Annotated in this window: 49 protein-coding genes, 1 tRNA gene and 1 riboswitch (1 of these 51 running past the window's edge); of the genes, 28 read left to right on the plus strand and 22 right to left on the minus strand. The window is 70.6% G+C overall.

Going from position 1 to position 57671, the window contains the following annotated elements; genetic code table 11:
• Window positions 1–1471 (plus strand): SUKH-4 family immunity protein (locus ACZ5WE_RS33725; RefSeq protein ID WP_469157314.1); only part of this gene is annotated, 1471 nt, incomplete at its 5' end.
• A gap of 261 nt (window positions 1472–1732) precedes the next feature.
• A complete protein-coding gene (locus ACZ5WE_RS33730) occupies window positions 1733–2617 on the plus strand; it encodes a cellulose-binding protein (RefSeq protein ID WP_467689418.1) in 885 nt (294 codons plus the stop codon).
• Between the two features lie 52 nt (window positions 2618–2669).
• Here the strand turns inward: ACZ5WE_RS33730 and ACZ5WE_RS33735 are convergent, their stop codons facing one another.
• The 3 genes from ACZ5WE_RS33735 to ACZ5WE_RS33745 form a co-directional block, all read right to left on the minus strand.
• A complete protein-coding gene (locus ACZ5WE_RS33735; RefSeq protein WP_467689808.1) occupies window positions 2670–4250 on the minus strand; it encodes a sodium/solute symporter in 1581 nt (526 codons plus the stop codon).
• Window positions 4251–4330: 80 nt separating this feature from the next.
• A complete protein-coding gene (locus ACZ5WE_RS33740) occupies window positions 4331–4768 on the minus strand; it encodes a DUF485 domain-containing protein (RefSeq protein WP_467689416.1) in 438 nt (145 codons plus the stop codon).
• A 123-nt stretch (window positions 4769–4891) separates the two neighbouring features.
• Window positions 4892–6514, minus strand: coding sequence for an MFS transporter (locus ACZ5WE_RS33745; RefSeq protein ID WP_467689415.1), 1623 nt, complete (start codon window positions 6512–6514; stop codon window positions 4892–4894).
• 402 nt (window positions 6515–6916) lie between these two features.
• On the opposite strand from ACZ5WE_RS33745, the gene ACZ5WE_RS33750 reads away from it, so the two are divergent.
• From ACZ5WE_RS33750 to ACZ5WE_RS33765, 4 genes are all read left to right on the plus strand, one after another.
• On the plus strand, window positions 6917–7705 hold the full coding sequence (locus ACZ5WE_RS33750) for an ABC transporter ATP-binding protein (RefSeq protein ID WP_467689413.1): 789 nt from the start codon (window positions 6917–6919) through the stop codon (window positions 7703–7705).
• Window positions 7702–10287 (plus strand): ABC transporter permease, encoded by a 2586-nt coding sequence (locus ACZ5WE_RS33755; RefSeq protein WP_467689411.1) that lies wholly within the window; start codon window positions 7702–7704, stop codon window positions 10285–10287. Before ACZ5WE_RS33750 ends, ACZ5WE_RS33755 begins: the two co-directional genes overlap by 4 nt.
• 202 nt (window positions 10288–10489) lie before the next feature.
• On the plus strand, window positions 10490–14020 hold the full coding sequence (mfd, locus tag ACZ5WE_RS33760; RefSeq protein ID WP_467689409.1) for a transcription-repair coupling factor: 3531 nt from the start codon (window positions 10490–10492) through the stop codon (window positions 14018–14020).
• A gap of 157 nt (window positions 14021–14177) precedes the next feature.
• Window positions 14178–14861 (plus strand): TetR/AcrR family transcriptional regulator, encoded by a 684-nt coding sequence (locus ACZ5WE_RS33765; RefSeq protein ID WP_467689407.1) that lies wholly within the window; start codon window positions 14178–14180, stop codon window positions 14859–14861.
• Between the two features lie 46 nt (window positions 14862–14907).
• On the opposite strand, the gene ACZ5WE_RS33770 is transcribed toward ACZ5WE_RS33765, so the two are convergent.
• Window positions 14908–15651 (minus strand): GNAT family N-acetyltransferase, encoded by a 744-nt coding sequence (locus tag ACZ5WE_RS33770; RefSeq protein ID WP_467689405.1) that lies wholly within the window; start codon window positions 15649–15651, stop codon window positions 14908–14910.
• Window positions 15652–15838: 187 nt separating this feature from the next.
• The gene (locus ACZ5WE_RS33775) at window positions 15839–16288 is read right to left on the minus strand and encodes a nuclear transport factor 2 family protein (RefSeq protein ID WP_467689403.1); all 450 of its coding nucleotides are present in this window, start codon (window positions 16286–16288) and stop codon (window positions 15839–15841) included.
• A 164-nt stretch (window positions 16289–16452) separates the two neighbouring features.
• Between ACZ5WE_RS33775 and ACZ5WE_RS33780 the strand changes: the two genes are divergently transcribed.
• The 16 genes from ACZ5WE_RS33780 to ACZ5WE_RS33855 all read left to right on the plus strand — a co-directional run bounded on the left by ACZ5WE_RS33780 (window position 16453) and on the right by ACZ5WE_RS33855 (window position 33824).
• Window positions 16453–17124, plus strand: a complete 672-nt coding sequence (locus ACZ5WE_RS33780) for an MOSC domain-containing protein (RefSeq protein WP_469157315.1) — start codon at window positions 16453–16455, stop codon at window positions 17122–17124.
• Entirely contained in the window at window positions 17121–17852 is a 732-nt protein-coding gene (locus ACZ5WE_RS33785; protein ID WP_467689399.1) for an HNH endonuclease family protein, read from the plus strand. The genes ACZ5WE_RS33780 and ACZ5WE_RS33785 overlap by 4 nt, the downstream gene beginning before the upstream one ends.
• 134 nt (window positions 17853–17986) lie before the next feature.
• On the plus strand, window positions 17987–18730 hold the full coding sequence (locus tag ACZ5WE_RS33790; RefSeq protein ID WP_467689398.1) for an N-acetyltransferase: 744 nt from the start codon (window positions 17987–17989) through the stop codon (window positions 18728–18730).
• 397 nt (window positions 18731–19127) lie between these two features.
• On the plus strand, window positions 19128–19706 hold the full coding sequence (locus ACZ5WE_RS33795; RefSeq protein WP_467689396.1) for a hypothetical protein: 579 nt from the start codon (window positions 19128–19130) through the stop codon (window positions 19704–19706).
• Between the two features lie 38 nt (window positions 19707–19744).
• A complete protein-coding gene (locus tag ACZ5WE_RS33800) occupies window positions 19745–21268 on the plus strand; it encodes a protein kinase domain-containing protein (RefSeq protein WP_467689807.1) in 1524 nt (507 codons plus the stop codon).
• 130 nt (window positions 21269–21398) lie between these two features.
• Window positions 21399–22064 carry a SurA N-terminal domain-containing protein gene (locus ACZ5WE_RS33805; RefSeq protein ID WP_467689394.1) on the plus strand — a complete coding sequence of 222 codons (666 nt, stop codon included), beginning with the start codon at window positions 21399–21401 and terminating at the stop codon, window positions 22062–22064.
• Between the two features lie 46 nt (window positions 22065–22110).
• Window positions 22111–23109: a nucleoside triphosphate pyrophosphohydrolase gene (locus ACZ5WE_RS33810; RefSeq protein ID WP_467689392.1), complete on the plus strand. Its 999-nt coding sequence runs from the start codon at window positions 22111–22113 to the stop codon at window positions 23107–23109.
• A gap of 265 nt (window positions 23110–23374) precedes the next feature.
• Window positions 23375–24748 carry a cytochrome P450 family protein gene (locus ACZ5WE_RS33815; protein ID WP_467689390.1) on the plus strand — a complete coding sequence of 458 codons (1374 nt, stop codon included), beginning with the start codon at window positions 23375–23377 and terminating at the stop codon, window positions 24746–24748.
• Window positions 24749–24884: 136 nt separating this feature from the next.
• The gene (locus tag ACZ5WE_RS33820; RefSeq protein WP_467689388.1) at window positions 24885–25883 is read left to right on the plus strand and encodes a LysM peptidoglycan-binding domain-containing protein; all 999 of its coding nucleotides are present in this window, start codon (window positions 24885–24887) and stop codon (window positions 25881–25883) included.
• A 182-nt stretch (window positions 25884–26065) separates the two neighbouring features.
• Window positions 26066–26257: riboswitch (cyclic di-AMP (ydaO/yuaA leader) on the plus strand.
• Window positions 26258–26260: 3 nt separating this feature from the next.
• Window positions 26261–26980: a transglycosylase family protein gene (locus tag ACZ5WE_RS33825; RefSeq protein ID WP_467689386.1), complete on the plus strand. Its 720-nt coding sequence runs from the start codon at window positions 26261–26263 to the stop codon at window positions 26978–26980.
• A gap of 231 nt (window positions 26981–27211) precedes the next feature.
• A complete protein-coding gene (gene eno / locus ACZ5WE_RS33830; protein ID WP_399389948.1) occupies window positions 27212–28492 on the plus strand; it encodes a phosphopyruvate hydratase in 1281 nt (426 codons plus the stop codon).
• 90 nt (window positions 28493–28582) lie between these two features.
• Window positions 28583–29065, plus strand: coding sequence for an FtsB family cell division protein (locus ACZ5WE_RS33835; RefSeq protein WP_467689384.1), 483 nt, complete (start codon window positions 28583–28585; stop codon window positions 29063–29065).
• A 56-nt stretch (window positions 29066–29121) separates the two neighbouring features.
• Complete coding sequence (locus ACZ5WE_RS33840) at window positions 29122–29658, plus strand: DUF501 domain-containing protein (RefSeq protein ID WP_467689382.1); 537 nt, start codon at window positions 29122–29124, stop codon at window positions 29656–29658.
• On the plus strand, window positions 29655–30581 hold the full coding sequence (locus ACZ5WE_RS33845) for a Ppx/GppA phosphatase family protein (RefSeq protein ID WP_467689380.1): 927 nt from the start codon (window positions 29655–29657) through the stop codon (window positions 30579–30581). The genes ACZ5WE_RS33840 and ACZ5WE_RS33845 overlap by 4 nt, the downstream gene beginning before the upstream one ends.
• A 342-nt stretch (window positions 30582–30923) precedes the next feature.
• The gene (locus ACZ5WE_RS33850; RefSeq protein ID WP_467689378.1) at window positions 30924–32327 is read left to right on the plus strand and encodes an NAD(P)/FAD-dependent oxidoreductase; all 1404 of its coding nucleotides are present in this window, start codon (window positions 30924–30926) and stop codon (window positions 32325–32327) included.
• 201 nt (window positions 32328–32528) lie between these two features.
• Window positions 32529–33824, plus strand: a complete 1296-nt coding sequence (locus tag ACZ5WE_RS33855) for a class I SAM-dependent methyltransferase (protein ID WP_467689376.1) — start codon at window positions 32529–32531, stop codon at window positions 33822–33824.
• Window positions 33825–33891: 67 nt separating this feature from the next.
• Here ACZ5WE_RS33855 and ACZ5WE_RS33860 read toward each other — a convergent pair whose 3' ends face one another.
• Window positions 33892–36399 carry an ABC transporter permease gene (locus ACZ5WE_RS33860; protein ID WP_467689374.1) on the minus strand — a complete coding sequence of 836 codons (2508 nt, stop codon included), beginning with the start codon at window positions 36397–36399 and terminating at the stop codon, window positions 33892–33894.
• Between the two features lie 107 nt (window positions 36400–36506).
• Window positions 36507–37277, minus strand: coding sequence for an ABC transporter ATP-binding protein (locus tag ACZ5WE_RS33865; RefSeq protein WP_367042677.1), 771 nt, complete (start codon window positions 37275–37277; stop codon window positions 36507–36509).
• Between the two features lie 388 nt (window positions 37278–37665).
• On the opposite strand from ACZ5WE_RS33865, the gene ACZ5WE_RS33870 reads away from it, so the two are divergent.
• Window positions 37666–37748 (plus strand) — tRNA-Leu (locus ACZ5WE_RS33870).
• Window positions 37749–37754: 6 nt separating this feature from the next.
• Here ACZ5WE_RS33870 and ACZ5WE_RS33875 read toward each other — a convergent pair.
• Complete coding sequence (locus tag ACZ5WE_RS33875) at window positions 37755–39407, minus strand: IclR family transcriptional regulator domain-containing protein (protein ID WP_467689372.1); 1653 nt, start codon at window positions 39405–39407, stop codon at window positions 37755–37757.
• A 180-nt stretch (window positions 39408–39587) separates the two neighbouring features.
• On the opposite strand from ACZ5WE_RS33875, the gene ACZ5WE_RS33880 reads away from it, so the two are divergent.
• The 3 genes from ACZ5WE_RS33880 to ACZ5WE_RS33890 all read left to right on the plus strand — a co-directional run bounded on the left by ACZ5WE_RS33880 (window position 39588) and on the right by ACZ5WE_RS33890 (window position 43197).
• Complete coding sequence (locus ACZ5WE_RS33880; protein ID WP_467689370.1) at window positions 39588–40766, plus strand: 4-hydroxybenzoate 3-monooxygenase; 1179 nt, start codon at window positions 39588–39590, stop codon at window positions 40764–40766.
• 53 nt (window positions 40767–40819) lie between these two features.
• Window positions 40820–42217 (plus strand): MFS transporter, encoded by a 1398-nt coding sequence (locus ACZ5WE_RS33885; RefSeq protein ID WP_467689368.1) that lies wholly within the window; start codon window positions 40820–40822, stop codon window positions 42215–42217.
• A gap of 65 nt (window positions 42218–42282) precedes the next feature.
• Window positions 42283–43197 carry a Bax inhibitor-1/YccA family protein gene (locus tag ACZ5WE_RS33890; protein WP_467689366.1) on the plus strand — a complete coding sequence of 305 codons (915 nt, stop codon included), beginning with the start codon at window positions 42283–42285 and terminating at the stop codon, window positions 43195–43197.
• A 129-nt stretch (window positions 43198–43326) separates the two neighbouring features.
• Here ACZ5WE_RS33890 and ACZ5WE_RS33895 read toward each other — a convergent pair whose 3' ends face one another.
• Complete coding sequence (locus ACZ5WE_RS33895; RefSeq protein WP_361832622.1) at window positions 43327–43557, minus strand: DUF4287 domain-containing protein; 231 nt, start codon at window positions 43555–43557, stop codon at window positions 43327–43329.
• 132 nt (window positions 43558–43689) lie between these two features.
• Between ACZ5WE_RS33895 and ACZ5WE_RS33900 the strand changes: the two genes are divergently transcribed.
• Window positions 43690–43971, plus strand: a complete 282-nt coding sequence (locus tag ACZ5WE_RS33900; RefSeq protein ID WP_469157316.1) for a hypothetical protein — start codon at window positions 43690–43692, stop codon at window positions 43969–43971.
• A 27-nt stretch (window positions 43972–43998) separates the two neighbouring features.
• Here ACZ5WE_RS33900 and ACZ5WE_RS33905 read toward each other — a convergent pair whose 3' ends face one another.
• The 3 genes from ACZ5WE_RS33905 to ACZ5WE_RS33915 form a co-directional block, all read right to left on the minus strand.
• Window positions 43999–44808 carry a hypothetical protein gene (locus tag ACZ5WE_RS33905; RefSeq protein WP_467689805.1) on the minus strand — a complete coding sequence of 270 codons (810 nt, stop codon included), beginning with the start codon at window positions 44806–44808 and terminating at the stop codon, window positions 43999–44001.
• Between the two features lie 252 nt (window positions 44809–45060).
• On the minus strand, window positions 45061–46281 hold the full coding sequence (locus tag ACZ5WE_RS33910) for an acetyl-CoA C-acetyltransferase (RefSeq protein WP_467689362.1): 1221 nt from the start codon (window positions 46279–46281) through the stop codon (window positions 45061–45063).
• A gap of 1033 nt (window positions 46282–47314) precedes the next feature.
• A complete protein-coding gene (locus tag ACZ5WE_RS33915; RefSeq protein ID WP_467689360.1) occupies window positions 47315–48340 on the minus strand; it encodes an SGNH/GDSL hydrolase family protein in 1026 nt (341 codons plus the stop codon).
• A gap of 149 nt (window positions 48341–48489) precedes the next feature.
• On the opposite strand from ACZ5WE_RS33915, the gene ACZ5WE_RS33920 reads away from it, so the two are divergent.
• Window positions 48490–49881, plus strand: coding sequence for a cystathionine beta-synthase (locus tag ACZ5WE_RS33920; protein ID WP_467689358.1), 1392 nt, complete (start codon window positions 48490–48492; stop codon window positions 49879–49881).
• 310 nt (window positions 49882–50191) lie between these two features.
• Here the strand turns inward: ACZ5WE_RS33920 and ACZ5WE_RS33925 are convergent, their stop codons facing one another.
• From ACZ5WE_RS33925 to ACZ5WE_RS33970, 10 genes are all read right to left on the minus strand, one after another.
• Complete coding sequence (locus ACZ5WE_RS33925) at window positions 50192–50791, minus strand: short chain dehydrogenase (RefSeq protein ID WP_467689356.1); 600 nt, start codon at window positions 50789–50791, stop codon at window positions 50192–50194.
• 112 nt (window positions 50792–50903) lie between these two features.
• Complete coding sequence (locus ACZ5WE_RS33930; protein ID WP_467689355.1) at window positions 50904–51518, minus strand: hypothetical protein; 615 nt, start codon at window positions 51516–51518, stop codon at window positions 50904–50906.
• Between the two features lie 38 nt (window positions 51519–51556).
• Window positions 51557–52159: a TetR/AcrR family transcriptional regulator gene (locus ACZ5WE_RS33935; protein WP_467689353.1), complete on the minus strand. Its 603-nt coding sequence runs from the start codon at window positions 52157–52159 to the stop codon at window positions 51557–51559.
• Between the two features lie 43 nt (window positions 52160–52202).
• Window positions 52203–52988, minus strand: a complete 786-nt coding sequence (locus tag ACZ5WE_RS33940; RefSeq protein WP_467689351.1) for a phosphodiesterase — start codon at window positions 52986–52988, stop codon at window positions 52203–52205.
• A gap of 128 nt (window positions 52989–53116) precedes the next feature.
• Entirely contained in the window at window positions 53117–53539 is a 423-nt protein-coding gene (locus tag ACZ5WE_RS33945; RefSeq protein ID WP_467689349.1) for a hypothetical protein, read from the minus strand.
• A gap of 10 nt (window positions 53540–53549) precedes the next feature.
• Window positions 53550–54989, minus strand: a complete 1440-nt coding sequence (locus tag ACZ5WE_RS33950) for a purine-cytosine permease family protein (RefSeq protein ID WP_467689347.1) — start codon at window positions 54987–54989, stop codon at window positions 53550–53552.
• Window positions 54990–55042: 53 nt separating this feature from the next.
• The gene (locus tag ACZ5WE_RS33955; protein ID WP_467689803.1) at window positions 55043–55978 is read right to left on the minus strand and encodes an ABC transporter substrate-binding protein; all 936 of its coding nucleotides are present in this window, start codon (window positions 55976–55978) and stop codon (window positions 55043–55045) included.
• A 20-nt stretch (window positions 55979–55998) separates the two neighbouring features.
• Entirely contained in the window at window positions 55999–56670 is a 672-nt protein-coding gene (locus tag ACZ5WE_RS33960; protein ID WP_467689346.1) for an ABC transporter permease, read from the minus strand.
• Between the two features lies 1 nt (window position 56671).
• The gene (locus ACZ5WE_RS33965) at window positions 56672–57319 is read right to left on the minus strand and encodes an ABC transporter permease (RefSeq protein WP_467689344.1); all 648 of its coding nucleotides are present in this window, start codon (window positions 57317–57319) and stop codon (window positions 56672–56674) included.
• Window positions 57316–57671, minus strand: partial view of an ABC transporter ATP-binding protein gene (locus ACZ5WE_RS33970; RefSeq protein WP_467689342.1) — the 3' portion only. The gene runs 805 nt beyond the window's last position; 356 of the gene's 1161 nt are visible here — the last part of the coding sequence; its start codon lies off the right edge, out of view; it ends in the stop codon at window positions 57316–57318. The genes ACZ5WE_RS33965 and ACZ5WE_RS33970 overlap by 4 nt, the downstream gene beginning before the upstream one ends.

A 57671-nucleotide genomic window follows, 5' to 3' on the forward strand; every position in this document is an offset into this window, starting at 1 on the left:
GCACCATGCGGCGACGATGCTGGCGGACCCGAGTCTGGGTGGGCCCGGTGGGATCAAGCCGCCGGGTGCTCCTGGTGCCCCGCAGCCTCCTGGCCCGCCGGGAGCTCCCGGTGCGCCCCAGCCTCCCGGCCCGCCCGGTGCTCCGGGTACGCCTCCCGGTGGTGTGCACCATGCGGCGACGATGCTGGCGGACCCGAGTCTGGGTGGGCCCGGTGGGATCAAGCCGCCGGGTGCTCCTGGTGCCCCGCAGCCTCCTGGCCCGCCCGGAGCTCCCGGTGCGCCCCAGCCTCCTGGGGCTCCCGGCGCTCCCGGAGCACCCGGCGGCGGGGGTGTCCACCACGCCGCGACCATGCTGGCCGGACCCGCGGTCGGCGGCCCCGGCACGCCCATGCCGCCGCAGGCTCCGGGTGCTCCGGGCGCTCCCGGCATGCCCCCGCCCGCGCCGGGGCAGCCCGCTCCCGGCCAGCCCTACGGCTACCCGCAGCCGCCCACCGGTCAGCCGACCGTCGGCCCCGGCTACCAGGCCGTACTCCGCTACCGCGCGCAGGACGGCTCCGAGCAGCAGCTCATCCGCCGCTCGGCGCCCGGTACGCCGCACCCGGAGTGGCAGATCCTGCACGAGCTGCGCGGCATGAACGTGCCGCCGCAGCAGGTCCTCGAACTCCACACGGAGCTGGAGTCCTGCGAGCTGCCCGGCGCGTACTGCGCCCGCATGATCCGTGAGACCTGGCCGCAGGCGCGGATCACGAGCATCGCCCCGTACGGCAGGGACCACGGGTCCCGGCAGGGAGGCATGCAGCAGCTCATCGCGCACCAGGCCGAGTTGCACCAGGTCGCGGACGGTCCGGCACGCCCCGCGCCGGTGCGCGCGCCGCTGCCGCAGGTGCAGCCCGCGCCGCCGATTCCGCCGGAGGGTGTGGCGCAGGAGCTGGTGGGTGCGTTCGGGCCCGGCATCTTCCGCTTCGACCAGCGGGCGGTTTCCCGGCAGGGCGTGCCCGACCTCGTGGCGCACACGCTCGTCGTGGCGGGTCTGCCGGTCGACTTCGGGCCGTTCTTCTGGGCGCAGGCCCAGCCGGGCCGTCCGGTGCCGACGCTCGCGGAGACGGCGCAGGAGCGTGGGGTGCAGCCGGCGGCGGACGCCGGTTCGTACCTCGTCATGGGCAGTGACTTCGGCCGGGCGATCTGCGTCCAGTACGGCACGGCGAACATCGTCGCCGTACCCGTGGAGGCCGGTCCGGGCGGGGCGCCGGTGCCGCCGCAGTTCGTGAACACGGGGCTCCCGGAGTTCGCGCGCTGCCTGGCACTGCTCGGTCGCATGTGGCGGCTGCGGTACGGGTTGAACCAGGAGCAGGCGGGCCGCTGGACGGTCGACTTCCAGGGCCAGCTTGCGGCACTCGACCCGGCGGCCCTGGCGTCGCCGGAGAGCTGGTGGTCGGTGCTGCTTGAACAGATGTGGGACGGGCTGTTGTAGCCCCGCCGCGGTGAACGAGGCGCCCGACCCTGTGCAGGGTCGGGCGCCTCGTGCGTTCCTGTGCCGCCGCTTCGCGGCGGATCTCTCCCACCCACCCGATTACCCCGGAGCCCCCCGATTCCGACTCCTGGTAAGAAATAGCGCATCCTTGAGCGGATGAGATGTGCGGAGTGTCGCGTTATGAGCGCTTCCGCTTGATCCATCAAGATGTGCGCCAATCGCGTAATACGCGCGTGGTGGCGTCGGAGGAGGGATTCAAGGATGAGCAGCGGTTCAACGGCGGAGGAGCACGGCTTCGTCGTCGTGCGCGGGCGTGGCTACCGTCCCGAGCAGGTGGACGCGTACGCCCTCGACCTGTCCCAGGACCGCGACGGCGCGTGGGAACGTGCCGCACGGCTCACCGTCCTCGCCAAGGAGATGGAGGCGGAGGCGGAGCGGCTGCGGGACGTGGTCTCGCGGCTCGCCCCTCAGACGTACGAGGAGCTGAGCGAACGCGCGCGCAGCATCCTCGCCCTGGGCGAGGCGGAGGCCGCGGCCGTGCGGGAGTCGGCCGAGGCCGACGTGCGGAGCGTGACGGAGGTGGCCGAGGCCGAGGCGCGGGAGGTCCGTGAGGCCGCTCGTGCGTACGCCGACGAGATCCTCGGCGAGGCCGATGAGCGGGCCCGGCAGCGGCTGCTCGCCTGCCGCGCCGCCGCGGACGAGTCGCGGATCGCGGCCCGCCGTGACGTGAAGGAGTGGCGGGGGGAGGCCCTTGCCGCACTGCGGGAGACGCGGCAGCGCAGCGCCGCACTCCTGGAGGAGCAGGAGAAGGAGCACGCCGAGCGCCGGGAGGCCGCCGAGCGGGAGATCGCCGCGCGAGAGGCGGAGGCGGAGGCCGAGGAGGCCTCGCTCGTGGCCGCCGCCGAGGCCCGCCTGTCCGAGGCCAAGCGGGCCTTCGCGGAGGCGGAGGAGTCCGCCAGGCACGGCCAGGAGGACGCGGAGGCCCGCGGTGCGGAGCTGGTCGCCGCCGCGGGGGTGCGGGAGGAAGGGATCGCCCGGGAGACCGAGCGGATGCTGCGGGAGCACGGGGAGGAGTGGGACGAGGTGCGGGCGCACATGGAGCATGTGCGCAGCAGTCTCGCCGCGCTGACCGGGCGGGTGTCCTAGACCGCCGCTTCGCGCCGGATTTTTCCCGTCCACCCACCCGATTGCCCCGCAGTCACCTTCTTGTCGCCCCCGCCAGAATCCAGCCCTCCACCGCCTCGTACCTCCTGCGTTGTTCCTCCGATTCCCCGGGGCCCGATGACACCGTGCCCAGCCAGCCCAGGAGGAAGCCCAGGGGGATGGAGGCGATGCCCGTGGTGGTGAAGGGGAACCAGTTGAAGTCGTGGTTCGGGAACGCCGAAGTGGGGGCGCCCGAGACCAGGTTGGTGCCCGTCATGAGGATGACGGAGCCGAGGGTGCCGCCGATCAGGGTCCACAGGAGGCCCCTGCGGGTGTAGCGGCGCCAGAAGAGGCTGTAGACGAGCGCCGGGGCCAGGGCCGACGCGCCCAGGCAGAACGACAGCGTGACCAGTGGCTGCAGGTTGTGGTGCTGGACCATGACCGCGAGGGCGATCGCCAGGCCCCCGATGGCGAGTGCCGAGACGCGGGCCAGTGTCATCTCGCGGCGCGGGGTGAGCTCCTTGCGCAGGCGCAGGTGCGCGAAGACGTCGTGGGCCAGGGAGTTGGCGCACGCCAGGATCATTCCTGCGACGGATGCGAGCAGCGTCAGGAAGATGGCTGTGGTGACCGTCGTGAAGATCAGGGTCTCGAACGTCGAGGCGTTCGCGCCGAACACCGCCTTGGAGCCCAGGAGATAGGCCGTGTTGCCCTGCGGATCCGCCTGCGCGATCGCCGCCCGCCCGATCATCGCCGTCGCGCCGAAGCCGACGATGGTGATGATGAGGACGAAGAGCGCCACCGACGAGACCGCCCAGGACATCGAGCGGCGTATCTCGGGTGCGCTGCGCGCCGTGTACATGCGCATCGTCACGTGAGGGAGGCAGGCGCCGCCGAGGACCACGGTGAGTTCCGAACTGATCATGTCCAGGCGGGGGTTGGGGCCGCCCGCGAACTGCAGACCGGACTGGAGGAAGGCGGGGCCGACCCCGCTGCCCTTCTCCGCGGCGGCGAGCAGCGCGCCGAGGTCCCAGTCGAAGCGGCGCAGGATCAGGGCGGCGATGACCACTCCGGAGCCGAGCAGCATCACGATCTTCAGGATCTGGATGAGGGCGGTGCCCTTCATACCGCCGATCGCCGCGTAGCTGATCATGAGCGCGCCGAGTGCGACGACGCATCCCGTCTTCACGCCCTCGCCGGAGAACCCGAGGATGAAGGAGAGCAGGTCGCCCGCGCCCGCGAGCTGTACCAGCATGAGGGGGATGAGCGCGGCCAGTGTCGCCGCGCACGCGGTGATGCGTACGGCGCGTCCCGGCATCCGGCGTGTCAGTACGTCGCCCATGGTGAACTGGCCCGCGTTGCGCAGGGGTTCGGCGAGCAGGAACATGAGCAGCATCAGGGACAGTGCCGTGCTCAGGGCCAGGACGACCCCGTCGTATCCGAGGAGCGCGATGATTCCGCCGGTGCCGAGCACGGTCGCCGCCGAGATGTAGTCGCCCGCGATGGCCAGGCCGTTGCGCAGGGGTGAGAGGGCGCCGTATCCGGTGTAGAACTCGCCGAGGTTGTCGCGGTCGGGGCCCGTCATCACGCACAGGAGAAGGGTGAGGGTGACGACGGCGGTGAACGCCACCAGGGACATGGCCTGTGCCGAGTCGGCGGCCAGGGTGATGCAGGGGCTCACCGGCGGGGTGCAGGGGCTCACCGGCAGGGTGGAGGAGCTCATCGGTTGGCCTCCAACTCCGCCAGTTTGCGCAGCCGTTCGGCCATCGGGTCGACCCGGCGGCGGGCTGTGACCTCGTACAGCGCTATGGCGAGCAGAGTGACGGGCACCTGGCACAGGCCGAGCAGCAGGCCGGTGGAGAGCCCGCCGGAGACGGTGTCCGTCATCAGGGACGGGGCGAGGGCGGAGAGGATCAGGAAGAGCGTGAAGTAGCCGAGCGCCGTGAGGGTGGCGACGCGGCGCTGCCAGCGGTAGGCGCTGCGCAGGTGGCGCAGGTCGCTGTGCCGGCCGAGGGCGGGGTGGCGCGGGGGCCTTGGGGGCGGTGGGGGAGGAGGCGGCGCGACAGGCTGCCAGGGGTAGGTGGGATAGGAGGGGGAGGACTGAGAGGAGGGGGAGGAGTTGTGGGGAGGGACGTGGGGTTGGTGAGGGTAGGACATCCCGGGTTCTCCTTGCGCGGCGTCGGTCCGGTGCGGGACCGCAGGGAGCGAGAGGTGAGGATCGAGCACGCTACTGGTAAGTAGCGCGGCCGCGAAGGGTTTTGCCCATACTGGTTGGTCGGTCTATTCGGCCGGTCTGTTCACGGGGCGTTCGCGCGGGGCAAGTTCGGCCTTCCGACCGCTCTCCGGGGCTCCCACGTCCCCGTTCTCCGGGGCTCCCACCTCCCCGTTCTCCGGGGTCTCCGCCCCGATTACCGGAAACCGCCGCGGGGCCAGGAACACCAGAACCAGGAGGGCGATCACCGCCGCGCACCCCGCCCCCACGTACACCGTGTCGACCGCCGAGTCGACCGCGCGGCGCAGCCGTTCGGGGTCGGCGACCGCGCCCGGGTCCTCCAGGGCATGGGCCACCGAGTCCAGGGAGCCCGCGCCGCCGAGCCGCGAGGTGAGGACCGAGTTGGCGACCGCGCCGAACAGCGCGGCACCCAGGGTCTGGCCTATCTGGCGGCAGAAGAGGATGGAGGCGGTGGCCGTGCCGCGTTCGGACCAGCCGACGGTGGACTGCACCCCGACGATCAGCGGCAGTTGGAAGAGGCCGAGCGCCGCGCCGAGAAGGAGCATGATCAGGGCCGGCTGCCAGGCCTGTCCCGGGTAGGGCAGGAAGGGGAACGCGAAGAGGAAGAGCGCGGCCCCGCCGATGCCGATGAGCGCCGTGTCGCGAAAGCCCAGCCTGCGGTAGACGTGCTGGCTCAGGGCGGCGGAGACCGGCCAGCTCAGGGTCATCACGGAGAGCACGAACCCGGCGGCGATCGGCGCGAGGCCGAGCACGGACTGGGCGTACGTCGGCAGGAAGACGGTGGGCGCGACCATCAGGAGGCCGAGTGCGCCCAGGGCGAGGTTGACCGCGGCGATGGTGCGCCGGCGCCAGACCCAGCCGGGGATGATCGGCTCCGCCGCGCGCCGCTCGATGACCACGACGGCCCCGGCGAGCAGCAGCCCGCCCGCGAACAGCGCGAGTGACGGAGCGGAGAGCCAGTCCCAGGCGACACCGCCCTGCACCAGCGCGGTGAGCAGGACGCCGCCGCAGGCGAAGACGGCGAACGCGCCCGCCCAGTCGGTGCGCCCCCGGGCGGCCTCCTCGCGCTCCGGCTCGTGGAGGTGGCGCACGATCAGCCAGAGGGCCACGGCCCCGACGGGCAGGTTGATCAGGAAGATCCAGCGCCAGTCGGCGTACGCGGCGATCAGACCGCCGAGCGCGGGGCCCGCGATCGACGATGAGGCCCACACGGTGGACAACTTCGCCTGGATCTTGGGGCGTTCCTTGAGGGGGTAGAGGTCGGCGGCCAGTGTCTGCACCGTCCCCTGGAGCGCGCCGCCGCCCAGACCCTGGACGACGCGGAAGGCGATGAGCGCCGCCATGTTCCAGGCCACGGCGCACAGGGCCGAGCCGATCAGGAAGAGGATGCTGCCCGCGATGAGGACGGGCTTGCGGCCGAAGGTGTCGGACAGCTTGCCGTAGATGGGCAGGGTGACGGTGACGGCGAGCAGATAGCCGGAGAAGAGCCAGGAGAAGACGGAGAAGCCGCCGAGGTCGCCGACGATCTGCGGGATGGCGGTCGAGACGATCGTGGAGTCGAGGGCGGCGAGCGCCATGGCGAGCATGAGGGCGGCGACGACCGGACCGCGCCGCCGTGCGTCCTGCGTGGCCGAAGGTATGCCGCCCACCGAGATTCCTTCCCCCTGCATCTAATTGCTTTCGGCCACCTTCTCACCCGTCGCGCGTCCGGGGCAGGGGTGGAGAGCATCCCGGCTGGTGGGCCGGTGTCCGATCGGCGGGAAGGAGGAACGACCCCGAGAGCGGCTCCCCCGGCGGGTGGAGTTCCCCTAGGGGAACCTCCGTACTACGGACCGGGGAGCGTTCGTACCGCTGGAGGAGGAGAAGGCCGCCGTCGCTTCTTAGATTGGCTTTATGTCGACGGGACGGGCCGCGGAAGACCTCGGGTCGGACCAACCACACCTTCGGGGGTGGGGTTTTCCCCAGCAGAAGACTGCGCTGGGCACCAGCGCGCGGGGGCCGTCGGACGACCAGACTCTTTATGCGTAGCGAACACATCCGACTCACCGCATGAGCGACTTAGGAGACTTACCGTGACAACGGCTGTAACCATTCCCAGGCACGGGGGCACTGGAGGGCGTACGGCCGTGGCGGCACGGGCACGCCAGGTCGTGAAGGCGTACGGGTCCGGGGAGACCCGGGTCGTCGCACTCGACGAGATCGATGTGGACATCGCCCGCGGGCAGTTCACCGCGATCATGGGTCCCTCCGGCTCCGGCAAGTCGACCCTGATGCACTGCCTCGCGGGCCTGGACACCGTGTCCTCCGGGCAGATCTACCTCGACGAGACCGAGATCACCGGCCTGAAGGACAAGAAGCTCACACGGCTGCGCCGGGACCGCATCGGCTTCATCTTCCAGGCGTTCAACCTCCTGCCCACGCTCAACGCCATCGAGAACATCACGCTCCCGATGGACATCGCGGGCCGCAAGCCCGACCGCGGCTGGCTGGACCAGGTCGTGGAGACCGTCGGTCTCGCGGGCCGCCTCAAGCACCGCCCGACCGAGCTCTCGGGTGGCCAGCAGCAGCGGGTCGCCGTGGCCCGCGCCCTGGCCGCGCGCCCCGAGATCATCTTCGGTGACGAGCCGACCGGAAACCTCGACTCCCGTGCGGGAGCGGAGGTGTTGGGCTTCCTGCGCAAGTCGGTGACCGAGCTCGGCCAGACCATCGTGATGGTCACGCACGACCCGGTGGCGGCCTCGTACGCGGACCGGGTCCTCTACCTCGCGGACGGCCGGATCGTCGACGAGATGTACTCGCCGACCGCCGAGACCGTCCTCGACCGCATGAAGGACTTCGACGCGCGGGGGCGTACGTCATGACCGTCCTCAGGACCTCCATGCGCAACTTCTTCGCGCACAAGGGCCGCATGGCGCTCTCCGCCGTGGCCGTGATCCTGTCGGTGGCGTTCGTCTGCGGCACGCTCGTCTTCTCCGACACGATGAACACGACGTTCGACAAGCTCTTCGCCGCGACGTCCGCGGACGTCACCGTCACGTCCAAGGACGCGAAGGACACGGGGGAGACGGGGGAGAGCGGCCGGCCCGAGTCGATTCCCGCATCGGCCGTGGACCGGGCGGAGAAGGCCGACGGGGTGAAGTCGGCACAGGGCGCGGTCAGCAGCACCGCCGTCACCGTGGTCAACTCCGAGAAGAAGGATGTGGGTCCGACCGGCGGCGGCCCGACCATCGCCGGCAACTGGACGCGCAACGACCTGCGTTCGATGGACATCACCTCCGGGCACGCACCGCGCGGACCCACCGACGTGATGATCGACTCCGACACCGCCGACAAGCACCACCTCGAGATCGGTGACGAGCTGCGCACCATCGCCGTCTCCGGCGACCACGCCGCCAGGATCTCCGGCATCGCCACCTTCAAGGTGACCAACCCCGGCGCTGCGATCGTCTACTTCGACACCGCGACAGCCCAGCGTGAACTCATCGGCTCCACCGGCAAGTTCACCCAGGTCAACGTGGTGGCCGAAGCGGGCGTCAGTGACACGGTGCTCAAGCGTGACGTCACCCGGGCCATGGGCGCCGACGCCACCGCGTACAAGATCAGGACGCAGCAGGAGACCTCGGACGACGGCCGCAAGAGCGTCAGCGGCTTCCTGGACGTCATGAAGTACGCGATGCTCGGCTTTGCCGGGATCGCCTTCCTCGTCGGCATCTTCCTCATCATCAACACCTTCTCGATGCTGGTCGCCCAGCGCACCCGCGAGATCGGCCTGATGCGCGCCATCGGATCGAGCCGCAAGCAGGTCAACCGCTCCGTGCTCGTCGAGGCGCTGCTGCTCGGCGTCATCGGCTCGGTCCTCGGGGTCGGCGCGGGCGTCGGGCTCGCCATCGGCCTCATGCAGCTCATGTCCGGCATGGGCATGGAACTGTCGACCCAGGACCTCACGGTCACGTGGACGACGCCCGTGGTGGGCATGGTCCTCGGCATCGTCGTCACCGTCCTGGCCGCCTACCTCCCCGCGCGACGTGCCGCCAAGGTCTCCCCGATGGCAGCCCTGCGCGACGCGGGAACACCGGCCGACGGCAAGGCGAGCGCCGTGCGCGCGGTCATCGGACTGCTCCTCACCGGCGCCGGCGCCTTCGGCCTCTACACCGCCTCCCAGGCGGACAAGGCGAGCGAGGGTTCGCTCTTCCTCGGCGGCGGCGTGGTCCTCACCCTCATCGGCTTCGTCGTCATCGGCCCGGTCCTCGCGAGCGGAGTCGTCCGCGTCATCAGCGCCGTACTCCTGAGGATGTTCGGCCCCATCGGGCGGATGGCCGAGCGCAACGCCCTGCGCAACCCGCGCCGCACCGGCGCCACAGGCGCGGCCCTGATGATCGGCCTCGCGCTGGTCGCCTGCCTCTCGGTGGTCGGTTCCTCGATGGTCGCCTCGGCCACGGACGAGCTCGACAAGTCGGTCGGCGCGGACTTCATCATCCAGTCGAACAACACCCAGGCGATCACCCCGAAGGCCGCGAAGTCCCTGGAGAAGGCCGACCACATCGCCCACATCACCCAGTACAAGGACATCAAGGCGGACCTGACGGCCCCGAACGGCAAGGTCGCCAAGAAGGTGAGTCTGAGCGCCGCCGACGCCACGTACGCCGATGACCTGCGCAGCGAGACCGTCGCCGGCAAGCTCGCCGATTCCTACAAGCCGGACTCCATGTCGGTCGGCGAGGACTTCGCCAAGGACCACGGCATCGGCCTCGGCGACAAGGTGAAGGTCGCCTTCGATCACGGCAGGACGGGCGAGATGACGGTCCGGACCATCACGTCGAGCGAGACCTCCATCGACTCGGGCGCGATGTACGTGAACATCTCGACCGCCGCGAAGTACGTGCCCGCCGACCGGATGCCGCCGAACGAGATCATGTTCGCCAAGGCGGAGAAGGGCCAGCAGGACGCGGCGTACAAGTCGCTGAAGGCGGCGATGTCCGACTACCCGCAGTACAAGGTCATGGACCAGACCGACTTCAAGCAGACCCTGAAGGACCAGGTCGGCCAGATGCTGAACATGGTCTACGGCCTGCTCGGCCTCGCGATCATCGTCGCGATCCTGGGCGTGGTGAACACCCTCGCCCTCTCGGTGGTCGAGCGGACCCGCGAGATCGGCCTGATGCGGGCGGTCGGCCTCTCGCGCCGCCAGCTGCGTCGCATGATCCGCATGGAGTCGGTGGTCATCGCCCTCTTCGGCGCGCTGCTCGGCCTCGGCCTCGGCATGGGCTGGGGCGCGACGGCCCAGAAGCTCCTGGCTCTGGAGGGCCTGAAGGTCCTGGAGATTCCCTGGCCGACGATCATCACCGTCTTCATCGGCTCGGCCTTCGTGGGCCTGTTCGCGGCGCTGGTGCCGGCGTTCAGGGCGGGCCGGATGAACGTTCTGAACGCGATCGCCACCGAATAGCTCCCGCTACGGGGGTGCGGGGAAAGCGGCCCCCGGCAGGCGATGCCTGCCGGGGGCCGATGCGTGTGTGCCGATACGCGCTTTCCGTGCAGCGCCTGTCACTCCGGAGTCGTACGCTGGAGATCCCCCGGCCCGTGCGACGTGCCGGGCGGTTCGCGTTGCCCCGCGCGCTCCGGAACCTGGACGGAAAGCGAAAGCCCACATGAGTCTGCACGGTCTGCTCGACGCTGTCGTCAAGGACTCCGCACTCGCCGAAGCGGTCAAGGCCGCGACCGACGGCAACCGCATGCACGTCGATCTGGTCGGCCCGCCCGCCGCCCGGCCCTTCGCGGTCGCCGCTCTCGCTCGCGAGACGAACCGCACCGTCCTCGCCGTGACGGCGACCGGACGCGAGGCCGAGGACCTGGCGGCCGCCCTGCGCACGATCCTGCCGCCGGACGGAGTCGTCGAGTACCCCTCCTGGGAGACGCTCCCGCACGAGCGGCTCTCGCCACGCTCCGACACCGTCGGCCGCCGCCTCGCCATCCTGCGCCGCCTCGCGCACCCGCGCCCCGACGACCCCGAGACGGGCCGCGTCTCCGTCATCGTCGCCCCCGTGCGCTCGGTGCTCCAGCCGCAGGTCAAGGGCCTGGGAGACCTGGAGCCCGTCGCCCTGCGCACCGGCGAGAGCACGGACCTGAACGAGACCGTGGAGGCCCTCGCGGCCGCCGCGTACTCCCGTGTGGAGCTGGTCGAGAAGCGTGGCGAGTTCGCCGTGCGCGGCGGCATCCTGGACGTCTTCCCGCCGACCGAGGAGCACCCGCTCCGCGTCGAGTTCTGGGGCGACGACGTGGAGGAGATCCGCTACTTCAAGGTCGCCGACCAGCGCTCCCTGGAAGTCGCCGACCACGGCCTGTGGGCCCCGCCCTGCCGGGAGCTGCTCCTCACGGACGACGTGCGGGAGCGGGCGGCCGCGCTCGCCGAGGCCCACCCCGAGCTGGGCGAACTACTCGGCAAGATCGCCGAGGGCATCGCCGTCGAGGGCATGGAATCCCTCGCGCCGGTCCTGGTCGACGACATGGAGCTGCTGCTCGACGTCCTGCCGCAGGACTCCATGGCCGTGGTCTGCGATCCCGAGCGGGTGCGCACCCGGGCCGCCGACCTGGTGGCGACCAGCCAGGAGTTCCTCCAGGCGAGCTGGGCGGCGACCGCCGGTGGCGGCGACGCTCCCATCGACGTGGGCGCGGCCTCCCTCTGGGGCATCGCGGACGTCCGTGACCACGCGAGCGACCTCGGCATGATGTGGTGGTCGGTCTCGCCGTTCGCGGCGGACGAAGACCTGGACGACGACACCCTCAAGCTCGGCATGCACGCCACCGAGACCTACCGCGGCGACACCGCGAAGGCGCTCGCGGACACCAAGGGCTGGCTGGCCGACGGCTGGCGCACCGTCTATGTGACGGAGGGCCACGGCCCCGCCGCCCGCACCGTCGAGGTCCTGGGCGGCGAGGGCATCGCCGCCCGCCTCGATGGCGACCTCGGCGAGCTGACGCCCTCGGTCGTGCACGTGTCCTGCGGCTCGATCGACTACGGCTTCATCGACCCGGCCCTCAAGCTCGCCGTCCTCACCGAGACCGACCTCTCGGGACAGAAGGCGGCCGGCAAGGACGGCCAGCGGATGCCCGCCCGCCGCCGCAAGACCATCGACCCGCTGACCCTGGAGGCCGGCGACTACATCGTCCACGAGCAGCACGGCGTCGGCCGCTACATCGAGATGGTCCAGCGCACCGTCCAGGGCGCCACCCGGGAGTACCTGGTCGTGGAGTACGCCCCCGCCAAGCGCGGCCAGCCCGGCGACCGGCTCTACATCCCCACCGACCAGCTGGAGCAGATCACCAAGTACGTCGGCGGCGAGGCCCCCACCCTGCACCGCCTGGGCGGCGCCGACTGGACGAAGACGAAGGCGCGCGCGAAGAAGGCGGTCAAGGAGATCGCCGCCGACCTCATCAAGCTGTACTCGGCACGCATGGCGGCCCCCGGCCACGCCTTCGCCCCCGACACCCCCTGGCAGCGCGAGCTGGAGGACGCCTTCCCGTACGTGGAGACGCCCGACCAGCTGACCACCATCGCCGAGGTCAAGGACGACATGGAGAAGACGGTCCCGATGGACCGCCTGATCTGTGGCGACGTCGGCTACGGCAAGACGGAGATCGCGGTCCGCGCCGCCTTCAAGGCGGTCCAGGACGGCAAGCAGGTGGCGGTCCTCGTCCCGACGACGCTGCTCGTGCAGCAGCACTTCGGTACCTTCAGCGAGCGTTACTCCCAATTCCCCGTCAAGGTAAGGGCGTTGTCGCGCTTCCAGACGGAGACGGAGTCCAAGGCGACCCTGGAGGGCCTGCGCGACGGCTCGGTCGACATCGTCATCGGCACCCACCGCCTCTTCTCCTCCGAGACGAAGTTCAAGGACCTGGGCCTGGTCATCGTCGACGAGGAGCAGCGCTTCGGTGTCGAGCACAAGGAGCAGCTGAAGAAGCTGCGGGCCAACGTCGACGTCCTGACCATGTCGGCCACCCCCATTCCCCGTACGCTCGAAATGGCCGTGACCGGCATCCGCGAGATGTCGACCATCACCACGCCGCCCGAGGAGCGCCACCCGGTACTGACCTTCGTCGGTCCCTACGAGGAGAAGCAGATCGGCGCGGCCATCCGCCGCGAACTCCTTCGCGAGGGCCAGGTCTTCTACATCCACAACCGCGTCGAGTCCATCGACCGGGCGGCGGCCCGCCTGCGGGACATCGTCCCCGAGGCGCGCATCGCCACCGCCCACGGCCAGATGTCCGAACAGGCCCTGGAACAAGTGGTGGTGGACTTCTGGGAGAAGAAGTTCGACGTGCTCGTCTCGACGACGATCGTCGAGTCGGGCATCGACATCTCCAACGCCAACACCCTCATCGTCGAACGCGGCGACAACTTCGGCCTCTCCCAGCTCCACCAGCTGCGCGGCCGTGTCGGCCGAGGCCGCGAGCGCGGCTACTCCTACTTCCTCTACCCGCCGGAGAAGCCCCTCACGGAGACCGCCCACGAGCGCCTCGCCACCATCGCCCAGCACACGGAGATGGGCGCGGGCATGTACGTGGCGATGAAGGACCTGGAGATCCGCGGCGCGGGCAACCTCCTGGGCGGCGAACAGTCGGGACACATCGCGGGCGTCGGCTTCGACCTCTACGTACGCATGGTGGGAGAGGCGGTGGCCGACTACCGTGCGTCCCTGGAGGGCGGCGTGGAGGAGGAGCCGCCGCTGGAGGTCAAGGTCGAGCTGCCGGTCGACGCGCACGTCCCGCACGACTACGCCCCCGGCGAGCGCCTGCGCCTGGCGGCCTACCGCTCGATCGCCTCCGCGAGCAGCGAAGAGGACGTCAAGGCGGTGCGCGAGGAACTCACCGACCGCTACGGCAAGTTGCCCGAGCCCGTGGAGAACCTCCTCCTGGTGGCGGGCCTGCGCATGCTGGCCCGTGCGTGCTCGGTCGGCGAGATCGTGCTCCAGGGCAACAACATCCGGTTCGCCCCGGTGGAGCTCCGGGAGTCGCAGGAGCTCAGGCTCAAGCGTCTCTACCCCGGCACGGTCATCAAGGCGAACGCCCGCCAGCTCCTGGTCCCGCGCCCGAAGACGGCCAAGGTCGGCGGAAAGCCGTTGGTCGGGCGTGAACTCCTGGGGTGGGTGGGGGAGTTCCTGACCTCGATCCTCGGTTCGTAGGCAGAGCAGAGCGGAGCGGAGCCGCCCGCCCTCGGGATCCGGGGGCGTGGCGGTGCTCTTGGCCGCCTCACTCGACAGAGTCACCTGACTCAGTCAACCGACGGAGTCGTGCGTCAGGGGCGTCTGATGGAGTCGCTCTCGTCGATACGCTGGGGCCATGGCCCACATCCCCGCCGCCGAGCGGCGTCCTCAACTCGTCCGAGCGGCCATCGAACTGATGGCCCGCGAGGGCGTCGACGCCGGATCCACCCGCGCCATCGCCGCCGAGCTCGGCGTGGCGCAGGCGACGGTGCACTACACCTTCGGCACCAAGCGTGATCTCTACCGCGCGGTCATCGAGCACATGACCTCGGAGCTCGTCGAGCTGGTCCGGGGCGCCGTCCCTGGTGAGCAGGAAGGCCCCGGCGGGCAGGAAGGCCCCGGCGAGCAGGAAGGCCCCGGCGGACACGAGGGCCACGCCGATTCCGAGCGGTCCATGCGCCGGATGGCCGAGGCGCTCTGGCAGTCGCTGCGCGAACAGCCCGGCCGCTTCCGGCTCTTCACCGAGCTGACCACATACGCCGTGCGCGACCCCCAACTGCACGAGCTGCTCCGCCGCCACCAGCGCGACCTGGAGGAGACGGCGGCGGACCTGGTCGCGGGTGTTCTCGCCCGGGCGGGCGGAGTCCGGTCCGCCGAACCCCTCGTCGTGGCCCGCTTCTTCCTCCAGGGTTTCGACGGACTCACGCTGCGGCACCTGGTGATGGGTGACGGCACGGGGGACTCGGCGGCGGACGCGGATTCCGCGGCGGATCTGGAGCGACTCCTGGAGGCGACGCTGAACCTCACGCGCGCCGAGTAGGACCGGCCCCGCCCCGGGGCCAAGTAGGACCAGCCCCGGGGCGGGGCTATGCGTACTCGCGCACCAGGAGCTTGAGGCCGGGCGCCCCCATCAGCGCGTCGAACTCCCGCCCCCGGTAGTCGGCGCGCACCTCGAACCCCGCGCGCTCCCACGTGTGTTGGGCCCGCGTGTTGCCGTTGAGGCAGAGGATCTGCGCACAGGCGTAGCCCTGCTCGCGCCCCAGCTCCAGGGCGTGGTCGAGCAGGGCTTCCACGACGCCGGTCCCGCGGAACTCGGGGACGACGGCGACGTTCTCGATCCCCCAGGAGTCGGCGTAGTCCGGCGGCAGACAGGACTGGAAGATCCGCCGGCGCTCGAACGCGTCCTCGAAGGCGGCCGTGCCGGGCCAGTCGCCGGTCGCGGCGAGGGCGGCGCACTGCTCGCCGATCGCGGCGTGCCCGTCGGTCGCGGGGTCGTAGGCGGTGAGGGCACCCACCAGGCGGGGGGCCTCGTCGGGGTCCTGTGTCTGCGCCACCCAGAAGCGGGACAGGTGACACCAGTGCGTGCCGGGCGAGAGCGCGAGCGCGCGCAGGATCTCCCGGGTGACCTCGGTGGACTCCCCGAAGAGCGGCTCCCAGCAGCAGCGTTCCAGGTGGGACGTGGCGGCGGTCTCCATGACCCGGACGAGGAAGTCGAGGTCGGCGGCGACGGCGGGGCGCACCGTGATCGCGGGGTTCGAATGCTTGCGGGAATGCCTGGATTCCCGGGGGTTCATGGAGCTCCGGGTGCTGGTGCTCTCAGTGTTCGGCACGATGACCACCTGTCCGCAGCTCTGGCTGCCCAAGTCGTAGTGGAGGGCTGTCGGCTCCCCGTGGGACGGTAGACGGCACTTGTTCGGTCGACCAAGTCGAGTGAACGAATTTCGGCCGGGTCGGAGGTCGAGTCCGCCTGGGCTCACGGGGTGCAGGCGTCGGGCTCACGGGGTGCAGGCGTCGGGCTCACGGGGTGCAGGCGTCGGCGATCGACCGGCTGTTCTCGTAGAGGTGGTGCCGGGTGATCCGGCCGTCCTCGACGGTCAGCCGCAGCACGAAGGGGCCTTCAAAGGATTTGCCGGTGGCCCGCACGGTGCCCCGGAGTTGGCCGAAGATCACGGCATCCGCGCCCTCGACGAGGATCATGTCGACGCCGGCACCGGCCTTCTCCGGCACGGTGTGCGCGGCGAGTTCGGCGGACTGGGCCGCGCACTCGGCGGCGGTGGACCGCGGCCGGATCCACGGCACGCCGGGGTTGTCGGCCAGCACCCAGTCGACCTCGTCGGCGAAGAGGGCGGTGAGCCCCTCGGTGTCCCCCGTCAGCCTGCACTGCAGGAAGGCCTGGACGCCGGCGCGGGTGGCGTCCTCGGTGGAGGCGGCCGAGTGGGTGGCGGGAGTGGAAGGCGTGGCGGTCATTTCGTACTCCTCGGTCGGCGTTCCTGCGTGTGCCGTTGATACTTCCGCAAGGCCGGGGAGGGGTCGATTACGCCGGAGGTAATGCCGGGGGGTAATACGGTGGCGTCGAGAGACGTGAGCGTGTGGGCCAGGGGAGGGGAAGTGCCGTGGGGCTCGGGGTCGTTGTGGGACTCGTCTGTTTTCCGGTGAAGTCCATGCTGGGGGAGGAGCGCGAGCGGCTCGTCCTCGACGAGCGGGGCGTGGCCGGCGACCGGCTGTGGGCCCTGCGGTACGAGGACGGGAAGCTGGGAAGCGGGAAGAACTCCCGCCGGTTCCGGCGGACGCCGGGGATGATGGAGTACGAAGCCGTGTACGACGGCGAGGACCCCGTCCTCACCACACCGGACGGCGAGACGCTGCGGCCCGGGGACCCCCGGCTCGCCGAACTCTTCGGAGCCGGAGTGGAGTTGGTGCGCGAGGGCGAGGTGAGCCATCAGGACGCGGGCGCCGTCTCCCTCGTCGGCACGGCGTCGCTGCGCGCGCTCGGTGAGCTGCTCGGCGACTCCGACCCCGTCGACGTACGCAGGCTGCGCAAGAACATCGTGGTCGAGACCGACGAGCCGTGGATCGAGGAGGACTGGGTCGGCCGGGAGATCGCCCTCGACGGCGGCCCGCGCCTGCGCGTCGTCGAGCGCGTCGAACGCTGCGTCATGACCACCCAGGCCCAGCGCGGTCTGCCGGCCGACAACCGCATCCTCAAGACGCTGACCGCCTCGCGCGGCATGTCCATCGGCGTGTACGCGGATGTCGTGACGCCCGGCACGCTCGCCATCGGGGCGGAGGTGACCGTCCAGTGAGCCGTCGCCGCAGGGGAGTTCGGGCCGCGTTGCTGCTCGCGCTGGTCGTCACCGCATCCACCGTCACGGGCTGCTCGCCGAAGGACGAGGCGGGCGGCGCCTCCGGGCCCGACGCCAAGGCGGGCGCCGCGCTCGCCGCCGTCGACACGCTCACCGTCAAGGGCCGTGCTCCCAAGACCGGTTACGACCGCGACCGCTTCGGCAGCCCGTGGGCCGACACGGACTCCAACGGCTGCGGAACCCGCGACGACGTACTCAAGCGCGATCTGGAGGACGTGAAGTACCGCGACGGCGAGGACTGCGAGGTGTCGTCCGGTGCGCTCTCGCCCGACCCGTACACCGGCAAGGACGTCACCTTCGTGCGCGGTCGCAGCCAGGTCGACATCGACCACCTCGTAGCACTCTCGGACGCCTGGCAGAAGGGCGCGGGCGGGTGGGAGCCGAGCAAGCGCATCGCCTTCGCCAACGACCCGCTCAACCTTCTCGCGGTCGACGCGGGCCCCAACCGCGGCAAGGGGGACGGCGACACGGCCACGTGGCTGCCGCCGGACAAGGGTTATCGGTGCTCCTATGTGGCGCGGCAGGTGGCGGTGAAGAAGAAGTACGAGGTGTGGGTGACGGGCGCCGAACGGGACGCGATGAAGCGGGTCCTGTCGGGCTGCCCGCGTCAGAAGCTACCGGCCGGGGGCGGTCCGACAGCGGCGCCCGGCCGGTTCCACGCGCGCTGACGCCTGGTCGTACGTACGGACTCCGGTGTACGGCCTTCGGCATACGGGCTCCGGCATACGGGCTCCGGCGCACGGTCTCGTACGTGGGAACAAATGACTTAACAGGCGGGGTCCTGCCCGCTACCGTCCGGGGCATGGACCTGAAGATCACGACGCTGGCCGACCGGCCCGAACTCGCCGGACCCCTCTGGGAGATGGACGACACCTGGCCGGAGTTCATCGGTAACGATCCCATCGCGTGGTCGATGATCGGCTGGATCGTCAAGGACCTTCCCGAGTACGTCCTGGTCGCCACGGACGAGCGGGGCACGGTCGCGGCCAAGGCGTTCAGCGTGCCGTTCGCGCTGGGTGCCGCCGGGCGCGGTGAGCTCCCGGACCGCGGCTGGGACCAGGTCATGTTGTGGGCGTTCTCCGACCAGCGGCACGGCAGGAAGCCCGACACGGTGAGCGCGATCGAGATCACCGTGGCGAAGGAGTTCCTCGGCCGGGGTGTCTCCGGGCGGATGCTCGCCGCGGTGCGCGAGAACGCACGCGCGCGTGGATTCGCGGAAGTCGTCGCCCCGGTCCGCCCGAACGCCAAGCACCTGGAACCGGACGTGCTGATCGACGCGTACGCACAGCGCGAGCGGGAGGACGGGCTGCCCGCCGACCCGTGGCTGCGGGTGCACGTGCGGGCGGGCGGCAGCATCGAGAAGGTGGCGCACGCGTCGATGACGGTGTCAGGTTCGATCGCACAGTGGCGGGAGTGGACGGGGCTGCCGTTCGACACGGCCGGTCCCGTCGAGGTGCCGGGCGCGCTGGTGCCGGCGCTCTGCGACCCGGAGCGCGGGTACGCGGTGTATGTGGAGCCGAATGTGTGGGTGCGACACGTGCTGTGAGGCCCGTGCAGCAACGCGGTTGAACGTGGGGGCGTCAGCCCGCGACGCCGTGCGGCGGCCTGCCGAGCTTCTGCGGCGGCCCGCTGAGGCGTGCCGGTCGTCACCGAGCAACCAGGCTGGGCGAGCAGTTGGTGCGGGGCCTGCACGACGGACTGACGGACGGCACGCTTCCGCCGGAGTGAGACGACCGGAGTGATACGACCGGTTCCGGCCGGGCGGAGTACCGGCGGCGATCGGCACGTGACCAGTACGGCAACGGTTCGGTACAACCCTGGACCGCTTCTCCTTGTCGGCCTATACGCTCGAATCCGCACCGGTTCGTATTTCGTATTTCGACTTTCGGCCGTGCGTTCCCCTCGGAGGGAGCGTGCGGCCGCATCAGGCACCAGGAGCAGCCATGCAGGGCCACGGCTACGCGCCGCAGCAACCGCCGCCGAACTCCGGCGGCACTCATGTGACGCTGCGCGTGCTGTTCGTGGTCCTCGCCGTCGTGACGTGCGGCCTGCTCGCCTGGGCGCCGCTGCTGCGGCTCGCGATCGTGACCCGCAAGTCCTACGACTGGGTGCTCTTCGGCCTGGTGACCGCGCTCGACGTGACGGCACTCGTCCTCGTCGGCGTCGACCCGGGCGATGACGAGTTCCAGGGCCCGGGCAACGCGGGCATGGTGGTGCTCCTGACCACGCTCCTCGCCGCCGTCGCCTACTACCTGTTCGCGGACATACGGCACTTCAGCCGCCACCGCCCGCAGCAGTACGGCGGCTACGCGGGCGCGCAGCCCGCGTACGGCTACCCGCAGCAGCCGGGCCCCGCGCCCGTCCACCTCCAGCCCACGCAGCTGCACCAGCAGCCGGTCCAGCCGCCCGTCCAGCAGACGCCGCCCCCGCCCACGCGCCCCGCACCGGCCCGCATCCACCAAGTGCAGGCCGAGCTCGACGAGCTCAGTGACTACCTGCGCAAGCAGGAAGGCGGCAGCTGACCGTGTCACCGGGGACGGCCGGCCGCGGCGGCCGCTTCATCGCGGGGCGCTACGAACTCGCCACGCTCATCGGCCAGGGCGGCATGGGCCAGGTCTGGACGGCGTACGACCAACGCCTCGACCGCCGCGTCGCGGTCAAACTCCTGCGCCCCGACCGGGTCGCGGGCGCCGAGGCCGACGAACTGCGCCGCCGCTTCGTGCGCGAGTGCCGCGTCACCGCACAGGTCGACCACCCGGGCCTCGTCACCGTCCACGACGCGGGCACGGAGGGCGAGGACCTCTACCTCGTCATGCAGTACGTGGACGGGGCGGACCTCGGCGACCACCTCGCCGAGCACGACCCCTACCCGTGGCAGTGGGCCGTCGCGATCGCCGCGCAGCTGTGCGCCGTGCTCTCCGCGGTGCACGCCGTGCCGATCGTGCACCGCGACCTCAAGCCGCGGAACGTCATGGTCAAGCAGGACGGCACGGTCAGCATCCTCGACCTGGGCATCGCCTCGGTCATGGACACCGACACCACCCGCCTCACACACACCGGTTCGCCCATCGGCAGCCCCGCGTACATGGCGCCCGAACAGGCGATGGGCGGCGCGGTCGGCCCGTACACCGATCTGTACGCCCTGGGTGTCCTGCTGCACGAACTCCTCAGCGGCGACGTGCCGTTCAGCGGATCAACCGCGCTCGGCGTCCTGCACCGCCACCTCTACGAACCGCCGCTCCCGGTCCGCCGCCTGCGCGCCGAGGTCCCCGAGGCCCTCGAAGCCCTGGTGCTCAGGCTCCTGGCCAAGGACCCCCAGCACCGGCACGCCAGCGCCCAGGAGGTCTACGAGGAGCTGGCCCCGCTGCTCCCCGCACGCGGCATCCCCACCGGCGGCCCGCTGGACCCCACCCGCCCCTTCCTGCGCCCGCACGCGCCGTGGCCCGACCGCGCGGCCACCCCGGCGCCGGCGCCCGCCATCCAGCCGGACCGCCCCGACCACCGTCAGACTCCCGGCAGCCACACCGATGTGGTGCGTGCGGTCGAAGAGGTCAAGCGGCTCCTCGGCGAGGGCCGTATCACCCAGGCCGTGGACATCCTCGGCTCGATCCTGCCCGCGGCCGCCGCCAAGCACGGCGAGCACTCCCCGGTGGTCCGCTCCCTGCGCAAGCAGTACGCGGCCACGCTCATGGACGACGGCCAGTACCGCCGCGCCCTGCCCGAACTGCGCCGCCTCGCCGACGAACGCGCCGCCGAATCGGGCCAGGCCGACCCGCACTCCCTCCAGTTCCGCTACGAGGCCGCGCAGTGCCTGGAACAGCTCGGCGAACCGGCGGCGGCCCTCGCGGAGTACCGCGCCCTGCTCCCCTACTACGAGAACCGCTACGCATCCGACGACCGCGAGCGCCCTCTCGACATCCGCCGCCGCATCGGCCACCTCCTCCTCGCCCTCGGCGACCGGGCGGCGGCCCACGACACGCTGGCGCGGTTGCTCATGGACGCCGAGCGGATGCACGGGGTGGGGCACCCGTTCCCGGGCGACATCCGGCGTACGTTGCAGTGGCTAGGACAGGTGCGCGGTTAGCGAGGGCCAAGGGTGCCCCAACTCCACCCGAATCGTTGGTCGAATAGGTGGCCGAGAGACCGGTCACTGCCTAACATCGATCACCGCAAGACTTTGTGCACTGCCGCACAATCTCTCCCGGGAGGCTCACTTGCACCGCCGCCGTCGCACCGCGCTCACCCTCTCCGCCGCCGCGATCACCGCGGCCCCCCTCCTGACCGCCTGCGGCGCCGAAGCCCATCCGGGCGCCGCGGCCGTGGTGGGCAACGACCGGATCACGGTCTCGCAGCTGGAGGGCCGGGTGAACGAGGTGCGGGACGCGCAGCGCGCCGCCATCCCGGACGCGCAGCAGTACGAGCAGGCCATCGCCAAGACCGGCGGGCTCACCCGCAGCACGCTGCACACGATGGTCCTGGACAAGGTGCTGCACCAGGCGGCGGTCGACGCCGGCGTCGACGTGTCACGCCGCGACATCCAGACGATGAGAGCGGGCCTCGAACAGCAGGCGGGCGGCAAGAAGGCCCTCGAACAGGGCTGGCTGCAGCAGTACAGCGTCGCCCCCTCCCGCCTGGAGGACAGCCTCCGTACGGAGATCGAGGCCCAGAAGCTGGCGAAGAAGCTGGGCGCGGACATGAACGCGCCGGAGGGCCAGGCGGTCTTCTGGAAGGAACTCTCCAAGGCCTCCAAGAAGCTGGGCGTGGACCTGAACCCGCGCTACGGCACGTGGGACGTGGAGAAGAGCAAGCGCGCGGACTCCAAGACGCCGTGGGTGCGCGAGGTTTCCGGGGACGGCGCGGCGGGCCCCAAGCAGGCGTGACCGGCGCGGGGAGGGGGCTGTCAGTGGCGTGGGTTACGTTCGACGGGTGAACGAAACCACGCCCCCGGCCGACGCCCCCGGCCGCGTCATCCTCCTCACCACGAGCCACCGGGTGGCCCCCGGCCTCCTCTCCTGGCCCGCGTGGCAGGCGCTGCACGGGGCCGACGAGGTCCTGTGCGCCGACGCCACGCACCCCCAGCTGCCGTATCTGCGCGAGGCGGGCGTGCGTGTGGACCAGGCGTCGCCCACGGCTCAGGAGCTGGTGGAGGCCTGTGCCGGAGACCGCACGGTCCTGGTCATCGCCACGGCCGAGGGCGACCGCGCTCTGACGGACGGCCTGGCGAGGCTCGCGGGTTCGGGCCGCGTCTCGATGCCCGACCTGGAACTGCTTCCGGCGTCGTACGACCTGCCGGGCGCGCGGCTCCTCGACCTCGTGCAGGTGATGGACCGGATCCGGGTCGAGTGCCCCTGGTCGTCCCAGCAGACGCACAAGGGCCTGGCGAAGTACGCGATCGAGGAGGCGTACGAACTGGTCGAGGCGATCGAGGAGGGCGACAGGGAGGAGCTGCGGGAGGAGCTCGGCGACGTCCTGCTCCAGGTGGTGTTCCACGCGCGGATCGCCGAGGACGCTTCCGGCGAGGAGGAGCCGTTCTCCATCGACGACGTGGCGGGCACGATCGTGGAGAAGCTGATCCACCGCCACCCGCACGTGTTCGGCGACGACTCGGCGGACACCCCCGAGGACGTGAAGGCGCACTGGCTCCGCACGAAGGCCGAGGAGAAGCAGCGCTCGTCGGTGACGGAGGGAATCCCCCTGGGCCAGCCGGGCCTGGCCCTGGCGGCAAAGCTGGCTTCACGGGTCCGGACGGCGGGCCTTGAGGTGCCGGCCCCGGCAGGGGAGGGCGTCGGCTACGAACTCCTCGCGCTGGCGCTGCGCGCGGAGGGGGAGGACGTGGACCCGGAGGCGGCCCTGCGGGCGGCGGCCCGCGCTTACCGGGCCGCGGTGCTGGCTGCCGAGGGGAATTCCAGCCCGTCGGGTGTTTGAGGGCGGGCTTGGGGGTGCCGGTGATTTCGGTGGGTGGGGCTTTGGGGCAGGGTGTTTCAGCCTGTCGGGTGTTTGAGGGCGGGCTTGGGGGTGCCGGTGATTTCGGTGGGTGGGGCTTTGGGGCAGGGTGTTTCAGCCCGTCCGGCGTTTGAGGACGAACTCGGCGGAGCCGGTGATTTCGGCACGCAAGGCTCCGGGCCGCCCGAGGTCGTCCAGGGCCCCGGGGCCAGAACCCGCCCCCGTACGCCGGGATAACGTCGACCCCATGCAAGACCAGCCGCCCGCCCCCGCAGGGGACACCTCCGCAGCCTGCCCCGCAGGGGACACCTCCGCAGCCTGCCCCGCAGGGGCCACCGCCCCCTCGCCCGAGGCCCAGGGGCCAGAGCTCTTCACATGGGAGTTCGCCACCGACCCCTACCCCGCCTACGCCTGGCTCCGCGAGAACGCGCCCGTGCGCAGGACCACGCTGCCCAGTGGCGTGGAGGCCTGGCTGGTCACCCGTTACGTCGATGCCAAGCAGGCGCTCGCCGACCAGCGGCTCAGCAAGAATCCGGCTCATCACGACGAGCCCGCGCACGCGAGGAGCAAGACCGGCATCCCCGGCGAGCGCGGCGCCAACCTCATGACGCATCTGCTGAACATCGACCCGCCGGACCACACCCGCCTGCGCCGCCTCGTCTCCAAGGCCTTCACGCCCCGCCGCGTCGCCGAGTTCGCGCCGCGAGTGCAGGAACTGACCGACCAGCTCATCGACCAGTTCGTGGAGAAGGGGGAGGCCGACCTCATCCACGACTTCGCCTTCCCGCTCCCCATCTACGCGATCTGCGACCTGCTCGGCGTGCCCCGCGAGGACCAGGACGACTTCCGCGACTGGGCGGGGATGATGATCCGGCACGGGGGAGGGCCACGGGGCGGGGTCGCCCGGTCCGTGAAGAAGATGCGCGGCTATCTCGCCGAGCTGATCCACCGCAAGCGCCTGGAACCCGGCGACGACCTCATCTCCGGACTCATCCGCGCCTCCGACCACGGCGAGCACCTCACCGAGAACGAGGCCGCCGCGATGGCGTTCATCCTTCTCTTCGCCGGCTTCGAGACCACCGTCAACCTCATCGGGAACGGCACCTACGCCCTCCTCACCCACCCCGAGCAGCGTGAGCGCCTGCAGGACTCGCTCAGGGGTGGCGGCGACCCCGGTCTTCTGGAGACCGGCCTCGAGGAGCTCCTCCGCTTCGACGGTCCCGTCGAACTCGCCACGTGGCGGTTCGCCACCGAGCCGCTGACGATCGGAGGGGAGGACATCGCCGCCGGCGACCCCGTCCTCGTGGTCCTCGCCGCCGCCGATCGTGACCCCGAACGATTCGATCAGCCGGACACGCTCGACCTCTCCCGCCGCGACAACCAACACCTCGGCTACGGCCATGGCATTCATTACTGTCTCGGCGCACCCCTCGCCCGGCTCGAAGGGCAGGCCGCCCTCGCGACCCTCCTGCGGCGCCTCCCTGACCTGCGGCTGGCGGCGGAACCGGGTGATTTGAGATGGCGCGGCGGGCTCATCATGCGCGGACTCCGCACGCTTCCCGTGGAGTTCGCACCCGCACAGCGGAGCAAATATTCGGCACCTGAAACGACGTTTAGCTGACGGACCGTCAAGACTGTGACTTTCACGTGATCTCCGCTGCATCGACTTGTGACAAGCGTTCGACTGCCGCTACGTTCACCGACGACTCGGCATCCCGTGCCGCAGTCGTCGCTCCAGTCACGCGAAAGGCAACCGCATGCTCTCCGGCAATGGTCGTCACCGACGCCCCCGCCAGGCCCCGGCCCTGATCGTCGCGGCAGGAGTCGCAGGATCGGCCATCGCCATCCCGCTGCTCGGCGCCACCAGCGCGAGCGCGGCGGACACCGCCACGTGGGACAAGCTCGCGGAGTGCGAGAGCGGCGCATCCTGGAGCGCGGACGCGGGCAACGGCTACTACGGGGGACTCCAGCTCTCCCAGCAGACCTGGGAGGACTACGGCGGCCTCGACTTCGCGCCGAGCGCCGACCAGGCCAGCCGCTCGCAGCAGATATCCGTAGCCGAGAAGGTCCTCGACGACCAGGGGCCCGAGGCGTGGCCGAGCTGCGCGCCGATCGCCGGCCTCACCCAGGACGGCGCCGCCGCCGACGTCGACCCGGGTGCTCCGATCACGACGATCCCCTCGGAGCCCTCTGACTCCACGGACCCCTCTGACGGGCCGTCGGAAACGCCGGAGTCGTCGAAGCCGTCGGACTCGAAGGACTCCGGCGAGTCGCCCGAGCCGAGTACGTCACCGAGCGGGTCGGCCGACTCCTCGGACAGCGCCGAGCCGTCCGAGAAGCCCGCCACCGACGACGAGTCACGAGACAAGAATCACGACGAAGACGGCAAGGCGGATAACTCGCCCGAGTCCGGACACACGGACAAGTCCGGCCCGGACGATGAGACTTCACCCGCCCCCACCCCCTCCACCGGCGAGGGCGAAGGCCGCCACCGCGGCGACAGCGCGGACGACAAGCCGTCCGCCGACGCCCCTCGCGAGGGGGCGGGCCGGCACGCCTCCCGCGGCGACGAGCGCAAGAAGGACGGCTCCGAGGGGACATACACGGTCCGCTCCGGAGACAACCTCTGGGACATCGCCGACGAGCACGACGTGCAGGGCGGGTGGGCTGAGCTGTACGCCGAGAACGAGCAGTCGGTCGGCTCCGACCCCGATCTCATCCTGCCCGGTCAGAGCCTCGATTTGGGCGAAAAGTAGGGGTAGTTGGCGAGTCGCTTTGCGCTCGATGTACCAATTGGCGCAAGTGAGACATGGGTCTCAGAAGCCCTGATCGTCTTTGAAATTCCGGCGATCGCATGACTACGGTCGTGACCGCTCGCCACAGCGGGCCCCGCCGGTCGGTACGCCGAGTCCTGCCAACGGCCGTTCGGGAACAGTCGTCGCGTAATGCGCCGTAGGCAGGAGCGGGGGACCCAAGGTTTCCGCCGGACCCGGCCGTTGAGCCTCGCGAGAGCGAGGCGGAGAGACGGACGGGAACGGCTAGGGGTTAAGTCGCGCTCAAGAAGCGCGGCCGGGCAACTTCATCGGCCCGAACCCGACAGCTCACCTCGCAGGCGTCGGTGAGGGGATCACTCATGCTGTTTTCCAGCAAGGGCAAGCACCGCCGCGCGTCCAAGGCCACCCGCGTCGCCACGCTCGCCGGCGTCACCGGTGTCGCTGTCGCCGCCCCGCTGATGGCGGCCGGCTCGGCCTCCGCAGCGACCAACTCCGAGTGGGACGCTGTCGCCCAGTGCGAGTCCGGCGGCAACTGGTCCATCAACACCGGCAACGGCTACACGGGCGGCCTGCAGTTCTCGTCGTCCACCTGGGCGGCGTACGGCGGCACGAAGTACGCCCCCACCGCTGACAAGGCCTCCAAGGCCCAGCAGATCGAGATCGGCGAGAAGGTCCTCGCGGGCCAGGGCAAGGGTGCCTGGCCGAGCTGCGGCGTCGGCCTCTCGGGCGCCTCCAACGAGGGTGGCGGTGCGCAGGAGAGCGCCCCGCAGCAGACCCAGGAGCAGCCGCAGCAGGAGCAGCCGCAGAGCGCGCCCAGCGCGCAGACCGAGCAGCCGCAGCAGGCCGCTCCCAAGGCCGAGGCTCCCAAGACCGAGTCCAAGAAGACCGTCGAGACCCCGACCGGCAAGACGGTCAAGAAGGGCGACGGCGAGTACAAGGTCAAGAAGGGTGACACCCTCTCCAAGATCGCCGAGGCCAAGGAAGTCAAGGGCGGCTGGCACAAGGTGTACAAGCTCAACGGCGACATCATCGACAACGCCGACATGATCTACCCGGGCCAGCAGCTCCACCTGAGCTAGTTCTGGCAGGACGCCGACCCCCGCCCCGGTGCGCGTATCCCCCGTACGCACCGGGGCGGGGTTCGTCTGTCCCCTCCGGCGCCCCACCGCTTTGTTCCGTTCGGAAACTTTTTGCTCTCGGTTTGTCCACAGGACGGTCGCTCGGCTGGCTGTTGCCCGGGAGCCGGTTAGGCTCGTGTCCGCGAGGCCAACGCCTCGCGTACCCGCGTCACATCCCAGAAGGAGATGCTCGTGCCGTCCATCGACGTCGTCGTAGCCCGGGAAATCCTGGACTCCCGAGGCAACCCCACGGTCGAGGTCGAGGTCGGCCTCGACGACGGCAGCACGGGTCGTGCCGCCGTTCCGTCCGGTGCGTCCACCGGTGCTTTCGAGGCCATCGAACTCCGTGACGGTGACCCCAACCGTTACCAGGGCAAGGGCGTGGAGAAGGCCGTCCTCGCCGTCATCGAGCAGATCGGCCCGGAGCTCGTCGGGTACGACGCGACCGAGCAGCGCCTGATCGACCAGGCGATGTTCGACCTCGACGCCACCGACAACAAGGGCTCGCTCGGCGCCAACGCCATCCTCGGCGTCTCGCTCGCCGTCGCGCACGCCGCGTCGGAGGCCTCCGACCTGCCGCTCTTCCGCTACCTCGGCGGCCCGAACGCGCACCTGCTGCCCGTTCCGATGATGAACATCCTGAACGGCGGGTCGCACGCCGACTCGAACGTCGACATCCAGGAGTTCATGATCGCGCCGATCGGCGCAGAGTCGTTCTCCGAGGCCCTGCGCTGGGGCACCGAGGTCTACCACACGCTGAAGAAGGTCCTGAAGGACAAGGGACTTTCGACCGGTCTCGGCGACGAGGGCGGCTTCGCCCCGAACCTGGACTCCAACCGCGCCGCGCTCGACCTCATCCTCGAGGCCATCAAGCAGGCCGGTTACGTCCCCGGCGAGCAGATCGCGCTCGCGCTCGACGTCGCCGCGTCCGAGTTCTACAAGGACGGCTCGTACGCCTTCGAGGGCAAGTCCCGCTCGGCCGCCGAGATGACCGAGTACTACGAGGAGCTCGTCTCCTCGTACCCCCTCGTCTCCATCGAGGACCCGCTGTTCGAGGACGACTGGGCCGGCTGGAACGTCATCACCGAGAAGCTCGGCGACAAGGTGCAGCTCGTGGGTGACGACCTGTTCGTCACCAACCCGGAGCGCCTGGCCCGTGGCATCGAGGAGAAGTCGGCCAACGCCCTTCTGGTGAAGGTCAACCAGATCGGCTCGCTGACCGAGACCCTGGACGCCGTCGAGATGGCCCAGCGCAGCGGCTTCAAGTGCATGATGTCGCACCGCTCCGGTGAGACCGAGGACGTCACCATCGCCGACCTCGCCGTCGCCACCAACTGCGGCCAGATCAAGACCGGCGCCCCGGCCCGCTCCGAGCGCGTCGCCAAGTACAACCAGCTCCTGCGCATCGAGGAGATCCTGGACGACGCGGCGGTCTACGCCGGCCGTTCGGCGTTCCCCCGCTTCAAGGGCTGAGCTCAGCTGCCCTGAGTAGTTACCTACGTCCCCGTACTCGGTCCCGTACCGTGTGCGGGGACGTACGTACGTATCGGGGAGGCGGCACACATGGCCGTGAAGGACCGCGACCGGTTCTCCACCGCGACCAGGCTGCGACTGCTCGGCGAGCAGACCGCGGAGCGTGTCTACCGCTCCCAGACCAAGCGCCAGGCACGCCGCTCCCGGCTCACGGGACGCGCGGCGCTCCTGGCGCTCGTGCTCTGCTCGCTGGTCGTCGCGCTCGCCTACCCGATAAGGCAGTACGTCTCCCAGCGCGCGGAGATCGCGGACCAGCGCAAGGAACAGGCCGAGCGCCGCGAGAACGTCGAGAAGCTGCGGGACGAGAAGGCCCGCTGGCGGGACGACGCGTACGCGGAGCAGCGCGTCCGGGACCGGCTGCACTATGTGATGCCGGGCGAGACCGGATACACGGTGATCGACCCCGAGGCGGCGAAGAAGCAGCGCACCGACCAGGGGGCCGCCGCCAGGCCCTGGTACGCGAACGTCTGGGACGGCGTCGACAAGGCGGACCGCCCGGCCGACGACGACTGAGCTCAGACGACCACTGATCGCAACAGAACTTCTACGGAACCGATCGAAAGACAGGCATGGAAACGCCCCCGCCGACCACTCCGCGCACCGAGCCCACCGACGCCGACGTCGAGGCCTTCAAGCAGCAGCTCGGCCGCCCGCCGCGCGGCCTGCGGGCCATCGCCCACCGCTGCCCGTGCGGGCAGCCGGACGTCGTCGAGACGGCGCCGCGCCTGCCGGACGGGACGCCGTTCCCGACGACGTACTACCTGACGTGCCCGCGGGCCGCTTCCGCGATCGGCACCCTTGAGGCCAACGGCGTCATGAAGGAGATGTCGGAGCGGCTGAAGACGGACCCCGATCTCGCCGACGCGTACCGCAAGGCGCACGAGGACTACGTCGCGCGCCGTGACGCCATCGAGGTCCTTGAGGGCTTCCCGAGCGCGGGCGGCATGCCGGACCGCGTGAAGTGCCTGCACGTCCTGGTCGGCCACTCCCTGGCCGCGGGCCCCGGCGTGAACCCCCTGGGCGACGAGGCGATCGCGATGCTGCCTCAGTGGTGGGCCAAGGGGCCGTGCGTCACGCCGTGCGCCGAGCAGGAGCCCGCCAAGTGACCCGCGTCGCCGCGATCGACTGCGGTACGAACTCCATCCGCCTCCTTGTGGCGGACGCCGACCCGCGGACCGGCGAACTGGTCGACCTGGACCGCCGGATGACGATCGTCCGCCTGGGCCAGGGCGTGGACAAGACGGGCCGCCTGGCCCCCGAGGCCCTGGAGCGGACCTTCGCCGCGTGCCGCGAGTACGCCGAGGTCATCAAGGCGCACGGCGCCGAGCGCCTGCGCTTCGTGGCGACCTCCGCGTCCCGCGACGCCGAGAACCGCGACGACTTCGTACGCGGGGTCCTGGACATCCTCGGCGTCGAGCCCGAGGTCATCAGCGGTGACCAGGAGGCCGAGTTCTCCTTCACCGGGGCGACGAAGGAGCTCGCGGGCAGCGACCATCTGGCCAAGCCCTACCTCGTCGTCGACATCGGCGGCGGCTCCACGGAGTTCGTCGTCGGCGAGGACCACGTCCGCGCCGCCCGCTCCGTCGACATCGGCTGCGTGCGCCTGACGGAGCGGCACATCCGCACCGACCCGCCCGCGCCCGCCGAACTCGGCGCCGTCCGCGCCGACATCGCGGCGGCGCTCGACCTGGCCGAGCGGACGGTGCCGATCGGCGAGGCACGCACCCTGGTGGGCCTCGCGGGTTCGGTGACCACTGCGGCCGCGATCGCGCTCGGCCTCGATGAGTACGACTCCGCGGCGATCCACCACTCCCGGGTCTCCTACGAGCAGGTCAGCGAGATCGCCGGCCGCCTGGCCGGGGCCACGCACGACGAGCGGGCCGCGATCCCGGTGATGCATCCGGGGCGCGTGGACGTCATCGTCTCGGGTGTTCTCGTGCTCCTTTCGATCATGGAAAGGACCGGCGCCAGGGAGGTCGTCGTCAGCGAGCACGACATCCTCGACGGCATCGGATGGTCCATCGCCTGAGCGTGCCGCACGAACTTCGTGAAGTTCTTCACAAGGAAATCGGCTCGGTTGGACGATGTTTTTGGGTTCTGGCCCCCTGAGAGTGCTCCCAGGGGGTCCCGCGACCCACGACACTGAAGGTTCGGGGGTGTGCCCCGAGGGGCGGGTGGCGGAGTGGTCCAGTGCGCCGGAGGGGCCAGAGCGGCAGCTCACAAGGGGTGCACAACGTCCCGGGTCATCGCGTGGTTCCCCTGGGGCTCTATGGCCTGCGTCACGTGGGCGGCGAACTATAGCAGAGGGTCCACCCATGCTTGTGAAGGGGCGCACGAGCGACCCCCGTCGGGCAGGTGGATACTCGATGGCATGAGCACCACGGAGCGTCCCAGGATCCTCGTTGTAGGCGGTGGGTACGTAGGCCTGTACGCAGCTCGGCGCATTCTCAAGAAGATGCGCTACGGAGAGGCGACCGTCACGGTCGTCGACCCCCGGTCGTACATGACCTACCAGCCCTTCCTCCCCGAAGCCGCCGCCGGCAGCATTTCGCCTCGGCACGTCGTCGTCCCGCTGCGACGCGTGCTGCCCAAGGCGGAAGTTCTGACCGGCCGGGTCACCACCATCGATCAGGACCGCAAGGTCGCGACGATCGCCCCCCTCGTGGGCGAGGCGTACGAGCTGCCTTTCGACTACCTGGTCATCGCGATGGGCGCGGTCTCCCGCACCTTCCCGATCCCCGGCCTCGCCGAGCAGGGCATCGGCATGAAGGGCATCGAGGAGGCCATCGGCCTGCGGAACCATGTGCTCGAGCAGCTCGACAAGGCCGACTCCACGACCGACGAGGACGTCCGCCGCAAGGCGCTGACCTTCGTCTTCGTCGGCGGTGGCTTCGCGGGTGCGGAGACCATCGGTGAGGTCGAGGACATGGCCCGCGACGCGGCCAAGTACTACAGCAACGTGAAGCGCGAGGACATGCGCTTCGTGCTCGTCGACGTCGCGGACAAGATCCTTCCCGAGGTCGGACCGAAGCTCGGCCAGTACGGCAAGGAGCACCTCGAGGGCCGCGGTGTCGAGGTCTACCTCAAGACCGGCATGGACTCCTGCGTGGACGGCCACGTGGTGCTGAACAACGGCCTCGAGGTCGACTCCAGCACCATCGTGTGGACCGCCGGCGTCAAGCCGAACCCGGCGCTCGCCCGCTTCGGTCTGCCGCTCGGCCCCCGCGGCCACGTCGACACCCAGACGAGCCTGCAGGTCCAGGGCACCGACTACATCTGGGCCGCGGGCGACAACGCCCAGGTGCCGGACATGGTCGGCCGCAAGGCCGGCAACGAGAACGCCTGGTGCCCGCCGAACGCCCAGCACGCGCTGCGTCAGGCCAAGGTCCTCGGCGACAACGTGATCTCCGGCATGCGGGGCTTCCCGCAGAAGGAGTACAGCCACGCCAACAAGGGTGCGGTCGCCGGTCTCGGCCTGCACAAGGGCGTCGCGATGATCGTCATGGGCAAGATGAAGATCAAGCTCAAGGGTCGTCTCGCCTGGTACATGCACCGCGCGTACCACGGCATGGCGATGCCGACGTTCAACCGCAAGATCCGCGTCTTCGCCGACTGGACCCTCGCGGTCTTCCTCAAGCGTGAGGTCGTCTCGCTGGGTGCCATGGAGACGCCGCGCGAGGAGTTCTACGAGGCCGCCAAGCCCGCGCCGAAGCCCGCGGCGGCCAAGGCGGAGGCCCCGGCCGTCAAGGCCGAGGAGAAGGCCAAGGCCTCCTGACCTCCGGTCACTGACAAGACCCGAAGGGGTCGCCCGCCATCCGTGGTGCGGGCGGCCCCTTCGGGTTTTTCCCGCCCCCGTATACATGGCGGTTACATGTATTTTGCCGATCCGTGACGCGGCAACGGGACTGCGGGAGCGTCCGGTTGGTGTTTACGTGGTGTTGAGCTGTCCGGGATCGCCATCACGGAGGTGTGCACCATGCCAGACGCCGCACTGCGGCTGAAGAGCCTCGCCGAACAACTGCTGGGAGCCCCGCTCCCCGTACGCATTCGTGCCTGGGACGGTTCGGAAGCAGGCCCGCCGGGTGCCCCCACCCTCGTCGTACGCAACCGCCGCGCCCTGCGCCGTCTGATGTGGAAGCCGGGGGAGCTGGGCCTCGCCCGCGCCTGGGTGGCCGGTGACCTGGACGTCGAGGGCGATCTGTACGCGGCGCTCGACGAACTCGCCGAGTTCATCTGGGAGCGCGACGAGGACGCCAAGAGCCTGCGGGAGTCCCTGCGCGACCCGGAGTTCCGCGCCGCGGCCCGCACCCTGGTCGGCCTCGCGGCGCCGTTCCTGCCGCCGGCCCCGCCGCCCGAGGAGATGCGCAGACGGCGCACCCTCCATCTGCACACCAAGGGCAGCGACCGACAGGCCATCAGCCACCACTACGACGTGGGCAACGACTTCTACGAGCTGGTGCTCGGCCCCTCGATGGTCTACTCGTGCGCCTACTGGGAGTCGCCGGACGGCACCCTGGAGGACGCCCAGCGCGACAAGCTCGAACTGATCTCCCGCAAGCTCGCCCTGAAGCCCGGCATGCGACTCCTCGACGTCGGCTGCGGCTGGGGCTCCATGGCGATCCACGCGGCGCGCGAGCACGGCGTCACCGTCGTCGGCGTCACGCTCTCCCACGAGCAGGCCGCGTACGCCAGGAAGCGCATCGCGGAGGAGGGTCTGACCGACCGGGTCGAGATCCGTGTCCAGGACTATCGCGACGTGCGCGACGGACCGTACGACGCCATCTCCTCCATCGGCATGGCCGAACATGTCGGCGCCGAGAGGTACTTGGAGTACGCACACGACCTGCACGCCCTCCTGAAGCCCGGCGGGCGGCTCCTCAACCACCAGATCGGGCGCCGCCCGCAGGCCGACGAGTCGACGTACGAGGTGGACGACTTCATCGACGCCTATGTCTTCCCCGGCGGCGAGCTCGCCCCCGTGGGGTCCACCGTCGGGCAGCTGGAGCGCGCCGGGTTCGAGGTGCGCGACGTGGAGGCGATCCGCGAGCACTACGCCCTCACCCTGCGCCGCTGGGTCGCCAACCTGGAGGCACGGTGGCAGGAGGGCCGGCGGCTCACGTCGCCGGGCCGCGCCCGCATCTGGCGCCTCTACATGGCGGCCTCCGCGCTCGCCTTCGAGCGCAACCGCATCGGCGTCAACCAGGTCCTCGCGGTGAAGACCCCGGAGGCGGGCGCCTCCGGGATGCCGCTGCGCGCCCGCGCCTGGCGGTAGGACGCAGCTGAGCGGGGCCCCGGGCGGCGATCGCCCGGGGCCCCACTGGTTCACGTACCGGCCGGTGCTACTCGGCCTTGATCGCCATCAGCGGGTTCAGCTTGGCCGCGCTGCGGGCCGGCCACATCGCCGCGAGGACGCCGACCAGGCCCGCGATGCAGAGGAAGATCGCGATGCGGCCGAGCGGGATCTCCATGGAGTACGTCTTCAGCGTGCCGGAGATGCTGTTGCCCGCGACCCAGCCCATGAAGAGGCCGAGGCCGATGCCGAGCAGCGCGCCGAACAGGGAGATGATGACCGCCTCCAGGCGCACCATCTGCTTGACCTTCGCGCGGTCGAGGCCGATGGCCCGCAACATGCCGATCTCGTGCTTCCGCTCGAAGACCGACATGGCCAGGGTGTTGATGACGCCGAGCACCGCGATCAGGATGGCCATCGCCAGGAGGCCGTAGAGCATGTTCAGCATCATGTTGATCGCGCCACCGATCTCGTTGCTGATCGCGTCCTTGTCCTGGATCTTCAGGGCGGGGTTGTCACCCAGGGCCTTGACGATGGAGTCCTCGGCCTTGGCGGAGGTGCCGCCCTCCATCTTCACCAGGACCTGCTGATCGGTGATCTTGGACATGTGCGCGTCGACCACGGCGAGCGGCGTGAACAGGCCGTCGATCATCTCGTTCTGCTCGTAGACGCCGGCGATCCTCAGCTTGACCGTCTTGTCGTCGTCGAACGTCACCGGGACGGTGTCGCCGGTCCTGAGGCCCTTCTTGTCCGCGGTCTTCTTGTCCAGGAGCGTGGAGTTTCCGCGCAGACCCGCGAGCGAGCCGCTGGTGAAGTCCAGGCTCGCCACCTTGCCGAAGTCCTTCGCGTCGACGCCGGTGACCTGGCCGTACGAGCCGTCGAGCTCGCCGTAGGTGGTGCGCAGCGGGCTGCTCGCCTCGACGTCGGGGAGCTTGTCCAGCTTCTCGCGGACCTCGGGGGTCAGCGGCTCGTAGTTCGCCATGGAGACGGTGTAGTCGGCCTTCAGGGAGTCCGCGGCCATCTTGTTGATGGCGCTGCTCATGGAGGTCGCGACCACCGTCATCGCCGTGATGAGGGTCAGGCCGATCATCAGGGCCGCGGCGGTGGATGCCGTGCGGCGCGGGTTGCGCACGGAGTTGAGCCGGGACAGCTTGCCCGGGACGCCGAAGGGCTTCAGGAGCGGGGCCGACGCGGCGATGAAGGGGCGCGACAGGAGCGGCGTGAGGACGATGACGCCGACGAGGATCGTCGCGGCGCCGCCGGACATCACGTAGTTGTCGTCCATGAACATCATGACCGTGCCGATGGCGACGATGATCGAGCCGATGGTGTTGCGGACGATCAGGCCACGCGCGGTCGGCGTCGCGTGGACGCTGTTCATCGCGGCGACCGGCGGGATCTTCGCGGCGCGGCGGCCCGGCAGCCAGGCGGCCAGCATGGTCACGACCACGCCGATGATCAGGGCGACGCCGATCGTGAGCGGGGCGATGACGAGCGGTCCGTCGGGCAGCGAGGCGCCCGCGGAGTTCATCAGGGACTCCAGGCCGACGGCCACGCCGATGCCGAGCGCGAAGCCGGTCACGGCGGCCACCAGGCCCACCAGGAACGCCTCGATGAGCACGGAGCGCGTCACCTGACGGCGCGAGGCGCCGACGGCGCGCATCAGGGCCAGTTCCTTGGTCCGCTGGGCGACCAGCATGGTGAAGGTGTTGGCGATGATGAAGATGCCGACGAAGAGCGCGATGCCGGCGAAGATCAGCAGGACCTGGCTCATCGAGCTGGTCTGCTGCTCGATCATGCGGTCCTGGTCGGACTTGAGCTCGGCGCCGGTGACGGCGTCCGTGTCCTTCGGCAGGATCTTGTCGATCGAGTTCTTGAGCGCCGTCTCGGAGGTGCCCGCGGCGGCCTTGACGTCGATCTCGTCGTACTCGGTCTTGCCGAGGACCTTCTGCGCGGTGTCGTTGTCGAACACCACCAGACTGCCGCCCGCCAGGACGCTGCCGTCCTCGGTGTCGAAGACGCCGCTGATCTTCGCCTTCTTCACCGGTCCGTCGGTGGAGTAGCGGACGGTGTCGCCGATCTTGTAGCCGGTGCGCTCGGCGGTGCGGGAGTCGAGGGCGATGTCACCGGCGGACTTCGGGGCGGCGCCCTTGGTGAAGTCGTAGCGCGGGTCCTTGCCGTCCTTGCCCGGGAAGTAGTTGGCGCCGGAGGTGCCCCACTCGCCGCCCACCAGCTTGCCGTCCTTGTCGGCGAGCGCGGTGAAGCCGGTGACGCCGGCGATCGCGGAGTCGGCTCCGGGCAGGCCGTCCGCCTTCTTGAGCAGGGAGTCGGTCAGGCGCGGCTTCTGCTTGGTCTCGTCGTCCTCGCCGCCGAACTGCTGGATGGCGACGGAGACGTGGTCGAAGCTCTTGGCCGACTTGTTCTTGTAGGCGTTGCCGAAGGTGTCGGTGAAGACCAGGGTGCCGGAGACGAAAGCGACGCCGAGCATGACGGCGAGCACGGTCATCAACAGCCTGGCCTTGTGCGCGAGCACGTTGCGCAGGGCGGTACGGAACATGGGTGTGAGTCCTGGTGGAAGAGAGGGTGGCGCCCGAAGGGGCGCGGGGAACTGCGCGACCAGCCACGACGTACCCGCAGGCAGCGCCTACGGACGTCGCACGGCGGTCAGCTGGTCCGTCCCTTGGCGTCGAAGTGCTTCATCCGGTCAAGGACCCCGTCGGCCGTCGGCCCGTGCATCTCGTCGACGATCCGCCCGTCGGCGAGGAAGATCACACGGTCCGCGTACGAGGCGGCCGCCGGGTCGTGGGTGACCATGACGACGGTCTGGCCCAGTTCGCGTACGGAGTTGCGCAGGAAGCCGAGGACCTCGGCGCCCGAGCGCGAGTCCAGGTTTCCGGTCGGCTCGTCGCCGAAGATGATGTCGGGCTGCGAGGCCAGCGCGCGGGCCACGGCGACGCGCTGCTGCTGGCCGCCGGAGAGCTCGGTGGGCCGGTGCTTGAGCCGTTCCGCCAGGCCGACCATGGAGATGACCTGCTCCAGCCACTGCTTGTCGGGCTTGCGGCCCGCGATGTCCATCGGCAGCGTGATGTTCTCCAGGGCCGTCAGCGTCGGCAGGAGGTTGAAGGCCTGGAAGATGAAGCCGATCTTGTCCCGGCGGAGCTTGGTGAGCTGCTTGTCCTTGAGGGTGGACAGCTCGGTCTCGCCGATCCGCACGGAGCCGCCGCTGAAGCTGTCGAGCCCCGCGACACAGTGCATCAGGGTCGACTTGCCGGAGCCCGACGGGCCCATGATCGCAGTGAACTCGCCCTGCCGGAAGTCGACGGAGACATGGTCCAGGGCGACCACCTGGGTCTCGCCCTGTCCGTACACCTTGGAGAGATCCGTGGCGCGTGCGGCCACCGCGGTGCTGCGGGCGGCGAAGGGGGTGGTGGTCACGGGGCGGTGCTCCTGTCGGGACGACGAGTGGGGACGTACTCCATCGTCCTTGCGGATCCGAGCCGTGTAGTCAGCCGCTGTTCCGGTTCCGGGGGCCCTCTGCAGTCGGACTCCGGGCGCCCGTGTCATACCTGGGGATGACCCCGGCCCCTGAGACGGGTACCACCCGCCCAGTGCCCCGCGGGCTGGGCGGAGACGGTGAAATTCCGTCATTCCGTCACGGAGGCCGCACAGCGGTGGAAGGGCCTGCGGCATGTACCGATGGGCCGTACCGGTGGCTGATGCACCCTCAGACGTCAATAAAATAAGACAACATCGGGCTGTTGTTCCGCTGTTCGGGGGACGCCTCCCGATAGGGTCGAATCACTTGATGCGGAGCCCATGGCCTGCCCGGATGGTGGAATGCAGACACGGCGAGCTTAAACCTCGCTGCCCCTAGCGGGCGTGCCGGTTCAAGTCCGGCTCCGGGCACCTCCGCTAAGACGTCGGCGGGTACTTCCGCCAAGGCATCAGCGCGCTGTTGAAGCGTGCCGCCGTGTGCAGATCCGCCTCGATCGCCGCCGCCGTCTCGCGCAGTGCGGGCAGCAGCGCCCCGACGGTCTCCTTGAGCGGGGCGGTGCCCGCGTGCTGGGCCACGTTCAGTGCGGCGACCACGCGCCCCTCCGCGTCCTCGATCGGTACGGCGACCGAGCGCAGACCCTCCTCCAGCTCCTCGTCCGCGGTGGCGTAGCCGGCGGCGGCGGCCCGCTCCAGGACGCGGTGCAGGTCCGCCGGGTCCGTGACGGTGTGCCGGGTGAGAGGGCGGGGCGGGGCGGCCTTCAGGAGCCGCGAGCGGTCCTCCTTCGGGAGCCCGGCGATCAGGACCCGGCCCATGGCGGTGGGGTAGGCGGGGAAACGCGTGCCGAGCGTGATGTGGACGCTCATGACGCGGACCGTCGCCGCCCGCGCCACGTACAGGATGTCCGTCCCGTCGAGCACCGTCACCGATGCCGACTGGTGGACCCGGCCCGTCAGTTGGCGCAGGTGCGGCTCGGCGATGTCGGCGAAGCCGAGGCGGGAGAGGCGCGCGTAGCCGAGCTCCAGGATGCGGGGGAGCGGGCGGTAGAGGCGGCCGTCGTGCGCGGCGTACCCCTGGAGCTCCAGGGTGTGCAGGCAGCGGCGCGCGGTGGCCCGTGGCAGGCCGGTGGCGGCGGCGATCGCGGTGAGCGGCAGGCCGTCGCCGCGGGCCCGGCCCAGGGCACGCAGGACGCCGAGGCCGCGGGCGAGCGACTGGAGGAAGCCGGGGCCGAGTTCGGCCTTCGCCTCGACGGCGTCCAGCGGCTGACCGGGCGTCAACTCGGCTTCTTCGTACGGCGATGTGGCGGGCGGAAGGGACTCCAGGTACGCGGCTTCAGCCCGCAGGCGTGGCAGCACGAGCTCCGCGAGGCCTCGCGCCGTGTGCCGGCTGGTGTGGCTCACCGCGGACAGGGCGTACCGGGCGCGGCCCGCCGCGTCGCGCACCGGGACCGCCGTCGCGATCAGGCCCGGCTCGATCAGCTGGTCGTCAAGGGCCCAGCCCGTCACGCGCGAGCGCTCCACACGGCCCGCGAGATCCGGGGGCAGGGGCACGGGGCCCGGTGGCAGCGCGGGAAAGGCGTCCCCCGAGGGGTCGGCGGCCGTGCGCGCCCGCCACGCCGCCCACGCCGCCTCGTCCCACTCGGCGGCGAAGAGCGCTCCGGGCGCGCACCGTTCGGCGGGGAGCAGGTCGCCGATGTGGAAGGCCACCGACATCGCGCGGCGCCGCGCGGCCTGCGTGACGAAGCGGACGCCGTCGCCGTCCGGCACCGCGAGGGACACCGACTCGTCGAGGTCGTCCGCGAGCCGTGCGGTGCGGGCCGCGACCTCGCCGCTCAGCCCGCTCGCCGCGAGGTAGGCGTTGCCGAGCTCCATCAGGCGGGGCGTGAGGTGGAGTTCCTGGCCGTGCTCGCGTACGTGACCGAGGCGGGCCAGGGTCGCCACGACCCGGTCCACCGTCGAGCGGGCCAGGCCGGTCGCGCGCACGAGGTCGCCCGCCCTGACCTGCTCGGCGACCGCGAGGGCGCGAAGCACCGCGAGGCCGCGCTCCAGGGGGCGTACGGACTCTTCTGGCATGGCGCCGCTCCTCGCACGGGTGGAACACGGTGGATCACGGGCGGAATTGGCTGCCCCGGAACCGTTGACAGCCGCTGGGTCCGGTCGGAGACTCCCGTCAGCACATTATGAACGAAAGTTCACCAGACGAACAAGTCGATGGTCGAATGTCGACTGTCGAACAAGTGGAGGGGTCGGCCGATGCGCACCACCGTCGGAATCATCGGAGCCGGACCGGCGGGCCTGCTCCTCGCCCGCCTGCTGCACAACGCCGGCATCGATTCCGTCGTCCTGGAGACCCGCGACCGCGCCTACGTCGAACAGCGCCAGCGCGCCGGGATCCTGGAGCAGGGCACCGTCGACATCCTGCGCGAGGCGGGCGCCGCCGCACGCATGGACCGCGAGGGCATCCCGCACGACGGCATCGAGCTGCGCTTCGACCGCCGCAGGCACCGCGTCGACTTCCCCGCCCTGACCGGCGGCAGGTCCGTGATGGTCTACGCCCAGACCGAGGTCTGCAAGGACCTCATAGCCCTCCAGCTCGCCGCCGGTGGCCCGTTGCTCTTCGAGGCCGAGGCGCTCGCCGTCGAGGGCGCCGAGACCGAGAGCCCGCGCGTCCGCTTCCGTCACCAGGGGCGTGAGGACGTCCTGGAGTGCGACTACGTGGTCGGCTGCGACGGCTCCTGGGGCGTGGCCCGCAAGGCCGTGCCCGCCGACGTTTCGCGGGTCTTCGAGCGGACGTACCCCTTCGGGTGGCTCGGCATCCTCGCCGACGTACCGCCCTCGCACGACGAGCTGGTCTACGCCCGCCACGACCGAGGCTTCGCGCTCCTGTCCATGCGCTCGCCGACCGTCACGCGCGCGTACCTCCAGGTCCCCGCGGGCACCGACGCCGCCGACTGGGGCGACGAGGAGATCTGGGACGAGCTGGACCGCCGGCTTGAGACGGACGACCCCGCCTGGACGCTCAAGCGCGGACCCATCACCTCCAAGTCCGTCACCCCCATGCGCAGCCACGTCCACGAGCCCATGCGGCACGGACGTGTCTTCCTCGCCGGGGACGCCGCCCACATCGTCCCGCCCACCGGCGCCAAGGGCCTCAACCTCGCCGTCGGCGACGTCGTCACCTTCGCCCGCGCCCTCGTCGAGTACCGCGAGACCGGCTCCGACGCCCGCCTGGAGGCCTATTCCGCGACCTGCCTGCGCCGCGTCTGGCAGGCCGAGCGCTTCTCGTACGCCATGACCACGATGCTGCACCGCGCCCCCGAAGCCACCCCCTTCGACGACCGCATCCAGCTCGCTCAGCTGGACCGCATCACCACCGCACGCCCGGCCGAGACCGACCTCGCCGAGAGCTACACGGGCTTCCCGCTCCACTGAGCCCGCCGTGAAAACCCCGTCCCCACCAGGTCCCACAAAGAAGTGAGAGCCCCGTGACCGCTCCCCAAGGTGCCGCGCCCCAGCGCACCTTCAGATCCGTAGCCCCTGTCATAGCCCTGTGCTGGCTCGTCGTCTTCTTCGACGGCATGGACGTCAACATCTACGGCGCCGTGATGCCGCACCTCATCGACGACGAGGGCTTCGGCTTCACCGCGTCGACCGCGGGCACCATCGGCTCCTGGACCACCTTCGGCATGCTCATCGGCGCCCTCGGCTGCGGCACGCTCACCGACTGGATCGGCCGCAAGCCGATGGTCACGGGCAGCGTCGCGCTGTTCTCGCTGGGCTCCGCGGTCTGCGCGCTCGCGCCCACCGCCGCCGTCTTCGGAGGCGGCCGTTTCATCGCCGGGCTCGGGCTCGGCGGTCTGATGCCGATCAGCCTCGCGATCGTCGCCGAGTTCGCGCCGCCGCGCAGAGCCGCGCTCGCCACCGGCCTGATGATGACCTCGTACCACGCCGGCGGCATGGCGGCCACGGGCCTCGGGCTCTGGCTCGGGCCCGACCACGGCTGGCGCGTCGTCTTCTGGGCGGGCGTGATCCCCGCGGCCGTGGCCATCCCCCTCGTACTGAAGTGGCTGCCCGAGTCGCCCGGCGTGCTGCTCGCCAAGGGCCGTGCGAGCGAGGCCGAGGCCGTCGCCGCCCGTTACTCGCTGCCGGCCCCGACGCTCGACGAAGCCCCCGAGGCGGGCGCCAAGGGCCGCTTCGCCGCCGTCGCCTCGCTCTTCACCCCGGGGCAGCGGCTCGCGACCCCGCTCCTGTGGCTCGCGTCCTTCGCCGGTCTGCTGCTCGTCTACGGGGTCTCCACCTGGCTGCCCGAGCTGATGCGCGCCTCCGGGTACTCCCTCTCCTCCTCCGTCACCTTCCTCATGGTGATCAACGCGGGCGGCATCGTCGGCATGCTCGTCGCGGGACGGGCCGCCGACAAGTTCGGCGCCGTACGCATCTCCGCGATCTGGTTCCTGCTCACCGCCTGCGGCGCCTCCCTGCTCAAGGCGGAGCTGCCGCTCGGTATCGCGTACGTGATCGTCTTCGTCACCGGCATCTGGCTCTTCTCGGCGCAGGTGATGGTCTACGCCTCCGCTCCTTCCGTCTACACGCCCGCCCAGCGCGCCACCGGGCTCGGCTGGATCACCGGCGTCGGGCGTACGGGTGCGGTCGTCGGACCGTGGCTGGGAGGTGCCGTCGTCTCCGGCGGAAACGCGTCCCTCGGTTTCACCACGTTCGCCGTGGCCGCGGTGCTCGGAGCCGTCGCGATCTCGCTGGTGCCACTCGTCCGGCGCAGCCGCCGCACCGCGGCCGACGAGGGTGTGTCCCCGGCCCCACCGGGAACAGAGAGCATCGGGCGAGACGTTCTTGGTCACAAGGAGGGAAAGATCCTCCCCAAGCACTAGGGTCTTCCTTTTGCCTACGCATTACTCTTGACCCAAAGCCACGCCGGTGGCCATGGAGGAGTGAAATGAGGAGCAGCAACCCGGTCTTCTCGCGACGGGGGTTCAGCCGCGACAACGGCTACGCGGGCTTCGGCACGCAGCCGCAGGCCGGGGGACCCGCCGTGGGGACGCAGACCCAGCAGGGCAACCCGTACGCGGGTGCCGGCCAGCAGGCGCCCACCAATCCGTACGCGACGAACCCGTACGCCCAGCAGGACCTGCAGCACGGTGCCCCCCAGGCGCCCGTAACCACCGCCGGCCGTATGACGATGGACGACGTCGTCATGCGTACGGCCACCACACTCGGCACGCTCCTGGTGACGGCCGCCCTCGCCTGGGCGCTGCTGCCGGTGGACGACGCCAACATCAGCAAGTCGTACGGCATCGCGATCGGCGCGGGCCTCATCGCGATGGTGCTCGGCCTGGTGCAGGCCTTCAAGCGCAAGGCATCGCCCGCGCTGATCCTGACGTACGCGGCCCTGGAAGGTGTCTTCCTCGGCGTCGTCTCCAGCGTCGTCGACAACCGCATCGCGGACGGCGCGGCCATGCAGGCCGTGCTCGGCACGATGGCCGTCTTCGCCGGTGTCCTCGTCGCCTACAAGGCGGGCTGGATCCGCGTCAACCGTCGCTTCTACGGCTTCGTGATGGCCGCCGCGATGGGCTTCCTGCTGCTGACCGCGGTGAACCTGCTGTTCATGGTCTTCGGCGGCGGTGACGGCCTCGGCTTCCGCAGCGGCGGTCTCGGCATCGTCTTCGGCATCGTCGGCATCCTGCTCGGCGCGTGCTTCCTCGCCCTGGACTTCAAGCAGGTCGAGGACGGCATCGCGTACGGCGCCCCGAAGGAAGAGGCCTGGCTCGCGGCGTTCGGTCTGACGATGACGCTCGTCTGGATCTACCTCGAGTTCCTGCGTCTGATCGCCATCCTGCAGGGCAACGACTGACGCGGCTGACTCTCGGCCGAACCAGCCGAACCAGCCGAATCAACGAAGGGCCCCGCGGAACATCCGTTCCGCGGGGCCCTTCGCCGTTGTCTGTGAGGTTGCAGGTTGTGTGTGAGGGGGACAGGGGAGTCAGAGCAGCTTGCGCGCGGCCCGCCGCAAGTCGTACTCGTGAATGATTGCCTTGGCGTGCCCATAGGCCAGGTTGTGCTCCGCGCGGAGCCAGCTGACCTTCTCCTCGAAGCGGAAGAGCGAAGGGCCTTCGTCAACGGCGCGGATCCAGTCGGAGATCTCACGACCGGTGCAGTGGGGGATTCGGGCGATCAGGTTGCGGTGGGTCTCCTCGGAGAAGACTTGGGACATCGGCGCCTCCGGACGCGTCGCGATGTGTTCCGTCCTTCACGCCACCGTGCCTGAGCGTTGGGACGTTGGCAACAGTCCCGCCCGGGCGCATAAGGTCGCCGGGTGCTTGATACGACGCCTTTGACGGCCGCAGTGGACCAATTCGCCGACCGCTTGCGGGCCGCCCCGCAGAGTCGCCTGCAGCGGGGGGCGGCGACCGAGGCGCTCGCTCTGGCCAGGGAACTGGCGGCGTGGGCGCAGCGGATCGAGGTGCCGGACGCGGAGCCGAGGGAGATGCCGGACGCCGGGATGTTCGCGGCGGCCGACCAGATCACGGTGGCGGGGCGGGATTTGGCCCTTGTGCTGGAGGATTCCGGTCAGCTCGCGGAGGCGCTGATCCTCGTGGAGAAGGCGCAGAAGCGCGCCGGGGTGTGACCCCGGCGCTCGCCGGGGCCGCTTCGGTCAGACCGAGGCGATGACGCGGTCCGCCAGGATGTAGACGTTCTCGGTGCCGCACTCGAAGGTCAGCGCGTAGGCACCGGAGACTCCGGAGCCGCCGAGCAGGACCGGGGTGTGGCCGTCGCGCAGGGCGTCGGCCAGCAGCTCCGCGGTCTCGCGGTGGCCCGGGGTCATGCAGAGCGTCGTACCGTCCGCGAAGACGTAGACGTCCAGCGTGCCGAGCGGGCCGGGGCGGACGTCGGCGAGCGCCGTGCGGGCGTCGGCCAGTTCCTCAAGACAGGCGACCGTGCGCTCGTGGTCGCCGTTGACGGGGGACTGGACCGGGACGAAGTCCGGGTGCGAGGGGTGGCGGCGGCGGGCCGCGGCCAGCTCCGGGGAGTCGGCCGCGAACTCGTCGGCCGGATCGCCGTACGGCTCGATGACCGGTTCCAGGCTGTCCGCCTCCAGGCCCGAGAAGTCCGCCTGGCGGGGCAGGAACAGCTCGTCGGCCATGTCGGAGAGGCCGGGCAGGCCGCTGAGCAGGGAGGGCGCGTCCGAGGCATCACGGGCTTCCTGGGCGGCCCAGAAGGCCCGCGCCTCGGCCAGCTCGCGCTCCCGTTCCTCGGCGAGGGCCTCGGCGACAGCCGTGCGTATCTCGTCGGTGTCCCCAGTGGTGCGGGCGGCGGGCACGGTGGCGTGCGCGGTGGCCGGCCGGTTCTGGGCCAGCTCGGTGCGCAGCGACGTGATCTGCTTCCGAAGCCCGTGCACGGCGTGCAGGGCGGCTGCACCCACGGCCGTGGCAGCGGCCGTGGAGAGCAGCAAGGCAAGAGGCATGGCGCTCACTGACGTACTCCCGGTTTCAAGTCGACCCCCGACTTCCTACATCAGCTTGAAGCCTGCACGATCCACCTGTCAGTGCATTACGTCACGAATTGGACAGGTCTTTCGGCCCGGTGCTTAACCGCAGATGTGCTCTGACCTGGGCATATGCATCTCCCCCAGGAGATAGGTCACATCCTGGGGGAGATTGAGTCACGAATCAATGGAGACGCGGGGGATTCGCAGGTGGCAACAGGTACCGAAGGGTCAGCTGAGGCGCTCGATGACCATGGCCATGCCCTGGCCGCCGCCGACGCACATCGTCTCCAGACCGAACTGCTTGTCGTGGAACTGGAGGCTGTTGACGAGGGTGCCGGTGATGCGGGCGCCGGTCATGCCGAAGGGGTGGCCGACGGCGATGGCGCCACCGTTGACGTTCAGCTTGTCGAGCGGGATGTTCAGGTCGCGGTAGGAGGGGATCACCTGGGCGGCGAAGGCCTCGTTGATCTCGAAGAGGTCGATGTCGTCGACGGTGAGACCGGCGCGGGTCAGGGCCTGCTTGCTGGCCTCGACCGGGCCGAGGCCCATGATCTCGGGGGAGAGGCCGGTGACGCCGGTGGAGACGATGCGGGCGAGCGGGGTCAGGCCGAGCTCGCGGGCCTTGGTGTCGCTCATGATCACGAGGGCGGCGGCGCCGTCGTTGAGCGGGCAGCAGTTGCCGGCGGTGACGAGGCCGTCGGGGCGGAAGACGGGCTTGAGGCCCTCGACGCCTTCGAGGGTGACGCCGGCGCGGGGGCCGTCGTCCTTGCTGACGACGGTGCCGTCGGGGGTGGTGACGGGGGTGATCTCGCGCTCCCAGAAGCCGTTCTTCAGGGCTTCCTCGGCGAGGTTCTGGGACCGGACGCCGAACTCGTCCATGTCCTTGCGGGTGACGCCCTTGGCGCGGGCCAGGTTCTCGGCGGTCTGCCCCATCGCGATGTACGCGTCCGGGATCAGACCGTCCTCGCGGGGGTCGTGCCAGTCGGTGCCCTCAGTCTTGGATACGGCCTCGGTGCGGGCCTCGGCGTCGGCGAAGAGGGGGTTGTGGGTGTCGGGAAGGCCGTCGCTCGACCCCTTCACGCTGCGGGACACCATCTCCACACCGGCGGAGATGAAGACGTCGCCCTCCCCGGCCTTGATGGCGTGCAGGGCCATACGGGAGGTCTGCAGGGAGGAGGAGCAGTACCGGGTGATCGTGCAGCCCGGCAGGTGGTCCATGCCCATCTGCACGGCGACGATGCGGCCGAGGTTGTGCCCCTGCTCGCCACCCGGCAGACCGCAGCCGAGCATCAGGTCGTCGATGAGCTTCGGGTCGAGCTCGGGGACCTTGGCGAGGGCGGCCTCGATGATCGTGGCGGTCAGGTCGTCGGGCCGCAGATCCTTCAGGGAGCCCTTGAAGGCGCGGCCGATCGGGGTGCGGGCGGCGGAGACGATCACGGCTTCGGGCATCGCGGAACTCCTACTGGCGGGGGCGCCCCGGGCGGAAGTGGGTGCGGGGCGCGCGGCTGGCTGACGGGCTCGGGATTCTCGGGACTCCCTGGGAAGTTACCTGCACGTACCGCGGCCAGTCATCGGCCTGGGACTGTGATGCGGGCCGCATTTTTCTAAGCGCTTGCTCAGTCTGGCGGGGCGCCGATGGCAACAGCCCTCAGCCGGGCGGCGGCCTCTGGCGTGCGCAGGGCTCAGTCTGGCGGGGCGCCGATGGCAACAGCCCTCAGCCGGGCGGCGGCCGCGGCCTCTGGCGTGCGCAGGGCTCTCTCCGGCCCCGCCCCGGCCTGGCGCCGGGAGCACCCCGCCGCGCCGCATGAAACTTCCCCATCCGGGCCCCTGGCGCCGGGCACCTCTGGGGCGGGTGCGTCCCCTGAAGCTGTTGCCGTCGCTGCGCGCCGGCCTTTTCCCCACCCACCCACCCGATCACCCGGCGGTCTCGCTGCGTGGCGGCGCGGCGGGTTCTTCCCGCCCGCACACCGGCTTGCGGGGGCTTGTGGTGCGCCCGCCGCCAGCTAATCGGGCGGATGGGGAGCCTCGGGGCGCCTGCGGGAGGGCCGGCCCGCTGCCGGGTAATCGGGTGGGTGGGAGAGATTCGCCGCGGAGCGGCGGCCCAGTGTGGGACCGCCCGCAGCGCCCCACCGGCATGGTGGCAAACCGGACCCCGCCCACCCCGCTCACCCGCCTCCGGCAGGGCTGCGGCCCGGGGGCGACGGGCCCGCAGCGTCCCACCGGCATGGTGGCAAACCGGACCCCGCTCACCCGCCCCCGGCAGGGCTGGGGCGCGACGGACCCGCAACGCCCCACCGGCCCCGCAGCCTCCGGCAGGGCTGCGGCCCGGGGGCGACGGACTCGCAGCGCCCCACCGGCCCGGTGGCAAACCGGACCCCGCTCACCCGCCCCCGGCAGGGCTGCGGCTCGGGCGCGACGGGCCCGCAGCGTCCCACCGGCCCGGTGGCAGACCCGGCCCCGCATGCCCCCGCCCCCCGAAGGGCTACTGCGGCAGCGGGGACGGGTCCGGGTCCGGGGTGTGGTGGATGCGGCGGCGGCGTCGGCGTTTGAGGAGGGCCCAGGGGCCTCGCGGGCCCGTGGGCATCGCGGCCGCCACCTCCGTGCCGCCCTCCGACGCGGCCTGCGCGGCCGCACGGGCCACCGGCAGGAAGCCCTCCCGGCGCGTCACGTCGGGCCGCTCCTCCTCCGGCCACAGGCCCAGCGAGGCGCACAGCGTCGGCAGCACCGCCATCGCCGCGGTCGCGTACCCCTCCGCGGAGGGGTGGTAGTTGTCGGGACCGAACAGCTCCCGCGGGTTGGCAAGGAACTCGGGGCCGAGCAGGTCCCCGAGCGACACCGTCCGCCCGCCCTGCTCGACCACCCCGATCGTCTGCGCGGCAGCCAGCTGGCGTGAGACACGGCGTGCCATCCAGCGCAGGGGCTGGTAGACGTTCTCCACCGTCCCCAGATCGGGGCAGGTCCCGACCACCACCTCCGCGCCCGCCGTCCGCAGCCGCCGCACCGCCGACGACAGAAGGCGCACGGAGCGCGTGGCGGGCATCCGGTGCGTCACGTCGTTCGCGCCGATCATCACGACGCAGACGTCCGGCGCCCAGGACGAAAGGTCGGACAGGAGCAGCGTCACCTGGCGGTCCAGGTCGTCCGACTGGGCGCCCGGCAGCGCCACGTTCCGCAGCTCCACCGGCCGCTCGGCCACCGCCGAAAGCCCCGCCGCGAGCAGCGCCGCGGGGGTCTGCCTCGCCCGGTACACACCCTGCCCCGCGGCGGTCGAATCACCGAGCATCGCGAACCGCAGGGGTTCAGCGCCCTCCCGGTCCGCGAACCCCCAGCCATAGCGCCCGTCGGCCCGCGGTGGAGCCGGATGCTCCCCGCTGTTCCCGACGGACCGCTTCGCCAGCTGGACCTCCGCGAGGACCACTCCGACGGCCGCCGCCCCGAGCAGCCCGATACCTCCGCCGCCGTAAGCCGCGCCCGCGGCGATCCGCCGCGCCACCCTCGCCCTCGACATGCCCTGCAGCCACCTCCTCGTACCGCCCTACATCAACTCATTGCCCCGTAAGGACGGTCGGCCAATCGCAAGCGGAGGTGAACGACTGAACGGGAGCCTTACGCTGACGACACCCATTCGTCGCACTACATCGCAGCCCGGAGACAACGGTGCAATTCCACGACTCGATGATCAGCCTCGTCGGCAACACCCCGCTGGTGAGGCTCAACAACGTGACCACGGGCATTCAGGCGACCGTCCTGGCCAAGGTCGAGTACTTCAACCCCGGCGGTTCCGTGAAGGACCGCATCGCGCTGCGCATGATCGAGGCGGCCGAGCAGAGCGGGGAGCTCAAGCCCGGCGGCACCATCGTCGAGCCGACATCCGGCAACACCGGGGTCGGGCTCGCCATCGTGGCCCAGCAGAAGGGCTACAAGTGCATCTTCGTGTGCCCGGACAAGGTGTCGCTCGACAAGATCAATGTGCTGCGGGCCTACGGCGCCGACGTGGTCGTCTGCCCCACGGCCGTCGACCCCGAGCACCCGGACTCGTACTACAACGTCTCCGACCGCCTCGTGCGCGAGACGCCCGGCGCCTGGAAGCCCGACCAGTACAGCAACCCGAACAACCCCCTTTCCCACTACCACTCCACCGGCCCCGAGCTGTGGGAGCAGACGGAGGGGAAGATCACCCATTTCGTGGCCGGCATCGGGACCGGCGGCACCATCTCCGGGACGGGCGGGTATCTGAAGGAGATCTCCGAGGGCGGCGTCACCGTCGTCGGCGCCGATCCCGAGGGTTCCGTGTACTCCGGCGGCTCCGGGCGGCCCTACCTCGTCGAAGGCGTCGGTGAGGACTTCTGGCCGACGGCGTACGACCGCAATGTGACCGACGAGATCATCGCGGTGTCCGACAAGGACTCCTTCCAGATGACGCGGCGCCTGGCCAAGGAGGAGGGGCTCCTCGTCGGCGGCTCCTGCGGGATGGCGGTCGTGGCGGCGCTTCGGGTCGCCGAGCGGCTCGGGCCCGACGACGTCGTGGTCGTGCTGCTGCCCGACTCGGGCCGCGGATACATGAGCAAGATCTTCAGCGATGAATGGATGAACGACTACGGGTTCCTGGAGCAGGCAGGCGACGCGCCTCGCGTCGGTGACGTACTGCGCCGCAAGGAGGGTGGCGAGCTGCCCTCACTCGTCCACATGCACCCGGAGGAGACGGTCGGCGAGGCCATCGACGTACTGCGTGAGTACGGCGTCTCGCAGATGCCCATCGTCAAGCCGGGCGCGGGCCACCCGGACGTGATGGCGGCCGAGGTCATCGGCTCCGTCGTCGAACGCGAGCTTCTGGACGCCCTGTTCGCACAGCGCGCCTCGCTCTCCGACCCGCTGGAGAAGCACATGTCGGACCCGCTGCCGCAGGTCGGCTCCGGCGAGCCGGTCGCCGACCTGATGTCCGTGCTCGGCGGCGCCGACGCGGCGATCGTCCTGGTCGAGGGCAAGCCGACCGGTGTGGTGAGCCGTCAGGACCTGCTGGCGTTCCTGGCGGAGCAGCAGGGCCACTAGCCGCCAGGTGTGCCGTGAGCCGTGGGAGCCGCCGCGCGTGCGCGCGGCCGTGGGACGAACTTCGCGGAAGTGGTACGAGCGCGACACGTCCGCGCAGCACCCGCTTAACACGGCTGCGGCACATTGGTGGTTGTCGGCGTACAGGAACTCCGGAGCGGCTCCCGGACCTCTGAACGCCCGGACCTCGGCCCGGTCCTGACCCGGCCGAAGTCCCCCGCGGGGACCGCCGTCGTCCCGCCCCCTGGGAAACCGGGGGTGCGGCGGTCCCCGCGCATGAACTTCGTACACGTTCCACAGCAGTGACGGGGCGTCACTTCGCTGCCGGTTCCACCACCAGGCCCCGCGCCGTCCCCTCGATCAGCCCGACGTACGCGTGGACGACCTCGGCGACCGGCGTCCCCTGCGCCCCGTCGCGCCCCATCTTCTCCAACGTCTCCGACACCCACCCCGGGCTCACGGAGTTCAGCCGGATACCGCGCGGCATCTCGGCCGCGGCGACCGGCACGAAGTGGCCGAGTCCTCCGTTGACGAGGGCGGTGAAGGAGAGGCCCGGCTCGGAGAACGTCGAGATGCCGCTCGTGAGGGTGAGCGAGCCACCGTCCTTGAGATGGCGCGCGGCCCGGCGGGTGAGGTGCACCTGGCCCAGCATCTTGCCTTCGAGCCCCCGGAAGTAGTCGTCGTCGGACGAGGCGTCGATCCGCGCGATCCGCCCGCTTCCCGCGGTCGCGACGACCGCGTCCACGGCACCGACTCCGGCGAACAACGCGTCGATCGACTCGGGTTTCGCCAGATCCACCGTGACGGGCCCTCGCCGAGAGGCCTGGACGACTTCGTGGCCCCCGCCCGTCTCCAAAGCGTCGGCGAGGGCGGATCCGATGGTGCCGGTGGCACCTATGACGACGATTCTCACAGGGGTCCCACTTCCTGGACGGGGCGTTCGGGGGCCCCAGGTTCGCGGGGAGGGCGGCGGAGCGTCCAATACCGGTTCTCATAACCCGGAGGCATGATCGCTCGCCCCGGTGTCAGCTGAAGTCAGTTCCGCCGATCGCGTCGTCTCGCCGGCCGTCTTCCGTCGCGGCGGGTCGGCCGAGGCCTTCCGGCACCCCGTGCGCGAGGACCAGCTTCAGGAGCAGTACGGCCGGCAGCCAGTCGAGCCCGGGAGGGGAGTCGACGTAGGCCGCGACCATGATCCCGGTGACGACGAAGGCGAGGGCGGCCGGCCGCTTGAGCTGCTCGTCCGCGAGGTCCACGGCGATCGCGCCGGTGAGGGCCCAGGCGTACCAGAGCAGCCCCCACCACCAGGCGCCGCCCGGTATCACCAGGGCGATCAGAACCGGCTGGAAGTGGACGGCCGTGAAGCCCACCGGGTGGTGGAGGAAGCGGGCGAACACCGAGTCGGTGCAGGTGAGGGGGGAGTGGTAGAAGCGCTTGGCGCTGTCAAGGCCGTTGGCGACGACGCCACCGGCCAGATCGTGGACGAGCAGGACGCCGACGAGCCACTGCCACCAGGACCAGCCGAGACCTCGTCCGCCGACCACCAGCGCGCAGATGCCGAACACGGAGACCGCGTAGGCGAGTCCCCTCTCGACGCGGGTGGCACCGGCGCCAAAGGCCCAGCTCGGCTTGGTCGCTTCCACTGCGGATCCTCCAGGGCTGTTCCTTCAGGGCTGAGCCTTCAGGGGGTCTGGCTCTCGTCGGGTGCGGCGCGGCCCGGCAGGAAGTGCGACAGGGCCGAGAGCGCTTCCCGGGTGTCCAGGTCGGGGTCGAGCATCCGGTGCAGCAGCATGCCGTCGAGCAGCGCGATCAGTACGATCTCGCTGCCGTCCGGTGCGTCCGGGTGAACGCCCTTGAGCCAGGACCGCAGTCGGGCCCTGGTCTCGGTGAGTGACTCCCGCAGTACCTCGCCGAGCAGGGGCTCACGGGCCGCGCCCGCGATCAGCTCGACCGTCAGCCGGGCGGTTCTGCCGTCGTGCGGGGCGGACAGCAGCTCGATCAGCTTGGAGTGCGCCTCTTCGAGCGTCGTGGTCGTGCTGAGCTGCTCGGTCACCGGGTCGAAGACCTGCTCGCCGGCACGGCGGGCGATAGCCGCCTTCAGTGCCGGAAGCCCGCCCCAGTAGTAGTGGATCAGGCCGAGGTTGGCGCCCGCGCGCTCGGCGACGGAACGGGTGGTGACACCGGGCCAGCCGTCCCGCGCCAGCAACTCCACGCCGGCGTCGGCCAACTGCTCGCGCCGGCGTTCGCCGCGCGGTGAAGTCGGCCGGCCGGCTGAGTTAGTCATGTGACTAACCTAGCGCCGCGTCGGTGATCTGTCCGCCGCTTTGTCAGTACCCCTGGATCTGTGCCGCCGCATGGCTCACCTGTGCCGTGTGTGTGACCCAGCCCGTGGCCGTTCGCAGGTGGAGTTGGAAGGCTGTCGGCTCGGGTGCGTAGCCCATGGGGCGGTCCGTGCTCAGGGCGAGGGAGCTCTGGAGGTACGTCGACGGGGCGGTCGACAGGGTGGTGCCCGCGTAGGCGCCGGTGATCGGGCGGTGGACGTGGCCCGCGAGGACCCGGGCCACGTGGGGGTGGCGGGCCAGGACCTCCGTCAGGGCGTCGGCGTCGTCGAGGCGCATGCCGTCCAGGTACGGGATGCCGATGTCCGCGGGCGGGTGGTGCAGACAGACCAGGGCGGGGAGCTCGGGGCGGGCCGCCAACGTCTCGTCGAGCCAGCCGAGTTGGGCATCGCCGAGGTGGCCGTGTCCGGCGCCGGGCACGTTCGTGTCCAGGGCGATCAGTGTGAAGTCGGCGTACTCGACGGCGTAGCGCGTGGACCGGGTGCCGCCGAGCTGAGTCTCGCCGCCGAACGTCTTGACCAGGGCCGCCGGATCGTCGTGGTTGCCGGTCGTCAGGTGCAGGGGCAGCGGGAAGCCCGCGATGAGTTCACGCAGCTGCTCGTACTCGTCGGGGCGGCCGTGTTCCGTGAGGTCGCCGGTGATCACGACGCAGGTGGGCCGGGGTTCGATGGCCAGGACGCGGGCGAGCGCGCGGCGCAGGCCGGCTGCGGGCGCGGCGGCCAGCGCGCCGGTGGTGAGGTGCGGGTCACTGAGGTGTGCGACGGAGGCGGTCATGCGGGAACGGTCCGCCTACGGGCGGGAGTCGCGCCACCGGTCCTGCTCAGAGCAGAATCCGCGGGATCCGTGAATCCGCGGAATCCGCGGGGATCCGTGAATCCGCCCAGTCGCCCGGAACCGCTGCCTCAGTCGTCCCACTCCGACTTGCGACCGCGGTCCCTGCCGCGCCCGAAGCTCATGCCCCGCATCGAATGCACCGCGTTCACGCCGACGATGCCGCCCCAGGCGACGAAAAGGCCCGGCAGGTCCGCGTTCACCACGCCGATCGCCGAGAGCGGGATCGCGAGGATCAGCGAGACGATGCCGAAGCCGAAGCGCTCGCCCCAGGAGTCCACGGCGCTGCTCGGCGCGCGGGAGCCGCGGGCGACGACCATCTGCTGCTCGGCCATGTGCCGGCGCATCCGCCGGTCGATGGTGCCGTCCAGGCGCTGCTCGACCTTGCCGAGGAAGGAGTCGACCAGCGCGGACTCATACTCTTCGCCCAGCTCTCTGCGGGCATGCAGAGTGGCGTCGAGTTCCTTCTTGAGTTCGGCGTCACGGGTGTCCATGGTTTTTACGTTACGCAGCCGATGTCGGCCTGACAGTGGGGCTATCCCCCCTTTTTCCCCGGCTCCCCTCTTCCTGGTCCCCCGTCGGGATGTGCGACGTGTCGCGGCGGGCGAGGAGCCAGTACAGGGCCGCCGGTACGACCAGGCCCACGATCCACGAGATGTCGGCGCCGCCGAGCGGCTCCACCAGCGGCCCGGTGTAGAAGTGCGTCACCAGGAAGGGCAGCTGGGCCAGGAGCCCCACTCCGTAGACCGTCAGCGCGTCCCAGCGCCAGGCTCCGTAGCGGCCGTGCGGGTCCGAGAGCGCCGGGATGTCGTAGCGCTCCTTGGAGATCAGGTAGTAGTCGACCAGGTTGATCGCGGACCACGGCGTGAAGAACGTCAGCAGGAACAGCAGGAAGTCCTTGAAGGACGTCAGGAAGCTGTCCTTGCCGAGCAGCGCCACCACCGTGCCCGCGACCATGATCAGGGCGATGTACGCCGTCCTGCCGCGCGGCGAGAGTGTCTTCTGACCCCGGAATCCGCTGATGCTGGTCACCATCGACATGAAGCCGCCGTAGGTGTTGAGCACGTTGATCGTCAGCTTGCCGAGTGCGATCACGAAGTACAGGAAGGACGCGATCAGGCCCGTGCCGCCCAGGCCGACCACGTATCCCACCTGGTTGGCGAGGAACGCCTCACCCGCGCTCGCCGCCACCAGCACGCCGAACGTCATCGACCACTGCGAGCCGAGCGCCGAACCCGACAGGGTCCACCAGAAGGTGGCACGCCCCGACGTCGTACGCGGCAGATAGCGCGAGTAGTCCGCGACGTAAGGGCCGAAGGCGAGCTGCCAGGACGCCGAGAGCGAGACGGCGAGCAGGAACATCGGCAGGTCGAAGTGCGCGTCGTTCAGGAGCGCCGACAGGTCCACGCGGTCCAGGAGGCGGATGCCCAGGTAGATGAAGGCCAGCGCGCAGATCACGCTCGCCACCCGGCCGAGGACGTGGATCACGCGGTAGCCGATCGCCGCCACCACGGCCGTGACCACCGCGAAGATGATGATGCCGGTGGTGTCGTTCGTGTGCGTGAGCTGGGCCGTGGCCTGTCCTGCGAGGACGCTGCCGCTGGCGAAGAAGCCGACGTACATGAGGATGACGAGCAGGAGCGGTACGACGGCGCCGCGCACCCCGAACTGGGCGCGGGACTGGATCATCTGCGGCAGGCCGAGCTTCGGCCCCTGCGCGGAGTGCAGGGCCATCACGGCGCCCCCGAGCAGATTGCCCAGCAGCAGGCCGGTCACCGACCACACCACGTCGCCGCCGAAGACGACGGCGAGCGCGCCGGTGACGACCGCGGTGATCTGGAGGTTGGCGCCGAGCCAGAGGGTGAACTGGCTGAACGCGGTGCCGTGCCGTTCGTCGTCGGGGACGACGTCGATGGAGCGCCGCTCCACGAGAGTGTCTGCCATGATCCGGTGAACTCCCTGCTTGCTGAGCTGTTTATGCGGGCCGAGCGGGCGAGCTACTTCTTCTTGATGCCGTTGCGCGCCGCCCAGTCGTCCGCGACGTCCTCGGGATCCTTCTTGTCCTTGTCCACCAGGCGGTTGAGCTCGGTGAGGTCCTTGGTGGTCAGGGCGTTGCCGAGGCGCGCGAGCGCCTTGCGGACCGTCGAGTCGGCCTTGCGGTCGGCGATGAGCGGGACGATGTGCTGGCCGGGGATGAGGTTCTTGGGGTCGGTGAGCACGACCCACTTCTCGGCGATGATGTCCGTGTCGGTGGTGAAGAGGTTCGCCACGTCGACGTCGCCCTTCTTCAGAGCGCCCTTCACCAGCGGGCCCGAGGAGTCGAGAGACTTGAACTCCTTGAACTCGACGCCGTACACGTCCTTGAGGCCGACCGAACCCACCGTGCGCTTCTTGACCTCGGGAGCGGCGCCGATGACGAGCTTGCCGTTGTGCTCGGCCAGGTCGGCGAGGGTCTTGAGGCCGTACTTGTCGGCGGTCTCCCGCGTGACGGCGAAGGCGTCGGAGTCCTCGGCCCTGCCGTAGGGGAGGATCTGCAGGCCGCGCGGCAGCGCCATGGCGAGGGCGTTCTGCATCTCGCCCTCCTCGGTGACCTTCGACTTGGTGTCGAGGTAGTGCAGGAGGGCGCCCTGGTACTCGGGCAGCAGGTCGATGTCGCCGCCCTTGAGGGCGGGGATGAGGATCTCGCGGGTGCCGAGGTTGGGGCGGACGGTCGTCTTCACGCCCTCCGCTTCCAGGGCGGCGGCGTAGAGGTAGCCGAGCACCTGGTTCTCGGTGAAGTTGGCGGTGCCGATGGTGACGCCGTTCTTGCTGGAGCCACCGCCCCCGCCGCCGGATCCGCCCCCGTCGAGGGAGGTGATGCCGCCGCTGCAGGCGGCGAGCGCGGGCACGGAGGCCGCGGCGAAGAGTCCGCCGAGGGCGGTCCTGCGGTTGATGGAAGCCATCTTGCTTGCTCCTAGGCCGACTTGGCGGGGCGGTGGCGGAAGAGGGCGCGCTGCAGTGCGGAGAGCGCGAGGTCGAGAACGACGGCGACGACCGCGACGAGCACGGCGCCGCCGAGCACCTGCACGAGGTCGCGCTGGGCGAGCCCGTCGAAGACGTACCGGCCGAGCCCGCCGAAGGAGACGTACGCGGCGATGGTGGCCGTCGCGACGACCTGGATGAGCGCGAGGCGGAGCCCGGTCATGATCAACGGGAGCGCGAGGGGCAGTTCGACCTGGAAGAGGACCTGGTGCCAGCGCATGCCCTGGCCGCGCGCGGCGTCCCGTACCTCCGGGTCGACGGCGGTCATGCCCGCGTAGGTGTTGGTCACGATGGACGGCACGGCGAGGGCGACGAGCGCGATGTAGACGGGCCACATCGAGAGTCCGCTGGCGAGGAAGACCAGCACGACGAGCCCGACCGTGGGCAGCGCGCGCCCGAAGCTCGACAGGTTGATGGCGAGGAAGGCGCCGCGCCCGGTGTGCCCGATGAGCAGCCCGAGCGGCAGCGCGATCGCGGCGGCGATCAGGGTCGCGAGCAGCGAGTACTGGAGGTGCTCGACGAGGCGGTGCCCGATGCCGTCGGGCCCGGCCCACTGCTCGCCGCTGACCAGCCAGGCGCCGAGGTTCTTGAAGAGTTCGTACATGTCACGCGCTCCTCTTGCGGCGGGTCCAGGGAGTCAGGACGTACTGGAGGGTGACGAGCAGCGCGTCCGCGACGAGCGCGAGCAGCAGGGTCAGGACCACGCCGACGATGACGGGGGTGGGGAAGTTGCGCTGGAACCCGTCCGTGAAGAGCTGTCCGAGACCGCCGTCGCCGATGTACGTCGCCACGGAGACGAGGGAGATCGCCATGACCGTCGCGATCCGCACGCCCGCCATGATCACCGGCAGGGCGAGAGGGAGTTCGACGGTGAGGAGGGTGCGCAGCGGCCGGGTGCCCATGGCCTTCGCGGCTTCCTTCGTCTTCGCCGGGACGGAGTCCAGACCCTCGACGGTGTTCCGCAGGAGCACGACGAGCGTGTAGATCGTCAGGCCGATGACGGTGGTGGTGCGGGTGAGCCCGCTGACCGGCAGGAGCAGCACGAAGATCGCGATGGACGGGATGGTGAACAGGACGTTCGACAGGCCGAGGAGCAGGCCGCGCAGGGGGCGCACGCGGTGGGCGACGACGGCCAGGGGGAGCGAGATGAGCAGGCCGAGGAGTACGGAGGTGAGGGCGGCCTGGAGGTGGGAGAGGGTGAGAGTGGTGAGGTCGTCGGTGTGGTCGGCTATCCACGACCAGTCGACGGTCATGCGGGACGCTCCGCTGTGGTGGCGGCGGCGTCCGTGCCGCCGGTGCCTTCCTCGCGGCGCGATTCCGTCTGCCCACTGCCGTTCACCGGCGAATGCCGGTCGGATGTGGTTGCTCGCGCAGTTCCCCGCGCTCCTGACGGGGCGCTGCCTGCCCGGTCGTGGATGTCGTCCCGCGATGTCACCCCGGTCAGGATGCCGTTCGCGTCGACCCGGGCCACCAGGCCCGTCGGTGCGGAGAGCGACTCGTTGAGGGCGGAGAGGAGGGAGTCGGTGTCGCGCAGGGGACGGATGGGGAGGTCATCGGCCGCTCCGTCCACGTGCCGCCACGAGACAGGGGCTCCCGCCGCGTCCA

The sequence above is a fragment of the Streptomyces sp. NPDC033180 genome (assembly GCF_055577645.1).

Excerpts from the sequence above, each read along its gene's own strand:
- ACZ5WE_RS33730 (WP_467689418.1), top strand. The coding sequence starts at position 1,733 with ATGAGCAGCGGTTCAACGGCGGAGGAGCACGGCTTCGTCGTCGTGCGC.
- ACZ5WE_RS33735 (WP_467689808.1), bottom strand. The coding sequence starts at position 4,250 with ATGTCCCTGGTGGCGTTCACCGCCGTCGTCACCCTCACCCTTCTCCTG.
- ACZ5WE_RS33740 (WP_467689416.1), bottom strand. The coding sequence starts at position 4,768 with ATGTCCTACCCTCACCAACCCCACGTCCCTCCCCACAACTCCTCCCCC.
- ACZ5WE_RS33745 (WP_467689415.1), bottom strand. The coding sequence starts at position 6,514 with ATGCAGGGGGAAGGAATCTCGGTGGGCGGCATACCTTCGGCCACGCAG.
- ACZ5WE_RS33755 (WP_467689411.1), top strand. The coding sequence starts at position 7,702 with ATGACCGTCCTCAGGACCTCCATGCGCAACTTCTTCGCGCACAAGGGC.
- mfd (WP_467689409.1), top strand. The coding sequence starts at position 10,490 with ATGAGTCTGCACGGTCTGCTCGACGCTGTCGTCAAGGACTCCGCACTC.
- ACZ5WE_RS33765 (WP_467689407.1), top strand. The coding sequence starts at position 14,178 with ATGGCCCACATCCCCGCCGCCGAGCGGCGTCCTCAACTCGTCCGAGCG.
- ACZ5WE_RS33775 (WP_467689403.1), bottom strand. The coding sequence starts at position 16,288 with ATGACCGCCACGCCTTCCACTCCCGCCACCCACTCGGCCGCCTCCACC.
- ACZ5WE_RS33790 (WP_467689398.1), top strand. The coding sequence starts at position 17,987 with ATGGACCTGAAGATCACGACGCTGGCCGACCGGCCCGAACTCGCCGGA.
- ACZ5WE_RS33795 (WP_467689396.1), top strand. The coding sequence starts at position 19,128 with ATGCAGGGCCACGGCTACGCGCCGCAGCAACCGCCGCCGAACTCCGGC.
- ACZ5WE_RS33815 (WP_467689390.1), top strand. The coding sequence starts at position 23,375 with ATGCAAGACCAGCCGCCCGCCCCCGCAGGGGACACCTCCGCAGCCTGC.
- ACZ5WE_RS33820 (WP_467689388.1), top strand. The coding sequence starts at position 24,885 with ATGCTCTCCGGCAATGGTCGTCACCGACGCCCCCGCCAGGCCCCGGCC.
- ACZ5WE_RS33825 (WP_467689386.1), top strand. The coding sequence starts at position 26,261 with ATGCTGTTTTCCAGCAAGGGCAAGCACCGCCGCGCGTCCAAGGCCACC.
- ACZ5WE_RS33835 (WP_467689384.1), top strand. The coding sequence starts at position 28,583 with ATGGCCGTGAAGGACCGCGACCGGTTCTCCACCGCGACCAGGCTGCGA.
- ACZ5WE_RS33840 (WP_467689382.1), top strand. The coding sequence starts at position 29,122 with ATGGAAACGCCCCCGCCGACCACTCCGCGCACCGAGCCCACCGACGCC.
- ACZ5WE_RS33850 (WP_467689378.1), top strand. The coding sequence starts at position 30,924 with ATGAGCACCACGGAGCGTCCCAGGATCCTCGTTGTAGGCGGTGGGTAC.
- ACZ5WE_RS33855 (WP_467689376.1), top strand. The coding sequence starts at position 32,529 with ATGCCAGACGCCGCACTGCGGCTGAAGAGCCTCGCCGAACAACTGCTG.
- ACZ5WE_RS33860 (WP_467689374.1), bottom strand. The coding sequence starts at position 36,399 with ATGTTCCGTACCGCCCTGCGCAACGTGCTCGCGCACAAGGCCAGGCTG.
- ACZ5WE_RS33875 (WP_467689372.1), bottom strand. The coding sequence starts at position 39,407 with ATGCCAGAAGAGTCCGTACGCCCCCTGGAGCGCGGCCTCGCGGTGCTT.
- ACZ5WE_RS33880 (WP_467689370.1), top strand. The coding sequence starts at position 39,588 with ATGCGCACCACCGTCGGAATCATCGGAGCCGGACCGGCGGGCCTGCTC.
- ACZ5WE_RS33890 (WP_467689366.1), top strand. The coding sequence starts at position 42,283 with ATGAGGAGCAGCAACCCGGTCTTCTCGCGACGGGGGTTCAGCCGCGAC.
- ACZ5WE_RS33895 (WP_361832622.1), bottom strand. The coding sequence starts at position 43,557 with ATGTCCCAAGTCTTCTCCGAGGAGACCCACCGCAACCTGATCGCCCGA.
- ACZ5WE_RS33905 (WP_467689805.1), bottom strand. The coding sequence starts at position 44,808 with ATGCCTCTTGCCTTGCTGCTCTCCACGGCCGCTGCCACGGCCGTGGGT.
- ACZ5WE_RS33910 (WP_467689362.1), bottom strand. The coding sequence starts at position 46,281 with ATGCCCGAAGCCGTGATCGTCTCCGCCGCCCGCACCCCGATCGGCCGC.
- ACZ5WE_RS33915 (WP_467689360.1), bottom strand. The coding sequence starts at position 48,340 with ATGTCGAGGGCGAGGGTGGCGCGGCGGATCGCCGCGGGCGCGGCTTAC.
- ACZ5WE_RS33935 (WP_467689353.1), bottom strand. The coding sequence starts at position 52,159 with ATGACTAACTCAGCCGGCCGGCCGACTTCACCGCGCGGCGAACGCCGG.
- ACZ5WE_RS33940 (WP_467689351.1), bottom strand. The coding sequence starts at position 52,988 with ATGACCGCCTCCGTCGCACACCTCAGTGACCCGCACCTCACCACCGGC.
- ACZ5WE_RS33945 (WP_467689349.1), bottom strand. The coding sequence starts at position 53,539 with ATGGACACCCGTGACGCCGAACTCAAGAAGGAACTCGACGCCACTCTG.
- ACZ5WE_RS33950 (WP_467689347.1), bottom strand. The coding sequence starts at position 54,989 with ATGGCAGACACTCTCGTGGAGCGGCGCTCCATCGACGTCGTCCCCGAC.
- ACZ5WE_RS33960 (WP_467689346.1), bottom strand. The coding sequence starts at position 56,670 with ATGTACGAACTCTTCAAGAACCTCGGCGCCTGGCTGGTCAGCGGCGAG.
- ACZ5WE_RS33965 (WP_467689344.1), bottom strand. The coding sequence starts at position 57,319 with ATGACCGTCGACTGGTCGTGGATAGCCGACCACACCGACGACCTCACC.